This window comes from Lentilactobacillus parabuchneri DSM 5707 = NBRC 107865, from assembly GCF_001435315.1.
Lineage (GTDB): Bacteria > Bacillota > Bacilli > Lactobacillales > Lactobacillaceae > Lentilactobacillus > Lentilactobacillus parabuchneri.
This window is the reverse complement of record NZ_AZGK01000001.1, coordinates 1-57,671: the sequence shown is the minus strand read 5'-3', so window position 1 is coordinate 57,671 and position 57,671 is coordinate 1. Positions and strand designations below refer to the sequence as shown.

Below are 57,671 nucleotides of genomic sequence, written 5' to 3'. Positions count from 1 at the left end.
CGTAACCATCCAACTGCTGAATTTTATCCGGATTATTTGTCATTAATCGGACCTCAGACACACCCTTACTTTTCAAAATGGTGGCCGCAATTTGATAATTACGATCATCAATTGGCAATCCCAGATGTTGGTTGGCTTGAACCGTATCTAATCCCTGCTCCTGCAAGGCGTATGCCCGCAGTTTATTGGCCAGGCCAATTCCCCTGCCTTCCTGCCGCAGATAAATCAGGGCGCCACGTCCGTTTCTTTCGATGCGACGTAATGCTTCTTCAAGTTGTGGCCCACAGTCACAGCGCTTCGACCCAAACACGTCGCCCGTCAGGCACTCGCTGTGCAGCCGCTTCAATAATGGGTCACCCGTTGCCAAGTCCCCTTTTGAAATCAACAAGGTTGGTTCGCCGCCATCAGGATTGTCAAACGCTTCCAGTTGAAAAGTCCCGTACTTGGTTGGCAGCTTAACGCTGGTAATTGTTTGAATGGCCTGATTTTGCTGATACTTTCGATAAGCAATAATTTCGTCAATCGTCAGCAACGACATCCCGTTGCCTTCAGCAATTGCCTTGAGGTCCTTTCGTCGGGCCATCTTGCCATTCTTTTTGAGGACTTCACAAATATAAGCAACTGGCGCAACACCTGCTAATTTAGCCAAATCAACAGCGGCTTCGGTATGCCCCTGCCGTTCGAAAACGCCATCCGGTCGGGCAATCAGGGGGAAAATATGGCCGGGGTGGTAAAAGTCGTCCCAGGTACTGTTGGGATCCGCCAACCGCTTAATCGTTTTTGCCCGGTCAAACGCGGAAATGCCAGTGGTGGTGGATTTCGCATCTAATGTGCTGGTAAAAGCAGTTCCAAAGGCATCGCTTGAATTTTCCAGCATCGGTTTTAATTCGAGCCGGTTGGCAATTTCAACAGCCATTGGCACACATAATAAGCCTCTTGCACGGGTGACCATTTTATTAACCGTTTCAGGGGAGACCTTCTCAGCCAACCCAACCATGTCGCCCTCTGCTTCCCGGTCTAAAGAATCCGCGACAATAATCAGATTTCCGGCTTTAAGTTCTGTCAGTGCCCGATCAACTTTTTCAATTATCTTTGTGTCCATTTTTCAGTCAGTCCTTTCTTGGCCATATTGACAATGTACTTACCCAAAATGTCTGTCTCAATATTGACCGAATCGCCCTGCTTGAGGCTGCCTAAATTCGTGTGAGTCAACGTATAAGGAATCAATGCCACTTCAAAAGTTGACTGACTGGTTGAGACGACGGTCAAGCTGATGCCGTTGATGGCAACCGATCCTTTTTCAACGATGTAGGGCTCATATTCGGTTCCAATCTGAAAGCGCAATCGTATCGAATCTTCATCCGCTTGTGTTGAGACGAGTGTAGCCGTTGTATCCACGTGACCCAGTACAAAGTGGCCATCGAGCTTCTGGCCAACGGATAAGGACGGTTCGAGGTTCACAAATGCGTCGGACGCCAACTGATTAAAATTAGTCCGCAGCATTGTTTCCGGCATCACGTCAGCGGAAAAGCCAGTCCCAGTTAAGTCCGTAACGGTCAAACAAACCCCGTTTACCGCAATGCTGTCACCCAATTTAAATGTGCCGTCCGAAACCAGGGATGTCTCGATCGTTAGCTTGGCCTGTTGGCCGCTCTGAGTGACCTGAACAACCTTTCCTCGTGCTTGAATAATTCCTGTAAACATTAGCGCGCCCTCCTGACTGTAATCTTCAAATCATGCCCCAGTTGAGTAACCTCTGGTGCCTCAAAGTGCGTTAACCGGCCGTCGCTCACGCCACTAACTGCAGGCAGCCCAGTGCCGCCAATGACGATCGGGGCAACATAGGTTACCAATTGATCCACCAGATTGGCTCTGACAAATTCAGCCTGAATCTGACTGCCCCCTTCAACCAGCAGTGACTGCAAGTGGTGCTCCGAAAGTAGTGCCAAGACATCGTTTGGCCGCCATTCGTCCTTGACAAAGACATGAACAAAGTCTGGGAATTGCCGATGAGCAGATTGACTGGACAAAATCCAGACCGGACTTTCGTTTTCAAATAAACGTTTGTCCGGCGTAACTGAATTTGCATCCCTCACCAAAATAATTCGGACCGGTTGAAATCGTTTCTCAAGACCTCTGACCGTTAATCGCGGGTCGTCCGTTTTAAAGGTTCGCTCCCCTACCAAAATGGCCTGATTCATGCGTCGTAATTTTTGGCTGTCTGCCTGGGCTTCTTCGCCCGAGATTATCGTGCGTCTACCAGACTGTTGGTTGATTTTTCCATCCAGTGACATAGCATATTTTATCGTCACCATCGGCCGCTGACGCTCATAATAAAAGTTATACGCCTCGTTGAGGGCCGTTGTCGTTCCTAAAATTTCCACTTCAACGCCACTATTCCGCAACCGTTCAATCCCTTTTCCCGCAACGATTGGATTGGGATCAACCTGACCGACAACCACTCGTTTGAAGCCCTCTTTAATCAAGCGGTCGCTGCACGGAGGCGTTTTACCAAAGTGACTGCAAGGTTCCATCGTGACGTACATCGTCGCGCCCTTGACACTTTCTGCGTCCGGCACATTGGAAAGCGCGTCAATTTCTGCATGGTGTTCGCCAAATTGATGATGATACCCGCTCGCGACGAGTCGGCCATCTTTAACAATCACCGCACCAACCCGTGGATTAGTCCAAGTATTTCCAAGTCCTTTCCATGCCATTTTAACGGCAATCTTCATGTAATCTTGATCGTTCAAATCTTATTCACCCCACGAAAAAAGCCCCGCAAGAATTTGCGAGGCAATTATTAGATAAGCTAAACAAGATTTCATTCGAGTCATGAGGGACCATGCTCATGAAAAAGTGTCACGGAAGACAGCTGTCCCCCTTAACATTAATCCACAAACAGTCCACACCGATGTTATGAAATGCTTATTTGATTCTTCTCCCATCCAGACTTTACTGTCGGTCCCAGACTCACACTGGGTCAACCGCTTAACGCGGGTCACGGACTTCGATTATCACATCGTCACCGTCGGTCGGGAATTTCACCCTGCCCCGAAGAAATCTATTCAGTTTTCGAAATTATGATACCCCATCGACCAGGGAAGCGCAACCAAAAACTGTTTAATAAAAAAACGGTTTCATCACTTCCACGCCGAGGAAGGCCGCATCAAGCCGTTTTCCACTCATTCCAACATTAAAGATCGTCACTGATTGTCCAACCGCTCTGAAATGTCTTGCGCAATCTCAGCTAACCGCTGTCGATTTTGGACTTGGGCAATCTTGTAACCGACAAAATATGGTGAAGTGGCGTACCTTGGTACAATCTTGCAGTAAAATTTGCCATCCAACTGGTAGAAAAATAAGTTGTATGAAGATAAGCGCCCACCCATATAATCGTGCAGCAAGTACCTGACGATCACGTGGACTGCGTCGGCCAGACTGTCAATTTGGGCAATTCCTTTGATGGCAATGTTAATCTCGACAAAGCCAATAATCGGGTTGGTCGATAAGGTGATTTCACGTTGGTCGTCTTGCGTCACTGCAACTCCAGTGAAATTACGCAACGTGATATTCTGATACACATCGTAGTTATTCAAGCCGACAATTTGAAAATGAGGGTGGCGTAAACTACCTCCAGACATTGGGCCGAAGTTTTTATACATAATGACGCTGCGATATTGATTGGAGGCCATCATCTGGTGCCAGCATTTAAAGGCAAACTCGAAGACTTTTCGGTTTTGTGCCACCGAATAAGTTGACGGGCCGCCGTTGTGGTCACTCGACTCAATCAGGACCGTTTGCATGGTATCTTCCAGTGTTCGAAATTTATTTTGAAGCCAAATTCGATCGTCTTCTTGCGCTAAAATATTAGTGAGATGCGCAACGTCGCAAAATGGGCAGTAGCCTTCGGGATGGCGGATATTTTCCGGCTTTCCTTTGGCTGCTTGATAATCAAATATCAGTGGTTGATTCGCCATTTGATTCACCAGTCTTTCTTTTAAGAAACTTGTGTCTTTATTATATTCGAAATTGCCGTTGGGCTGTTAGAAAAATATTTTGAACAAAAATCTGCAATGTAATTGATTTAGCTGTTGTTTGATAACTCATGTAGTATATAATGATTTTATTTATTCGATTAATTAGTCACAACTGTTTGGGGGAATTTGATGAAAAAACCGCTCACCGTTACAATTGCATTGATTTGTACGTTAATTTTGTCAGGGTGTTCGACGTCAACCTCTGCCAAAAAGCCTACCCGCAACCACTATGACCGCCAGCGAACCGCCGCCGAATTGAAGCATGATCGCATCGTTGAAGGAATCAATCTCGAAAACTTCGATAAAATCAACGTTGGCGACATTACTGACGGCACAAACGGCTCTTCTGATCAGCAGGTTCGCCAATTATTTGGCAATCCATCGCATATCGGGACGGTTTCAGTGAACGGTATTAGTCAAAAAGTGACCCAGTTCACTTGGAAGGATGTTTCATCTACCTTCCACGTCGCCAAAGTCACCGTTCAATTTTTAAATCACAAAGTAGTTGGCAAGTCCTATTCCCCCGCTGCCAAACAAAAACAACGCGTGATTGCCAAGTCAAAAATTGATCAATTAGGTCTCGGTACCACCTACCAGGAAACCGTCAACACCTTAGGGACCCCTAACGGCGAATCGTTTACCGGCCAGGGTCCACTATCGAGTAAGTACCTGCTTTACGTGACTGACAGTGACGGAACCGCCTATGATCTGACATTTACCGACGATAAATTAAACAATAAGTTTAAAACTTCGATATACTAAGAGTGTACATGCCCAAACTATATAGGAGGCTACAAAGATGAAAGTGATTAACGTAGAATTATCAGTAAAGCCTGGGATGCAAAAGGACTATGAGGCGTTTATCGACGAACTGGTTCAAGGCTCTCGTGCTGAGGCCGGAAACGTGTCTTACGATCATTTCAAAAAAATTGGCAGCGATTCCGATTACGAAATTATTGAACACTGGAAGGATGCGGATGCAGTTGAGTCCCATAATAATACCGCTCACTTCCAAAAATTCTTGGCTGGCATTAACGATTTCTTAAGTAAAGATCTGGTTATTATCAGAATGGATTATAACGAATAACTTACAAGAGTTGGCGCTTAATGGCGTCAGCTTTTTTAATTTGATTATTACTGCGTCGTATCGTGTACAAATAGCAGTGAGCTGACCCTCTGGAAGGAACCGGCCATTTGGCGCACACTTTCTTGACCAACTTTTGGAAGCGCTTATAATCAAGTGTAAGTACATGAGGAGGTCACAAACATGCAAGATGAAAGATGGAACAACCCGTTATACCAGACCGAAGCAGTCAATGATGAGGGCTTGGAAGGCCACGCTTACGTTCCCGGCGGCATCAAGGTCGAGACCAGCAGCCCGATGAACTCACATCCCGGCACCAATCCCGAGCAGTTGCTGGGGATGTCTTTGGCAACCTGCCTGGAAGCCACGCTGGAAGCAATTGAAAAAGAGCACGGCGTTCCCCACACCGCAGAGGTCCACGTCAAAGTTGCCTTTATTGGCTCAAGAGCCGTTTACCAATTTCTGGTTCATGCGCAAATCATGGTCAAGGGCGTTGACTTTGAAACAGCCGACAAGTTTGCAAAGGAAGCTGAAAATCGCTGCCCAGTTTCAAAACTATTGAAGAATAGTGGCAATTACACCGCTGAAACCGTTGAGCAGTTTGACTAAACAATGACGAGCGATTAAGACCAATGAAGTTTTGATCTTGGTCGTCCGTATAAGCAAATGACCCAACCATCCAGATCGGATTGTTTGGGTCATTTGTTTATGCGTTGGAAGCTAAGCATTTTTGCTCCCATTTTTCTTGCAATAAATGTTCTTATTTTCAATGAAAAGCTGGTAATAATTACAGAGAAGCTGTAAAATTTAGATGAAATAACAAATTAACTCCACAAATTGTTTATAAATATTCGTTATCTTTTATATTTATGAATTTTATTAGGAGCTTAATATTATTTTTAGTTCGACTTGTTTTACTGTATAATCATTCTAAATGAACTTAATTTAACCTCAGGAGGCATTTTTTATGGATAGAAAAATCCCTAACATTATGGGTACTCAACATCCAGATAACGCAGGAGTTCCCTTCTTCAAGCATAACGATAGCGCATTTGTTTCCGCATTTCGGGAAATTGATGAAGCCTACCAAAACTTCTCAAAGCTCGGCGCTGACGAATACATGTGGGACTGGGAAGGTAAACACGCCGATGCGTCAGTGATCGACCGTTTATACTCTGAGCACTACGAGTATTTCCAAAAGCATCCCCTTGGCAAGGATAAGTTTTTAACTTTCCGTCTGCCAAACATCTGGGAAGAAAAAGGCTACAGCTTAATGCAAGCCATGACAACCATCTTGTCAGCCGAAGACTTCTCTTACGACTTGGGCTTTAAGGAACGACCGTTATTCGAAGCAATCTTGCCGATGACACAATCAGCCGACCAGCTGATTTCAATGGAAGACAAGTTTGCCAGCCTTTCTCACTACAAATCAACTGAATTTAATACCGGCCACAAAGATTCCGATACCTTGCAAATGATTCCACTGTTTGAAGGCTTTGAATCACAATTAAATGCGCCGCAAATTTTGAAGAAATACCTTGAAATGTATAAAGAACATTTTGGCCGCGAACTTAGCTACATGCGGGTATTCTTAGCCGGATCAGACTCCGCTTTGTCAAATGGTTTCTTGAACAGTATCATTGGAAATAAATTAGCGTTGACTGGTCTCGCCGAATTTGAACAGGAAAGCGGCTTGCCAATTTATCCAATTGCCGGAATGGGAAGCACGATTTTCCGTGGCGGCTTGTCTCCAATGATGATCGACCGTTATCTCGAAGAATTCCCTGGCTTAAAGACCGCAACCGTACAGTCTGCCTTCCGTTACGACTACCCGTTAGACGTGGTTGAACCGGCCATCATCAAATTACGTGACGGTTTGCAACAAAGTAAGTTTGAAATCATCAACCATGATGACCAAGATATCCTGTTGAATATCGCCAAGAAGGCTGCCGCAGAATACCACGAAACTTTGGATCCGTTAATCAATGACTTACAACCTGTCTTTGATTCCTTCCCAAAGCGTCGTGACCGTCACCAACACGTCGGGATCATCGGTTATTCCCGTGACGTTGACGGCTACAAGATGCCGCGTGCGATCACCTTTACCGGCGCCCTTTATTCAGTTGGTGTTCCACCTGAATTCTTGGGAACCGGCCGTATCTTGAACAAGTTGGATGATAAAGAACTCAGCACTTTGATGAAGTATTATCCAAATATCAAGCATGATTACGCCCACGTTGCCAAATACTTCAGTAAGGACGCTTTGGCTGCCCTTCAAGCAAAGAACCCCGCTTGGAAAGCAGTTGACGAAGATATCGAAGCCGTTGAACGCTTATTTGATATCAAGGCTGGTCCACAAACACCTGAACAGGAAAAGCACGCCCAATTGGCAGCTGATTTAGTTAAGATTTCTGACAAGGAAACCAAGACGACATTGATCAGCCGTCAAGCTATTTTACGAAAATTCCTAGGTTAATCACTCAAAATCCAGTTAGCCGGCTGGATTTTTTTGTCTGGCGTTTTATACTAAGATTAGGTAAATGTTTCAAACAAGATTTGAAGGGAGTTCATTTTATGTTTAAGAAATCAATTTTGTTAACCGTTGCCGCATTAGGTTTAGGTGGCTTTGTTTCATTGACTCAATCCGCAACGACTCAGGCTGCATCAATGCCCGGTTCGTTAACTTATCACAAGACAAGTTCGGTTGCCAAGATCGGCAGCCAATACAAATCATTTAAATTGACGAACCACATTCCAACCAGCAACTTTAAGAATATCAAAACCATTTCTTGGAAAAAAAGTGGCTTGAAGAAAGGTACCAAAGTTCGAATTGACCTATACGCCACTCAAGGCACTCAGTTCAACTGGTACCGAATTTCAAAATACAGCACTAAGAAAGCCAAGACGAACAAAAAAGTTCAAAAGTACTGGATTTATGGTCAGGCATTGGTTTTGCCGACAACTACCAGTAATCAATTAGCACTCAGCTACTAGTCGTAAAATGAATCTCCGCACCGCTTCCTAATCGATCCGATGTTAATAATTGAGAAGGAATGATTTGATTGAATAAATTTCAGAATTTGTCCAGCTGTACCGCTTTTTTGGCTGGTAAGAACGCTACTGTAGACGGCTCAACAATGATTGCACGAAATGAAGATGCCGGCGGTGGCGTCAACGCAAAACGGTTTGTGGTTGTCAATCCACAGGACCAACCCAGCGAATACATTTCCACTTTTAACCAATTTCGCGTGAAGTTACCGGATCATCCGCTCCGCTATACCGCAACTCCCAACGCAGATATTTCCGACGGTGTTTGGGGTGAATCTGGCATTAACACCGATAATGTCGCCATGAGTTCTACTGAAACCGAGTTTACCAACACCACAATGCTGGGCTTGGATCCACTGGTTGCCGACGGAATTGGCGAAGAGGCCATGCTGACGTGTGTGCTCCCTTACATTCATAGTGCCCGGGAAGGTGTTAAACGATTAGGGGAATTAGTTACCAACTTTGGCACCTGTGAAAGCAACGGTATTGCCTTTTCTGATTCTGAAGAAGTCTGGTACTTTGAAACCGTTGGCGGCCATCACTGGGCAGCTGAACGCATCCCTGATGACAGCTATGCGGTTGCCCCTAACCAAACCGGGATCCAGGAAATTGACTTTAACGATGCAGAACATTTCATGTACTCAGACGATTTAAAAGAATTTGCCGAAAGCCATCACTTAAACAAGGCTCGTAAGGGATTTAATTTCAGAGATATTTTTGGAGAAGATGTCCAGGCCGATCACTATTACAACACCCCACGTGTTTGGTACGGCCAAAAGATGTTTAACCCGGAAATTGAACAGGATCCGGAAAGTCGGACGATGCCATTTACACGGGTTGCCGATCATTTGATTTCCGTCGAAGATATTGCCCTGTTTTTAAGCAGCCATTATCAAGGAACCGAATTTGATCCCTATGGCCAAACGGGTACCGAAGAAAGCCGCCATCGCTATCGTCCTATCGGCATGAATCGAAACCAGGAAATGCATATTTTGCAAATCCGGCCGAACTTCCCTGCCGAGCAAGCGGCAATTCATTGGCTGGCTGAAGGCGTCAACGAATTTAATGCACCGGTACCGTTCTTCGCAAACTGTACCGATACGCCTGCAAACTTCAAGAATACCCCGTTGCGCACCACAACAGAAAGCTTCTATTGGTTGAACAAGTTAGTGGCCATGTTGGCAGATCCGTTCTTTGCCGAACATGATTTGGAAGCCATGACGGCCGTATCCGAAAGCCGCAAATTTGGCTTTGCAAATGGCAGAGCAGCGGTAGCCGCCGCAGATGCGGAATTTAAAAACATTTCAAAGGACAGACTGACCGATTGGCATAATCAGGTTAATGAAAAAGTGGCCAACACGATTACTGAGAATGTCAAAGACTTGCTCCATCAGCTGCTGTTAATGAGAGCTGAAAAGATGGTTCCGACGTTTGAAAAGGGCGGGGAATTGTAGAGAGTGTGACGAGCAACGGTTGAGGCGGAACACGTTTTCAGCTAAAAAAATTAAAGACACAGAGTGCGGACTAGGACGTTTAGAGGCCTAAATTAACCGGCAGTGAAATCGAGTTTGATTTCACTGCCGGTTAATTTAGGTGCAGGCTTCTGCCCCAAGGAGCAAGTTTTTGGCTAGATAGCAGTAAGGTAAGTACTAAGCAGCGAAAGCTAATTTGGGAAGCTTATTTTGAAAGCCGAAAAACCGTAGCAACATTAACGTACCCCATAGAATTTAAGCCAAAATAAAACTGACTAGTCTTGCTACAATTGCCTTTGGGAGCTTGAGTTTGTCGCCAGGCAGTATTTCATTTTTATAAAGATGTTGGGATATTATATCAGTCTTCGGAAGATTCTAAAAATTATGAACGGAACTTGTTCATTTCAAGTAATTGAACTTGTGTTAGCGAGAAAACAATTGCAAAGGAGAATTTCTAATGAAACTAAAGATTTCAGATAAGTTAATAAGTAACGTCGCAAGAACAGTTTGTATAATTGTTTTTTTGGGATTTACAACAATCTATCCCGCGGAGGATAACACTTACTATGCGGTCACTGCAATAATATTCTTAGTAGCAATTATATTCTCTCCGAAATCTATTTTAACCCAACGTATATTCCGTCTTATCACAAAAAATGTTAATACAAAAGATCATAATAAGAATTCATAGTTCACTCAGCTACCACCCCCCTTACAAGTTGAAATCGCAACGATTGCGAACCAGATGGCCACATAATTTATTGCTTTCCACAGTTCAAATAAGCTATTAATCGAAATTAATGATTTATTTGAGCTGTGGAAGCTAAACGCGGTTCTTGATCTCTCTTAAAATCTGTCTCAGGTATTGACTACAATCCAAAGTGTTTGTTTTTCGTTAACTGTTCACTTATAGTTATACATATTTTTAGATAAAAGCAATATAGTTTATTGGCTTCTCGGCAAAGTTTTTTAAAAACTGAGCATTCCTTCTAAGTTGAGATATAATAATTTTAGGGGGGATGTTAAATTTGAAAAAATCAAAATTATTTATTTGTATTGTTGTAATTTACTTTATTCTTGTGGGGCTTCCCAGCCCTGCATCTGCAAAATCCACCGTGCGAAGATATCGCGGAACTCCTAGCGTCTTAGTCAATAAATATTGGAAATACACACCTTCGCACACTAATGCAACACAATACTTTTATGGAACCCACAACACATTTGTTGCCAAGCATACTTATCGTGGAAGCTTTAGGTCAAGTGTCATTTCGTGGATGGGACTATTTGGCTACTATGTGATTCAAGGAGTCGATTCAAAGAAAACTAATTATCATGATTGGTGGTTTATCAAACCAAATAAAAACTTTTCTAAAATTCGTTTTGGGTTTATAACGATCCCACAAAATGACATTCCAAAGCATGAGCCAGCCTATTATGCAAACAAAGTAGCAACTAGAACAAGCTTAGTAACAGCAATACTTCACTAAGCCTTTTTTTGTTAGATGCTATGTGGACACATAGCTTACAAAGAAGAATACTTTTAATTATCAACGGTTACCATGCCTCATAATTTTATAATCCTTATACGTTCAAAAAATGGATTAACCTCTCAACAAGCCAGTTGAGACGGCTAATCCATTTTATTTTAGCGATTACTTAACCGTATTCGTCTTAATCCGATCCAACGGAATCTCTCGCGGTGTAAATTCATCACTAGTCTGACCCAAGGTTAATGCAAATGCCGGTTTGAAGCCATCCGGAATCACGCCACTTGGAATCGAACCCAGACTGGCCATATTATAATTAGCACCTAGTCCCTGGTCTTCTGCGGCCAATTCCATATTATGAACAATCGTGCCGGCAGAAATTTCATCTGAAGCACTGTCGACTTTCACTGAAACCACAATGACAGTTGGTGCGTCATAAATCCCCGTCATTTTAGATAAGACGTCGGCATCCTGAATCACCGTCAGTCGATAATCATCGTAGCGCCCCATGCCAACTGGTGCCGCATTAGCTGCTAACAAAATTTGGTGAAGCTGGTCATCTGATATCTGTCCGGAGTATTCTCGAACCGCCTTACGTGCTTGAATCATTTTTAGTGTTTCCATCGTCACATCTCTCCTTACTTTTCCTATACACTTCTATTGTAAGCGTTTTTTATGGAAAACGAAGGTTTCTGGAAAAGTTTCTTATCATCAACTAAAAAACATGGTAAACTCAACTTATCTATCACATTAGGAGGATCATTTATGACGAACTACAAGTTTTTACAACCAGTAAAATTACGAAACGGCGTCACAATCAAAAATCGAATTGCCATGTCGCCAATGACTGAAATGTCCAGCTTCGAAGACGGTAGTATCACGAATGATGAAATTGACTACTTTCGATTGCGCGCCGGCGGTCCTGGCATGGTCATCACCGGATGTGCCAACGTCAATGATCTCGGTAAAGGCTTCGAAGGTGAATTAAGTGTTGCCCACGAAACCATGTTGCCGGGGCTGACACGTTTAGCCAACGCCATTAAAATCAACCACACCAAAGCAATTTTACAAATTTTCAGTGCCGGTCGTATGACCAACAGTCGCGTCCTTCGCGGCAAGCAACCGGTTTCTGCCAGCGCGGTGGCTTCTGAACGCTTGGGCGCTGAAACACCCCGAGCACTTTCCAATGAAGAAGTTGAACAAACCATTCAAGACTTTGCCAATGCCACCCAGCTTGCTATTGATGCCGGCTTTGATGGCGTTGAACTCCACGGTGCCAACACCTATTTGATTCAGCAGTTCTTCAGCCCCCATTCCAACCGCAGAACAGACCACTGGGGCGGTTCCCTGGAAAAACGGATGAATTTCCCATTAGCCGTCATTGATGCCTGCGCAGACGTTATTAAGAAATCCGATTCCCCATCCTTTATCTTAGGCTACCGCCTTTCTCCTGAAGAAATTGAAGTGCCTGGCATTCGAATGGCAGACACCCTTGCCCTCATCAAAGAATTAAACAAAAAGCCAATCGATTACCTCCACATATCATTGGCAGATGCTTGGCAGGGATCGATTGTTGACCGTGACGACAAACAACCGCTGTTCGAAAAAATTCAAGAAGTGCTCGCTGATGATTTGCCACTGATGGTGGTGGGTCACTTGGCCTCTCCTGCCCAAGTTGAAAAGCTGATTGCCGCTGGTGTCCAATTTGCTGCCATGGGACGGGAACTAATTCGTGAACCAAAGTGGGTCCAAAAAGTTGAAGCTGATGATGAACAAGCGATTCGCTATACCTTCTCACTGCGAGATCTGGATGAGTTGAAAATTACCCCGCCACTCCTGAATTTTTTGCGGACTGCGTTTAAGAAGGGCTTCCCGATTTCAACTGATGAGAAGCAGATTCGAATTTAAAACTGTAACATTTCCCAATCCCAAAGCTGGCAATCAGTTCAGCCTTGGGATTTTTTTATTTGATCTGTTCCCCTTGACGATTAGAACATATGTTCGTATATTATAGCCATAGGGGGTGTTTAACATGATTCGAAACGTTCCACGCGATCAATGGCTCTATAATGACCGTGGCATGATGAAGTGGCTGGGTTACTTTTTGAGCGATCACACCCAGGATATGACAGATAAAAAAAGCGAAGAGGCCCCGATTCGTCGGCTGCCGGAACAGGAACCAGAGGTGATTGATAAGGTATTGCAGGACAGTTGGCAAAACGCCAAACAAATTACCCTTCAATTAAATGATGATGGCTATTTAAACGTTTATAATATAAGTGGTATTGTCATTGGTGCCAATGATAATTTGATCTATCTTCAAACAGATAAGATGGTTACAATAAATGTAAACGATATTCGCCATGCAAAACTCAAAGAAGGAAGTAAACCAATTTGAAACAGACCATTAACGTCCCTTGTACGAACAACGAAATAACGATCATGGTTGATTCGGTCAACTACCAATACCTGGCATTGCGCCGGGCATCCCTTGATGTCGCCCCACTTGAATCCGTCAATGTCACGCTAACGGATGAAGCTGTCGACGGCCACAGTTATTACGAAGTTGCCGGCTTTAACGTTGCCAAATCCGCACAACTGGAGTCCTTCAACCTGATCCCTGGAGATTACGTGGTCTACCGAGCACTTCCCGGAAGTGAGCCAAGTATGGTCATTCAGTTGGTCAATCAATTTAAACAAGCAAATTAACTGGAGATGATGGGCGTGAATAAAATCAGCCAAGTCACAATAGTTGCCGTTTCGTCACTCGGATTGATGGGTGCAGCCACAATGACGACCCAAGCCGCAACGTGGCATCAGGGAACGCCAACCGCCCTGCGCGGTCACTGGAAAAACAAAACAATCAACGTTGGTAAGTATTTTGGGGTAAAGAAGTTATACAGCTATGAGTCCGTTCGGGTTAAGAAGAACCAGATCAACGCCTCTCTGACTCAATCAGAAGGCTGGCACATTACAAATACGAAATGGAAGTCTGTGGGCGCAAATGCCTACACGATTATTGGCACTGATATGTTGAATCAGTCGCAGCAGGCCCGTTTTACGTTCAAACGAGTTGGCCATGGCTACGTGCACATTTATTATGATGGCGTCAACATTGCCAAGAATACCCCGTTTTCACCGAACTTTTATCGGGTATCGAAGAACACTTCATATTGAATTGACAAGGATGTTCCAGCGTTGAGATTTGCTGGCATCCTTTTTTTGTTGTGACGACTACTGGCCCCGAATGAGAAATCGTGTTCTTATCAGAAGGCAGCCGCTTGCATTTGTTTGTGATAATCCTTACAATATTTAAAGTTGCTATTTTTAAAAATACATATTTGGAAGTCCTGCTAATGTCAAAACAAAATCATTACTCTTTAATCATCATGGTCTTTGGTGCCTTCTTTGGGATCCTCTGTTCAACCCTAATGAACGTTGCCTTACCAACTTTTATGAAGGTATTTGGCGTTTCTTCCGGAACCGTGCAGTGGATCAGCAACGGCTACACGCTGGTAAATGCGATCATGATTCCGGTCAGCGCGTACCTAACCAAAAAGTTTACATTCCGATCGTTATTTATTTTTTTCGCGAGTATCTTTTTAATTGGAACTGTGTTTGGTGCGCTGGCCCCCAACTTTTTAACCTTAATTATCGGCCGGATGATTCAAGCAATTGGCGCCGGCATGATGATGCCCCTGGTAAACAGCTTGGCAATCCGCTATGCGCAACCTGGTAAAAAAGGAGCCGTCATGGGCATTGTCGGCTTGGCATTTAATTTCTCACCAATTATTGGCCCGACGCTTTCCGGAATTATTTTAAACTACTTCTCATGGCGTTACCTCTTCATTCTGGTGCTGCCGTTTATCATCATTGATTTAATTGTGGCTGTCACGGCACTGCCGAAGATCCCAACCAATCAAGCACCTAAATTTAACGTTGAGGGGTTGATGACCGTCAGTTTCGGCTTGCTCGGCTTATTGTGGAGCTTCTCAAATGTTAGTCAATACTCGATCGAATCAATGTCGGTCTGGCTGCCGTTTATCATCGGCGTTGTCTTAATCGGCGCCTTTGTGATGACGCAAAGCAAATCCGATCATCCGTTTGTCAATTTGGCCGTGTTTAAAAATCCCCAGTTTACAACTGCGACGCTGGTTAATTCGCTGATTGTGTCAACGATGTATGGTAATACAATTTTACTGCCACTGCTAATTCAGACGATTATGGGGAAAAGTGCGATTATCTCCGGATTGGCGTTACTACCCGGAGCGCTGTTAACTGGATTTATGTCCCCGGTAAGCGGGCATTTATTTGACCGCTATCCTGTTCGCATCATTGTGACCACCGGTATTTTGATTGACTGCTTTGGCACGATGATGCAGGCCTTTATTGACGTTAATGCGTCGGTGGCCATGCTGACAGTCGGGCAAACCATCCGTCAATTAGGGTTGGTCCTCATCTTAATTCCAATCCAGACCCAAGCACTCTCCTACTTGCCAAATCACCTGATTTCAGATGGCGTTGCGGCCTTTAACACGCTGCGGCAGATTGCGGCCTCGTTTGGAACGGCAATTATCGTGGCAACCATCAATATTGCCAGCCATGCGTTTTCAGGACAGCCGCACAATCACCAACTTGGGATTCAAGCCGGGTTCACGATGTGCCTGTTGTTCCTACTTGTCGCGTTGTTTGTATCAAGAAAGCTTTATACCAAACATTCACAGACACCAAAATTGCACCACCAACGACAAACCGACTTGTCACATGTTTAGTCCTGGGAACAACATCCCTATTGAATAAGCAAAAAGCTCGGCGATGAATTTCATCGCTGAGCTTTTTTCGTGCGCCGGAATCTTCTGTTGTTTGTGTTAGTGTTGTACTAATATTTAGAGAAAACGTGCTCCGACGACCACAAACAACGTGTAGCGTCTAGTCCTGGGGGCGACGACCCAGACTCCTACTGCACAAGTCAAAAATCCCAGCAATGAACAAAGTTCGTTCATCACTGGGATTTTTAACTTATGCTCCGGAGTTTTCTGGTATTTTTGTTAGTATTGTACTGATATTCAGAGAAAACGTGCTCCCCAAGCCAGCTTTTTCCGCTTAGTCCAACAACAGACTTCAACGCGTACCGCGTTCCTTATCTTTAACTGAAAAACGTGCTCCGACGACCCAGACTCCTACTGCACAAGTCAAAAATCCCAGCAATGAACAAAAATCGTTCATCACTGGGATTTTTGACTTATGCTCCGGAGTCTAAACGGGTCTCGTCGCACTCTGGATTTTATCCCCTTGCCTTTTCAGGATGTCCCTGAAGGTAAATGACGTGGGTATTCAAGAATTCTTCGATGCCGTGGCGACCATCGTCTCCACCAATTCCTGATTCTTTCCAACCTGAGTGTGAACCATTCATTGCTTCAAAGTTGAATCGGTTGATGTAGGTTTCACCATCTTCGAGTTCATTGGCAGCACGCATTGCGTTGTCCAAATTCTCTGTGAAGATTGATGAAGTCAAACCGAAGTCCGAATCATTTGCCATTTCAATTGCATCATCCAAAGTCTTGAAGGTCAATACTGGAAGTACTGGGCCAAAGATTTCGTCTTGAACAATTTCTGAGTCTTGCTTGACGTTGGTAATCACAGTTGGCTCGTAGTAGAAGCCGTTTTCGATGTTCAACTTGTGACCACCTGCAGTGATCTTGCCGCCTGCTTTGACAGCCCGGTCAACCATTCCAGCAACCTTGTCCAAAGCTTCTTGGTTAATCAGTGGACCCATGCCGATGTTGTCGTCTTTCATAACGTTTCCGACCGTGATCTTGGACATTTTGTCTGACAACTTCTTGATGAATTCATCGGCAACATCTTCTTGAACGTAAACCCGTTCACAGTTGTTGCAAAGTTGGCCGTTGTTATCGACACGTGAGTCAATAATTGATTGAACAGCCAAATCAATGTCAGCATCCTTGCAGACAATGGCTGGAGCTTTACCACCCAATTCAAGTGAAACCTTTGCCATATGAGTTGCGGCGCCGGCCATCACACGCTTACCTGAATCAACAGAACCAGTCAAGCTGATAATGCCAACCTTCTTGTTCTTGGTGAGTTCGTCACCCACAACTGATCCACGACCAGAGATGATGTTCACAACACCCTTTGGAATGCCAACTTTTTCACAGATCTTCGCAAATTCAAGACCCAAGTTTGGTGTGTCTGAAGATGGCTTCATGACGATTGTGTTACCAGTTACCAAAGCTGGACCCATTTTACGGGCAATTAAGAAGAATGGGAAGTTCCAAGGTAAGATTCCGGCAGCAACACCAATTGGTTGTTTGGCAATCATGATGTTTTCGTTCTTGTTGTCAGATTGAAGAATTTCACCTTCGTATGTCCGAGCAGCACTTGCCATGTAGTCGAAGTAATCAGCTGAAAACATGATTTCAGTGGTTGCTAATGACTTGATCTTGCCCTGTTCTTCTTGAAGCATTTCAACCAAGTGATCCTTTTCGTTACGAACTTCAGTTGCGACGTCGTGCAAATATTGGCCACGGGTTGCAGCTGGAACTTTCTTCCATGATTTTTGAGCTTCATAAGCAGCATCGATTGCTTCTTGAGCTTCTTCACGGGTTGCGGCTGGAACCGTTGAAATCTTTTCACCAGTTGATGGGTTTAAAACCGTAATTTCGTTACCTGACTTTGAATCCATAAACTTTCCGTTAATGTACATTTGATAATGTTTTAATGCAACAGCATTTTGTGCCATAATAATTGCTCCCCTTCATTTTTACCTGTCGAAACAGTGTAATTGAACGCCATGTGGCAGGAACAAATATTTTATTTTTTAAATGAAACTTTGATGCATTTGTTTCATCGAAATTCTTTAGGTGTTATTTTCCCGGCTTGTAGTCTTCGTCAATGATTAAGACGGGTTTGATGGTCTTTCCGCTAACTGAATCAGCATTTGCTTGATTAATGTCATCAAACTTGTAGAACTTTTCAGTCTTGTCGAAGTCAAACAATCCTAATTTGTAGAATCTGATCAAACGTGGAATGTCAACTTGTGGAATTGAATCGCCCATGTTGACACCAACGACTTTACGATCGCTGACACAAAGATCGTTCCATGTATCCAAATCGACGTGTTGATCAGTAACGGCAATCGTTGCGGTCGTTCCGCCTTGAGCCAAAGCCTTGATTGATGCTTCCATAACGGATGTGACACCAGTCGTATCAACCGCGTAGTCCACTCCATAACCATCAGTCAAATCTTGGATTGCTTTAACCGGATCTTCATCCTTACTGTTAATCGCATCAGTAGCACCTAACTCCTTGGCCAACTTCAAACGGTCAGGGACGATATCTACGGCAATAACGCGGGTGCATCCAGAGATTCGACCAGCCATCATAGCGGCGAGACCTACAGCTCCAGTCCCAAAGACAGCAATGGTTGAACCCGGTTCCGGCTTCAATGTGTTAAAGACAGTGCCACTACCAGTGACATAACCACAGCCGAGAGGTCCAAGTTGACGCAAATCCAAATCCTTGGGTACCTTAACGGCATTTCGTTCACGAACAACGGTTGTCGTGGTGAATGATGATTGATCAAACATATCGGCAACTTGGTGGCCGTTTTCGGTGAAGTGAGCACTGCCGTCAGGACGAACACCTGACAAGTTGTTGGCTGCGTAATTCAAGCACTGAGTTGGAATTCCCTTCAAACAGTTAATACAGTTGCCACATCCATAGAATGAAAGAACAACGTGATCACCTGGTTTGAAGTCTTTAACTTCGGATCCAACTTTTTCAACGATTCCTGAGCCTTCGTGACCAAGAACAATTGGATAACCAATTTCGGCGGTTCCTTTACGTAATGCTTCGTCAGAATGGCAAATTCCAGTCGCAACCATATGAACTTGTAAGTCGTCTGGTTGCATATCTGCTAATTCGACGTCATCTTTAATTTCAAAATCTCCGCCTTTTTTGTTAACAACAGCTGCTTTGATTCGCATAATCACATCTCCAACTATTTATTTTGTTAATCAGTGAGCAATCATAATTAATTGAAAAGCAAATGATTAATTCGAACTCCGTGGGAATTCTATGTGAAAGAATCATTTGCTTTTTTCAACTAACAACCGCTTACAATGCTTATTATAGGCAGATGAAAATTAATTACAATAGTTGTTTTTGATTTTATTTGTGAAACACGATCATAAAATGATGAAACCCATACTCTGCCTTTCACTTTCATAATCTCAAAAAAGTTCAAGATTGTGAAACGTTTCGTATAAAATTATTGCCATTCCCCCTGTGTCGGGTTATTCAACAGGCGAACTCGCAACATCCCTTCAATTTGATCGAGTTCACTAAGCAGTTTTTGCTTCCGCTCTTTAGAAACGGTGGATAAATCCGTATTCACGATTGTATACCCATAACCGTCCTGGGTATTTCCCATCATTTCTTGAACCGGCAAATCATAGCTGTTCAAAATATTGGCGACGTCAACCCACATATTGTCCCGAGCGTGAAAGAAGAACGTCAGCCGTTGATTACTCATGAATGGCAAATCAACTCTGGGGAAATTGATTGAATTCCGGACCGTTCCATATTCCAAGAAATCCAGTAAATTTTGAAGGATCAAATTGGCGGAATGAGTCAGTGCTTCAATCGTATTGCCACCAAGGTGAGGCAGCAGGGTAATCTTTGGATGGTCCTGTAAAATCGTCTTGGGAAAATCAGATACGTACCCGGCAAACTCGTTGTGGTTCAACGCTGAGACAACCGCCTGATTATCAACAATGTCGCCCCGCCCAAAGTTCAGCAAGTAAGCAGTATCCTTCATCGTTTCAAATTGTTTCGCTGACAATAAACCGCGGGTATCATCGGTTAATGGCAGTAAAACAACCACAAAGTCCGCTTGTTCCAAAACTTCGTCAATGGTGTCCAACTGTTGAACATGGCGGAGGTTCTTAAAACTGCGGTTATAGCCAATCACCTGCATCCCCATGTGATAACAGGCGTCCGCCAACCGTTGGCCAATAGTTCCCAAGCCAAGGATTCCTAATGTCCGGCCATAAAGTTCCTCGCCAATAAAATCTACCCGTTTGGCTTCTGCGGCTTCTTGGAGATCTTCGCCCGGTCCAACGCGTAATTGTTTCATCATTTCGACGGCCCCGTTTAATGGGCGCAAACATCTGAATAAATTTTGAATAATTAACTCTTTGACCGCGTTGGCATTGACGCCGGGCGTGTTGAAAACGGCCGTTCCATTGGCTGTCGCAGCCTCAACGTTAATGGTATTGGTCCCGGTTCCGGACCGGGCAATCAATAACAATCGCTTTGAAATCAAGCGGTCATCGACTTTGGAACTTCGAACCAGAATTGCGTCCGGTGTATCGGTGTTGGAGGTGCGAAAGACATCCCCGGCAAAATCGGTTAGATCAAACCGATCAATTGTTTTTACTTCAAACATTTGTAAGCTCCTTTTAACTAAAATGGTCAAAAAAATATTATAATGGTTCTTAGAAAATTATTTTTGAGAAAGAGGTTGGTCGTATGCACATTGATTTCGTCAAACTATCAAAGGATAAACCAACGATTGGAAAAATGACTCAAACCAAGAATACTACATTCGGGGAATGGGTGGAAATAGGAAGCAGCAATTTAATCGATAATAGTTCAATTGGTGATTATACTTACACAGGCCAGTACTGTTTCATTCAAAATAGTGACCTCAAGAAATTCATCAGTATGGCAGCGATGATTCGTATTGGACCGACCAATCACCCTTATGATCGCCCCGCGCAACACATTTTTGCTTATAATGGCGGCGCTTATGGCTTTGGTCATCCGGACACCGAATTTTTGGAAAAGCGGACACACTTGCGGACAACCATTGGCAACGACGTTTGGATTGGCCACGGCGTCATTATTCAAGCTGGCGTGACGGTTGGTGACGGCGCCGTCATCGGCTCGGGTGCAGTGGTCACCAAAGACGTGGAACCGTACACCATTGTTGGGGGGATCCCCGCCAAACCGATCAAGGATCGCTTCCCTGACGAAGTAAAGGCCGATCTGGAAAAGATCGCCTGGTGGAATTGGTCGAGAGAAGATTTAGAGAAATACTATCTTGATTTCAGATTACCAATTAAGGAATTTATCAATAAGCACCTCCCCAATGAAGCATAATTTATCACTTACTTGTCCGCAACCGCTAAATCTTTGCTATAATTAGTTGGTATATTAGCATGGATACGCATTGGAGGAACAAGAAGAATGTCTGAAGAAAAGACGAAGTCGTGTGTGATGTGTGGCAAAACCATTCCTGCCTACTCAAACTTTTGCCCTTATTGTGGCGCAAAGCAACCATGGCTTGATGAAGATGAGGTTAATAATCAAGACGTCAAGCGGATTTTAAAGTGGTATCAAAAGCCGGTTGGTAAGTTTATCTCGTTAGTGGTTGCTGGTTTGGTCATTTATTTTGTCGGCAGTCTGTTTACCTTACAGGATGGCCCGGGACACAAGACAGTTGCCAGGGAATTGAATCAGTACTTGTTTAACGCCCAGGACAAGACACCTTATGGCAAGAAACCATCCGTGAAAGCGGACAAGAAAAAAGGCGTGACCATTAAGATCAGCTCAGACAGTAAGGCCGTCAAGGATCTAAAAGCCGGCAAACCTGCAAAGTGGGACTATTTGGTCAACCGCTCACGTGATCGCTCCAAAGCGTTTCATAAAGTCTACGCCAACCCGGAGTACGCCAAGTTCAAGGTTGTCGATAAGCATGACAAGAAAAAAGTCTTATTAAAGATAGATAGTGGCACCGTTAAGTACAATATTGCAGATAAGTATAAAAAGTGAGAGAGTGCGCAGCGAACCGGGTAACTACTAGGCATTTCATGGCCGTCGGAGCATTAATTTGATAACTGGTTTTGACGCTGAACTCGCGTCGAAACCAGTTATCGGATTAAGCGGAGGAAGTTGGTTCGTGAAGCACGTTTGGTGCGACAAGACCCGGTTAAACTCCGGAGCACAAGCTAAAAGGCTCGGTGATGAACGGTTAGTTCGTCACTGAGCCTTTTGCTTGTGTAGTAGGAGCTTGGGTCGTCAGAGCACGTTTAGAGTGCTGGACAGAGCGAATAGTAACCGGAGCCTAAGCCAACTTTCGGGGGAATCGAGTTTGATTTCGCCGAAAGTTGGCTTAGGTGCAGGTTACTGCTCTGGGAAGCACGTTTCCACTAGGTAACAGCCCCCCAAAGTCACACTTATAACAAGATAAAACCACTAAAGCAGTTAAAAGGCGCAAAAGACACTGTGACCCCAGAATTCAAGCCCAGCAATCGCTTATTTCTGGTTTGGGAATAATTAGTTGCTGGGCTTAAATGGCCGAGATAGCCGACTGCCAAGTATGCTAAGCAGGCTTTCAGCCGGCCGTCGTCATACGTTTTAACTTGTCAATATGGAATGACTAAAAAAAGTTGAGTCAAAAGTTCACACTTTTGCCTCAGCCTATTTTTTGACATCATTTCGCAATGACGATTTCGGGATGATCTGCGGTTAACGTTTGAAGTTCGCCTTCCACGCCAAAATAGTCTTTGCATAGGCGTTGAATTTCTCGAATCGCAATCTCCGCACGTTCTGCCTGTTCTTTCGTAATGGATTCAATATCGATAATTGGATTCGTCGTGTCTTCAGTCAACTCGGTCCGTTGATTCTCGCGCCAGTTAAAGCAACGGCAGACTGCGCCTTCATCGTCCATGTAGCAGATTTCTCCCGGCAATGCTGGCATATCTTCAGTTTCACCGTATGGCAGAAACGACTCGCCACCTTTGGCCTCACCCAAGTGCATATCGCCAACAATGGCGTCCACGTTTTCTCCGCCAACAGAAACTCCGTATTTTAATGATTGACTATTATAAATATCAACCAGCGGTGCGATTGGCGAAAATATTTTGCCGTGGCTGACCCGTTTTAAGAGGGCTTCAATCGTCGAGCGGGCTCCCTTTTTGGTCTTAAACTTGCGGAATGCTTCCCGCCATTCAGCGACAACCGGGTTATCGCGGAACGGTTCTACGGTAATAAATTGTTCAGCTGCAGCCGTGCCTTCATCCAATAACTTCTGAAAATAAGGATCGTCTTTTTCATTAACATGGTTATCAATGCCATGAAGTGTCATAACGTTAATCTGAATTTCAGGAAACAGCTCAATTGTTTTTGGATCCAAAATAAATTTTTTCATGAATATCCTCCAATATTTATAATGTCTTTGTCATGATCAAATCCCGTTGGCGGCTTTCTCCAAGGGTAAACACGTGATCTCCGGTCTGCTTAAACCCAAAGTGTTTATACATCCCCTGAGCGGGTAAATTGTATTCCCATACGCCCAGCCAAACCGTGCTGCTATGATGCTGGCGGGCGAGTTCAAGTGCCTTGGTCATCAGTTGTGAGCCAATGTGGCGACGCTTGAACTGAGGCAGGACATAGATTCGCTGAATTTCAAATGCGTTTTTTCCCATTTCTTCGGTTTGAGAGTCGCCCACGTTCACCTTGAGATAAGCTGCAAGTTGGTCGTCATCGTAAGCGAAGTAAAACTCAGAGTTTGGATCCTGCAGCTCTTGTTTAAGCTGAGCTTGACTATATGATTCGTCTAAGTAATTTGCCAAATCTTCTGGAGAATTTTCTGATCCAAAGGTATCCGCAAAAGTTTCTCGGCTAATTGCCTGCAAAGCTGGAATATCTGCTAACGTACATTTTCTAATCGTAATTGTCACTGTAATCTCCTTAATAAGTCCGCCGGTTGCCCTTCTTAACATAGTGCCAGTCTTCATCGATGTTGTCGCTGACTTTTTCCAATAAGCGTTCAAGTTCATCAGCTTCATCCGTTGAAAGCGACTTTAAAGCGACCTGATTGGAATAAACATTCTCCCGCAAAATATTGGGATACGTCCTGCGCGCTTTTTCAGTCGGGTAAATTCGGCGGATTTTTTTATTAGCCGTATCGGCTCTTTTGGTTACAAAGCCCTTTTCTTCAAGCTTCTTAATTGCCCGCGCGGCGGTTGTTCGATCAACCTTAATCAATTCAGCCAACTGGTCTTGAAAAATCCCCGGGTTCTCACAGATTCGAACCAAGTAAAGATGCTGGCCCTTGGTTAAATCAAATTGCTTAAATTCAACGTTGGCAATTGAATCCAGGGCTCGGGCAATGATCCCGATCGGACGTAAAATTTCGGCCACAAACGTCGCCTCCTATCAATGACTATTATTTTAAAACATTATTGTTGTAAATGCAACAATACATTTGGCTTGTCGTAAATAAAAAAGGTTCAACGATCAATGACGTTGAACCCCATTCATGAGCATATTTAAGCAACTTTTGGCACCCGTTTGATTCGACGAACAATATACTTTCGCAGTTCTTCAATCAAGAAGATTGGCACCGGAATACAGAACAGGAAGATCCATTCTGATAAGTTTAGTGGTCCAGTGTTAAAGACGCCTTGTAGGAACGGCACGTACATTAACAACGCAATCAACACAACTTCGACCACAATCCCCGTGAGGATTCGATGATTACTGAAAAGTCCAATTGAAAAGACGGACGAGATTTGGGTTCGACAGTTCATGGCAGCTGCAATCTGTGAGAAGACAATCGCTCCCAACGTAATCGTTGTCGCTTCCGCATAGACCATGCCGGAGCCCGCGAGTGGCACATTTGGCCAACCATTGACGTGGTTGACGTAGAAGTACGCTGCGGTCGACACAACAGACGCAATCAAGCCATACCAGCCAAAGGCCTTCCAGATAATCGACCTGTTTAGCAGATGACTGTTTAACGGCCGTGGTGGCTGGTCCATAATGCCCGGCTCTGCTTTTTCGGTTCCCAGCCCTAAAGCCGGCAGCAGGTCAGTTCCTAAATCAACGGTCAAAATCTGCATAACCGTCAGCGGCAGCGGCACCAGGCCACGAGTGACCAGGAAAATAACCGACGGTGCGGCTTCCGGCACGTTACTGGTCAATATATATAGAAGAAACTTTTGTAAGTTACTGTAAACCGTCCGCCCTTCTTCAATTGCACTGACAATTGAAGCAAAGTTGTCGTCGGTCAAAATCATATCGGCGGCATCCTTGGCAACGTCCGTTCCAGTGACGCCCATTGCGATACCGATATCAGCTCGTTTTAAGGCTGGGGCATCGTTGACACCATCGCCGGTTGACGCCACAACATCGCCATTTTTTTGACACATCGATACAATTCTAAATTTATGCTCAGGGGCAACTCGAGCAAAGATGACCTCACCTTTGACCGCCTGTTGAAGGTCGTCATCAGACATTTTGTCGAGTTCATCACCAGAAATCACGCGGGCTTTATCCGACGTAATCCCAATTCGAGTCGCAATACTTTTGGCAGTGATGGGGCTGTCACCGGTAACCATGATAATTCGAATGCTGGCCCGTTTACAATTTTTAACCGCATCAAAGATTTCTGGCCGTGGTGGATCTGACATCATCGTCAAACCGACAAATATCATGTGCGTTTCGGCACTTTGAATGGTGCAGCTCTCAAGTGATTTGTGGGCCAGCGGATCGTCACCATCGACAATTCGGTAGGAAAATGCCAACGTCCGCAACCCTTGTTTGGAATAGGTTTCGTTAGCCTGATTGATTGTGGCCCGGTCCTGATCAGTGATCGGCCTTACTTGACCATTATCTAAAATTCGGTCACAAATAGCCAATTCACTGCCCAACGCCCCTTTGGTATTAATAAATAACTGACCGGAAGGATCCTTGGTAATGACCGTCATCAATTTCCGATCGGAATCAAATGGCAGTTCCTTTAGCCGTGGATAAGCCTTCCGTTCATCCTTGGCATCAATCCCGGCTTTCCTTGAAAGAATGACTAACCCGGCTTCAGTTGGCGTTCCCAGTATTTTGGACTTTTCGCCAGCTTTGCCCTCCGTAACCTCGGTGTCATTATTAATAGTAGCGTTAATCAGCAGCTTGTTTAAATCAAGCTCGTTGGCTAAATCAACGTCTTTTCCATTCAATTGAATTTTGCCGTTGGTCAGATAACCGGTTCCCGTGACATCATATTCTTTCCCGGGCAGCCAGATGTGGTTAATCGTCATCTGATTTTGGGTTAAGGTTCCCGTCTTATCTGAACAAATCACCGTCGTTTGGCCCAGCGTTTCAACACTGCTTAAATTTTTCAATAAAGCATGCTTTTTGGCCATTCGCTGGGTTCCCTGAGCCAAAGACAACGTCACGGTTGGCAGTAAGCCCTCTGGAATGAAGGCAACGATCATCCCTAAAGCAAAGATGAATGATTTGGCAATCGGATACTTCACAAAGAAGATCGCCAACAGGAAGAACGCCACCCCGATGCCGATCGCAATAATTGTCAGCTGACGGGTTAAATGATTTAACTCACGTTCCAGCGGATAAATCGTCTTTTTCTGTGATTGGGTCAACGTTGCAATTCGGCCGAATTCCGTATCCATCCCCGTTGCCAAGGCTAATGCCGTTGCGGTCCCGCTTGTTGAGACGGTGCCGGCAAAGACGATGTTTTGCTGGGCAAATTCGCCGTCGCCATGATGATAGTCGGCCTTTTTTTCGACAGGCACAGATTCACCGGTCAAAGACGACTCGTCAATCTGTAAATTGGATGTGTTAAACACGCGGGCATCAGCCGGAATCGAATCACCGGCCTGAATATCGAACACATCTCCCGGAACCAACTGCTCGACTTGAATCTGCTGCGACTTTCCGTCTCGGCGAACCTTTACATACGATGGCAGCATTTTCTTCAAGGAATCAGTCGCCTTTTGGGCAGCATGCTGTTGCCAATATGAAAAACAACCGTTAATCACGTTAACCGCCCAAATTGCGATCCCCAGTTCCATCATGCCGGCAAACATCGCAATGATACCGGATACCCACAGCAGAATCGCCATCATTGACGTAAAATTGGCTAGAAATACCAGAATTTCAGAACGCTTTTTCCCTTGTTGGATGGTATTTGGCCCATACTTTTGTAGTCGCTTCTCGGCTTCAGCGCCAGATAACCCCTCATTTCCAGTTTGAAACTGGTTCATTAACGCGGTGGGGTCTGCTTTGGCATAGTCGTCGATGAGCGTCGTCTTATTTTTCTGTATCATTTACTCACCCCAAATTTACCGATAAAATAGTTGTTCCTAACAACTCAATTATATCGCGATTAAAAAATGTGAACGGTTTTAAGGCGTTTAAATCCAAATTATTTGGACTCAAAAACGAAATTAAGACGGCAAGCCGTTTGAACCCATAAATTAAGAGCCCCAATCGATTATCCATTGGTTTGGAATGATTGATTGAGGCTCTTAAATGGCTGATCACGCGATCAAAAATTGACATTTCTATTTCTACTTGAGGTTGGTTCAGATGTAATGAGGAACTTTAATTCAAATTTGAACCGGCAACTGAACGTTCATCCTTGATTCGACTGACGTTTGTTAGCACTTCAGGAGAGAACAGGCTGTCAACCAGTGCATCCGGCAACAGATGCTTTGCTTTTACAATTTCTTTGACGGATTTTTTCGTAGAAACGGCTTCTTTAATCAGTGAAGTTGTCTTTTCGTACCCTAGCAACGGAGATAGGACAGTCGCCGAAATTGAGGAGTGCTCAACTTCAGAACGGCAGTCATCAACGTTGACCTTAATGCCGCTGACACAGTTTTCAACCAAGGTATCAATTGCCCGGGTCAAATGCTGTTCACTGGTCAGAATGCTCTTAAACATGATTGGTTCAAAAGCATTTAATTCAAGCTGTCCACTCTCGGCCGCCATCGTGACCGTCACGTCATTACCAATCACTTCAAAAGCGACCTGGTTAACGACCTCAGGGATAATTGGGTTCACTTTGCCGGGCATAATAGACGATCCCGCTGCCTTTTTTGGTAATTGGATTTCATTGAGTCCTGCCTGAGGACCACTGGATAACAGTCGTAAGTCGTTTGAAAATTTGGAAAGATCAACTGCCAAGGCCTTCATTGCCCCGGAAAATGTCGTAAAAGCATCGCTGCTCTGAGTGGCATCAACCAAGTCACTGGCGCTTACCAAGCTAAGGTGTGAGACTTTATTGAGGACTGGAACAACTGTTTCCTGGTAGGCGGCAGTAGCATTAATACCAGTGCCAATTGCAGTCCCACCAAGGCTTACTTTTGATAATAACTTTTGGGTTCCTTTCAGACGCTGCAGATCACGTTTAAACATCGACGCATATGCGGAAAAAGATTTACCAAAAGTTGTTGGAACGGCGTCTTGAAGCTGAGTCCGACCGACCTTAATGGCGGTTGCATATCGATCTGCTTTATCACTCAATGCGTCAACTAAGTCACTCACCGCTGCCGTCAGTGTTGGTAACAATTTTAACATCGCCATTTTTCCGGCAGTCGGGTATGTATCGTTGGTTGACTGTGACTGGTTAACGTCATCGTTTGGATGAATCTCAACTTTTTCTCGACCATTTTTTATACTGATCCGCATGGCAAGTTGGGAAACCACCTCATTGACGTTCATGTTGGTTGAAGTGCCGGCACCGCCCTGAATTGCGGGTGTGATAAAGGCATCGTAATCTTTTGAAAACAATAGTTGATTACATGCCGACACAATCAAGTCGCTCTTTTCTTTATCCAGGGTCCCGGCCTTTTCGTTGGCGATGGCAGCCGCCTTTTTGATTTGAAGGTAACTTTGAATAATCGCAGGATCCACTTTTTCATTTGTAATCGGAAAATTATGTTTCGCTCGTAAAGAGTGGATCCCGTACAGGACGTTATCAGGTACAAACATTTCACCAATGCAATCTTTTTCAATTCTCATTCTCAATTCCCTCATTTCATGTGATATCTTTTAACATCAACTTACGTTTATTAATATATACCCATTTTTATAAATGTCAACACAAAAGTTGAATTTAAGCGTTTAATCAGATATATACCAATACCTAACGCATGAATGTCAGCAATCAATCTTAGAGAAAAATCGTTTCGGTCAAAAACAGTGATGTCATATAATCTATCATGTAGTTCAGAGCAAACTAAAAGCGGGTCCATAGTTTGGATCCGCTTTTCGAATTGTTAATGACTGCTCAATGTAACGTCATCGGCTTTTACAAATGCAATTCGGTGATTAAACTGAATTTGATAATACCGTTCATTTCCGTGAATCACGTTCTTAGGACTATTGGAATCAAAGTGCGAGTTGAAATAATCTGCCGTGACTTCCCCGCCGTAGACATATTTCTGTCCCGGTTGGATTTGATAAATCGGGGTTGGCGTAATGCCAGTAACTTTATTTTTCTTGAGAATTTGATTACTTGGGTAAGCACTGCCATACACTGAAACAGCTTTATTGCCTTTCGGTGTGACCAGCTTGCCAGTCGCTGAGGTCGAATTAGCGCCATTTGGATTATAGAACCAGGCGTTTTGGCAGCCATAAGTGATTTCCGTCCAGTCCCCACTTTGGCCGATTTGATTAAACTGCTGGCCAAAAACAGCCTTGTCGCCCCAATCATCTTTTTCGGTGGTCCCGGATTGGCCGGATGAGAAATCTTTATCCGCAATTAAGGAGCTGCTAAAACTTGGTTGTTGATACAGATAGACGAAGTTCGAGCCGGCCAACGGTAAATTGACACCAGCGTCTGTCACCTTTTCACCTGAATCCGCCGTCAAATTGTGCTGGCTGTCAGGCGTGATGGTAATGATACTTGAATCTGTACGCCCCTGGTTTTGACGGAGGTTAACCCCCATCAAACTAAAGTAATGATCCCAGTTCCAGTATGTTCCCGGATCCCAGTGCATTGTCTTTTGAGCTGCGGGCGTCAGTCCCGGCAAGTTGTCGTGGCCGATGATGTGCTGTCGGTCCAGTGGAATATCATATTGATTGGCAAGGTATTTAACCAACGCTGCTGACGAACGGTACATATTCTCGGTATACCAGAAGCCGCCAACCGTCGCATAGCCTTCATGCTCAATGCCAATTGAATGCGAGTTAATGTACCAATTTCCGGCATGCCAAGCAACGTTTTGCGGCCGGACCATCTCAGCGACGGTTCCTTCGACTGAACTCACGACATAGTTTGCCGTGGTATAAGTCGGCGTTGAGAATAAATCCAGTGCTTCTTGAAAGCTGGTTTCGGTGTTATGAATCACAATGTAGTTAATTTTCATGTCATTGGGTCGATCCGCCAGATCATAGTTTCCGTAATCGCCCTGATCATCAAATTCTTTATAAAGTGCCGGGATCCATTCAATTGGCAACCCACTCGGGCCGTCAGTTGAAGAGGCTGTAGAATCGGAATTAATCGATTGGTCTTTCAAGTGAACCACCTTCTGCGGGGCAATTGTAATGCCATTTTGACTTTCCCCATCCTTTAGTATTTGATAAACGTTTTCCGCAAAATAATTGGCAGCGGCTTTTGAATCCGACTGGCTGTACTTCGCAACCGCAGCGTACCAGGAATTCAGGTTTGCAGTCAAGGACTTCCCAAGGGATTTTTGATAGAACCGTAGTAATGCAGCACCGCCTTGAATGTTGGCCGCGGTATTCGTCTTTAATTGATGAACGCTGAGCCCTGTCAATTTGGCCGCTTTTTGAAGGGTATGCAGTGAAGCAGCGTTTGGCGTCTTAACGGCCGCAGAATCAGCGCCACTGGTGGTCAACCCCGTGACATCCGTCAGATGCATGACGCCATAGCCACCGGCAACACTGGGCTTTCCTGAATGGGAATCCCAGCGGCTTTCATTGTAAGAAACCGCCTTTAATAAGGCAACGGGTACCTGATAACGTTTTGCCGCCTGCTGAAACTCATTTTCCATCGCCGCCGTCTTGGCAAACGCGTGAGAACCCTCATTTACCCCCACAATCAAGAACACCAACAATGCTGTTAAAAATAGCCATAACGGCCTTTTTGCAAGCTTCATATCATCACTCCTCTGTATGAATATCCACGAATAAGCATTATATTTACAATAAGAATACAACGAATCAGTGGAAAAATATACGAAATATGATAATTTATCTCATTTTTATTGCAAATAAAGTTTTATGACCTGAATTATATGGTGGAAGAACGTCAGTTTCTTTAATGATATTTTAATAAATATCGGCAGACGGCTATTTTTCTCCTCTAAGAGGGTGTATACTTTGTGAATAAATATCAAATTGGGAGGGATTTTTGTGAAACGATTTAGAAATCATCACGATTGGATGTTATTACTGGGATTGGGCTTGCTATTGCTAACGACTACTGCCGCCCCTGCAGCGGCTAAAAGCAACTTAACCGTAACCACTAATCTACCACTGACAACATCCGGCAATACCCGAAATTATTTACCCACCGGTACAGATGACCTTTATTCAAAATTGCCAATCAGCAAAACCACCAAGGTGCAAACTAAAGCAGCTGTCTTAAAAAACCTTAAAAACGCGTCGGATTCCGGTCAAACTTATTTTCGTGGCTATCGTGCCGCCAAATTATCCAACGGCAAATGGTATTTAAAAGTTGTTTCATTTGATAAAACCTACCGCGGCTGGATTTATACCGGGACGACCGATCCCACCAATGATCCAACTCAAGTCAGTGGCGGCCTTCAAGCTGTTCAAACCTTTAAAGAACAGACCGTCCCTGATTACGTCGCAACGACAACGTTTTATTTCACAACTCCCAAGGCCTCAACGCTTACCTATGTCGCACCGGATTATACGGATTATAAAGTTGGCCGAAATTTGAATGCGACAACGGACTTCTATCAAGACCCACTGACCGTCACGAAAGTCGGCAGCAAACAAAATGGCCGCAGCGCCAACCTGACTTATTATTATGTCAATGACGCGGCCCATCCCCAAGTTAACGGTTGGGTCCGGATTAGTGATGTCTCAACTTCTCCAGCAAGTTAACGACATTGAGCTAAAGAAAATGCGCGTTAATCCAAAAAATAAGCCCAGTAATCAATTATTCCATATTTTGGAATTTTGATTGCTGGGCTTAAATTCTGGCATCAGCTAAGTGCCTCAGGTTTTAATTTGATCATATAAACCACTATTTGACACACACGATTTAATTTAATTCACCCTTCTCAATAAATTGGTTATTTAAAAACCCAAAGCGTTTCGGATTTCCAATTAATTTTGAGAATGCGTACGGTTCTTTTTCTTGAAGCAAGATAATTTGAATTAGGTAGTTACGAAGCACCCACGGCTCTTCTCTACGACAATTTTTTAAGTTCAACACGTCTTGAATATGCTCAGGGGTTGTTTTGAGGTCAATGGCCGCCATTTTCAGGGTAATTCCTGAAAGGTCAAAGTTTCCTTGCAACTCATCTTTGACGGCAGCGGCCTCATCACTGGTTAGAACCATTCTGTCACTTCCTCGTCACTTGAAATTAGTAAGCATTAAAAAAACACTTATGTAGCATGCTAACACAATCGAGTTTGACGCACAAATGAAAGCTCAAGTTTGCTATAATAGATGTTGCTTTCCAAAAGACATTTTTCACGAAAAGCAGGGTCAAATCTGCTTGGAACATGTTACTATATAGTCATTGAGCATTTGGGACCACGTTCAAGTTTCAAAGGAGTTCATCAAGATCAAACAGCTTTTTCAAATATTCATGGGCCAACGTTTTATCAGCAACTTGGTGTTTCAAAAAAATCCACTTTAAGACTAAAATCACCGTTTCACTGCAGTGGTCGGCTACCAGCTCCACCGGCAAACCAAGCTTGGAGTAATCAATGGATGTCGTGAATATCTCCTGCATTTTATTTTTAAAGTAATTGATGAAGCTGTTGCCAAGCTGTCCAGAAAAGTCGTTGTATTGCAAAATGTTATTCAACAACTGCGCGTGGCTCTTGAAGACGTCATACAAACGGTCAAAATAAATAATCAATGACTTGTTTGAGACAGCCTCAGGGGCTTGATCAACTTGAATTTCTTGAGCAATCACGTACCAGCAGTAGTTCAATAGGTCATATTTATCATCAAAATAGTTATAAAAAGTGGCGCGGGGAAAGTTACTAATCTCGCAAATTTCGTTAACGCTGATCTTTTCAAAGGACTTTTCTGAAAGTAATTTCAGCATCGTTCCACAAAACGCCGTTAATGTCCGTTGTGCACCACGAGTTGGTTTTTTAGATAAATCATATTTCATTATTATTTCCTCAACGTTTTTGCATTTATGCTCATTTGTCTAATTTTAAACGAACGCAACAAATTGTCCCTTGCGCCATATTTATGCCGAGTTTATCATCTTATATTAGTTTGTACAGGTGTCCAATTTTAAACAATAGTCTTTAATTGATCATCAGAACGTGAAAGGAAGAAATTTAATGCAGAAGTTCAAAGAAAAGCATATGCTATCACTTATCATCTGGGTCGGGCTGGTTATCGTGGCACTTTTTGCGTTGCCAAATATCCCCCAGCTTGTTCGTGACAAAGGATCTGTGCAGATCCCGTCATCGCTTCAAAGCCAGGTTGCCAATAAGATTCAAAAGAAATACGAGGGCGGAAAAAACGTCAGAACATTGATTGCCGTGTTTAACAATAAGCACGGTCAAATTTCTGACCAACAATCGCTCCAGATTCAAGACGCAACCAATGCGATCAAGAATGATCCGGAATTACATATTGTTTCGGTAACTGCACCGAGTGATAATGCTGCCTCTAAGCAGCAGCTGCAGTCAAAAGACAATACCACCCAGATGGTGATGATCACCCTTCCAAGTAAATATAAGGTCCGTGGCCAAACCGACAAGATCTTGAGCAAGATTAAGACGTCAGGTCTGCGAACGTATGTGACTGGAACGGACATTCTCAATGATGACTTTTCAACGGTAACGGAAGAAGGACTGAAGAAGACTGAAATCATTGCCGCCATTTTTATTTTCATTGTGTTAATTATCGTCTTCCGATCATTTTTAATTCCAGTCATCTCCCTGCTAACCGTCGGGGTTTCTTTCCTAGTCTCGTTAAGCTTGGTCACCAACTTGGCTGAGCGGATGAATTTCCCAATTTCCAACTTTACCCAGATCTTTTTGGTTGTGGTCCTATTCGGAATTGGAACTGATTACAATATTCTACTGTACGACAGATTTAAAGAAGAGATTAAAAATGGTGCGGCAGCAACAGCCGCGGCCAAAGCGGCTCAACGTCATGCCGGTCGAACCATTCTTTACAGTGGATCATCTGTTTTGATCGGATTTGCTGCGCTGGGGCTCGCCAAATTCTCGTTTTATCGTTCCGGTGTTGCAGTGGCCGTCGGCGTTGCTATTTTACTGCTGGTTTTATTGACCTTAAACATGTTCTTCATGTCAACACTTGGCAGCAAACTGTTTTGGCCAAGTAAGGATTTGTCAGCCCACGATCGCAGCTTCCTGTGGAATTTCTTATCCAAATTTACCCTTTCACACACCTTTATTATGGTGGGAATCTTAGTTTTAGCCGCCTTGCCACTTTTGTTTGTCGGCAACCAGAAGCTCAACTTTAATAACGCTGACGAATTACCAAACAGCATTCAGTCAAAAGCCGGCTACAACGTGATCCAGGATCACTATCCAGCTGGAATGTCCGGCCCAACGACCGTCTACATTCAAAATAAAAAACCTTTGAATACCCAGGAACACCTGGCAGAGATCGATCAATTAACCGGTTATCTCAACTCTGAACCGGGCGTTAAAAGCGTTGCGTCAGTCACTCGCCCAGGCGGCACCAAGATCAGCCAGCTTTATTTAAGAAGTCAGGTAAAGAGTTTAACGGATGGGTTAAACCAGACCAGTAAAGGTATCAAGAAGGTTCAAAAAGGACTCAAGAGTGCGAATGAAAAGCTCGCCAACTCCGGCACATCCGAAAGTATTGCCCAAGTTCAGCAGCTGGCCGATGGTGCCAGCAAGCTTGAATCGGGCGCCCAACAACTCAGTCAGGGCGTCGCAACGTATACTTCCGGCGTCAGCAGTTTAGCCAGCGGCTCACAACAATTGAGTTCAAGTACGTCTAATCTTCAATCAGGTGTTGGTCGTTTAGCCAGTGGTAGTCAGCGACTCAATACCGGTATTTCACAACTGCGCAGCCAAACAGCTCGTATGAAAGCCCTTCGCAGTCGAATGAGCGCTTTATCATCTGGTTCAAGACAATTATCTTCCGGATTAGGTCGACTTAATTCACAAGTTTCGCCATTTTCAAGTGGTTTAAGCCGAATTAGCAGCGGTGCCAGCCGTTTGAATGCCAACAGCGCATCTTTGGTATCTGGTGCCAAAAGTGTCGCAAGCGGCAGCTCAACGGTCAATACCGGAGTCCAGACTTTAAATAGCAAGATGAAAGAATTACAAAGTCAGATGCAGGAATTACAAACCGGCTTAACATCCGCTAACGCCGGCTTGGATCAAGTTAACAACGGAACCGATACTGTTAACAAGTACCTCAAAGAAATGCAGAAATCTTACCTTGGTAATACTTTCTACATGCCTGCCGAAAGTATCAAGAGTGCCTCATTTACCCCATCTCTTGACGCCTTCATGTCCAAAGACCGTAAGATCACCAAGATCACCGTTATTTTGAACAGTGATCCTAGTACCACTGAATCAGCTAACCGGATTAGAACGATTACCCGGGATGTTCAGGCCAAAATGAAAAACACCAGCTTGAGCAATGCTAAGGTTGCCGTTGGCGGTCAAAGCTCACAAACAGCTGACCTTCAAAAAACCGCCAATGGTGACTTCATCAGAACCGTTGCCATCATGCTGGTCGGAATTGGTTTGGCCCTGATGGTGGTTACCCGATCATTGGTCCAAGCAATCACGATTATCGGAACACTTTCAATCACCTATTTGGGATCACTTCAGATTACCAGGTGGTTGTCCGGGTATCTGCTATTCCAAAACATGTTAACTTGGAACACACCATTCTTCAGCTTCATCATGCTGGTTGCCCTCGGAGTGGACTACAGTATTTTCCTAATGATGCGGTATCGGGGTGATGCGGGCGCCATCCCTGACGTTCGTCGTCGAATCCTTAATTCCGCCACAATCATCGGAACGGTCGTTATTTCAGCCGCTATTATCTTGGGTGGTACGTTTGCTGCATTGATTCCGTCAAATGTTTTGACGTTGATTCAAGTGGCAATGACCGTTATCGTTGGTTTAATCATTCTGGTATTGACGTTACCAATTATCATGTCAGCAATGGTTAAGTGGACCTACCCATACGTCAATGATAAGATGTATCAAAAGTCCGTTGCGGAAAAAGAAAAAGCGCACCCAACCAGACGCGCGAAGAATCAAGATAATGAATAATGCTTTCTGTAAAAGGCCTTCTAATAATATTAGGGGCCTTTTTTGGTACATTTATTGCGGTAGATTTGACAAATCCCCTAAACGTACGCTATAGTTTTTGAGTATCATCTAAAGAAATTACCCACCCAGCCGAATCTAATGGCTGGCGTATCGATTAGGAGAATTTGATGACTAGTTTTTTAAAGATCGCAACTGTTGCAGCAGCAAGTTTGCTTATGATACTGATGTTTCGTAGCCAACCTGCAAAGGCTGCGGACACTTATTATCAGGTCGCCAGCATTCATAAGACAACCCCAACTAGTTGGCGTGGCAATTGGTATTCCTATGTTAATGGCAGGTTTTGCCTAACCCAAATCAATAAATATTCAGTCACTCAGAAATACAAGGGTAAAAAGCACACTCTCTACAAATCAAGTTGGAAAGGTTATCGCAAATTAGCTGTCGGCAAAATCGTTGGGACCAATCGCTATACATTTAATGCCTATGCTAAAAAAGCCTATCAAAGTGACCACGGCTGGGGAATCGCCCACCGAAAAGTTGAGGGCCAAAAGATCACCGTTCTTCGAGATTATTCTGGCGGTGGGTCCTATGTTGACTTATTCAGATCACCTGTTTATCGTTCTTACGGCAGTAATTAAAGGAGTTTACCATGACAAAGAATCGAATCGTTAATGCATTGTCTTACCTGTCAATTATGTTTGCCCCGTTCATCTTCCCCTTTATCGTTTGGATCGTGACCGATCACAATCAGGACATGCATGACACAGCTAGAAGAGCCTTTACGCTGCACCTGATTCCAGTTATCCTAACGATTTTAACGCTGCTCGTGGTTGGAATTATGGGAATGGTTTCTCGGCAAGCAGCCTACACTGGTTTCTTATTTGTCGCCCTGATCGCACTGGTAGTTTTAGTGGATCTGGGGATGTTTATCTATAATCTATATATGGGCATCCGAATTCTTGTGGAAGATTAATTTTATCCGCGCAAAATAGGCCGGAACAAAACGAAACGTTTTGCTCCGGCCTCTTTTGATTGCCATCATTTAACTTTGAGAATAAATATCCATGCCGCTTTGCGTATCACATACAAAATAATGTCTTGGCGTTCTAACTATCACCCACAGGAGATAGAAGTCGCCAACGCATCCGGCACTGTGTAGTGCCCCAATAATCACGAAAAATCCTGGGTTAATTATTCCGGCATAAAACAAGCCCATTAAGATTAACGTAATCAGAATAAACGGGCTGGCCCCGATCCACGCAAATTGTCGTTTTGTATATAATGACTTGGGGCTGGTGACAAAAAGCAGGCCATTTTTGAACCCAAACTTAATTTTCCCGTTTGGTTTAAAAATCTTGTAGAACAGTCCGTGAATCACCTCGTGGAGCGTAATCATCACCAAAATCGCAACTAACAACCACGCTAAGTCCGTTTCATTAAGGCTAAAGGTAAATGAACCGGCCATCATCCCAAACAGCCACAAGAAACCAAGAAAAGCAATCACGGCCAGAACGTTTAATCCAAAGATCAAGTTTCGGTTGTTCATCAAATCAATTCGTTTGTATAAATGCAAATTGGACCACCCCGTTTTGAATTGTTAGGTCAATCATATCACACCACCACTAAAAAAATCCTGAGCAGTTAAAACCGCTCAGGATTCATGATGTTTAGTAATAAATAAACACTGGTTCAAGTGTATGAGTGTACTTCCATACCTTAGGCATTTGTGACGGTGGATTATTCAAGCACCCGTGTGAATGATACTGGGAACGTGCACTTGGATTTCCATAGACTGATGCCGGCTGCCATGGGGAGTCGTGCAGGCCAACCCCCGAGTTGGTCAATGGCTCCCAGTAGCTGACTGGTGAAGCATACTTCGAACCGTCACTATTCTTCCCACGAAGGGTCGCGTGACGCTGCTTGTACATAATATAAAATGCACCTTGTGGGGTCCGATTACCGCCCGACAACGTTCCAGACATAATTGGAATGTTTGCCTTAAGCTTGCCGTCCTTATAAACGTATTCATGAAGATTCAACAAATCAATTGCCACGTACGTCTTACCGGAACCCTTAATACCATACCCGGTCCCAACTGCGTAATGTTTCAAATTCATCGTCACTGAATGTGACCGCTGCATATTCTTCAAAATATTCTTGGTTAATGCTTTTTGATTAACCTGCCAACCATAAGTTCCACCGGCATGAATTCGAACCCGCTTGCCTTGATGGGTCGTAATTGTCACGGGTTTTCCAAGCGTATTCACTTTAGATGCAAATTTAGCAACCCATTTTTTAACTTTGGTGGAATCAAATTTATACGTTCCGTTGGCGGTTGGATACCCATTCGTTACCCAACGTTTAGCGACAAACTTGTAGGTCTTGTTATAGGTTTTCAAGGTAACTGTATTATCCAGAGTCTTGGCAAGTTGCTTCTTTTGATTGGCCACCTGTTGGCTATCTGGTTTGACGTATCCATCCTTTGTCATCTTAACCGAAATCAAGAGACTGCTCTTTGCCTGCTTCTTGAAGTCCTTAACCATCTTCGCCTTGTCCAATGTATTTCCCTTAACGCCTGGTTTAACAACCATTTTGCCGTCCTGTAATAACACCTTGGCGTCAACGGTTTGTTTACGACCGGTGTTAATTTGATCGATACGATTTTCAAATTTCGGAAGTAACGTCTTTAACCGGTAGTTCAATTGCTTTTGCGTCACATCCGACTTGGCACTTAACTTGGCTGAAGTCATCATGCTCATCGAACTGCGATCCTTGAATAATTTCTTAACATCCTTGGGATTAACCTTAATTTTGGAATCCCGAACAACTAAATAATTGCCATCTTCATCAATATGAGACGTGTTTAACTTCTTTGTTGCCTGGGCGACAGTTAGCCCGGAAACATCAACATCATTGATTTTGGTAAATTTAAAATGATTTTGAAAATAGAAGTGGGACCCAATAAAGCCGCCAAAAAGAACTAGGACAACTGCCAATACAATTCGTCTTAGAAGTTTATTCTTTGGCTTTTTACCGAACTTTTCTCTACGTGACATTGGGAATGCCAACCTCCTTTGGATACTGTTCTAAGCATATTCTACGAAGTTTTCGCTATTCAATCTAGCAAAAGGGCTTGGTATTTAAATACTTAAACAAATCTTCACGTTTCGCTCATCATTTTGAAACGTAGGTTTTTATGTTACCATTAATTTGCACTTTTATTAAGGGTTATTTAAAAAATTGGCTATTCAATTGAATTGGGAGAAAATTATGAAATTAATTGTGGAGCGTTCAAAACCGGCTCGGGCCGCTGCTGCTTACATCAGAATGTCTGTTTTTGTTTTGGAACGGGGAATTGCCTGGACGGACGAATTTGATGATAAAGATTCTGACGAGATGGTCTACGCGGTACTATTCGACGGAAAGGTGCCCGCTGCCACTTGTCGGTTTGAAACCTATGATGATCAGACGCTAAAAGTTGGTCGAGTTGCGACTTTAAAGCAAAGTCGTGGTCACGGATACGGTCGAAAAGTCGTCAGCGCACTAGAGGATAAGGCGCAAGCAATGGGCTTTTCGCATTCGCTCATTCATAGCGAAATGGATGCAGTTAAGTTTTATCAACGACTCGGCTATGAAATCACTTCAGATGTGTTTTATGAAGACGGCGTTCCGTGCGTGATCGTGGAAAAGGATTTGTAAGCTTTTTAGCTGTTGGATCAAATGAACCATTTTTTACAATATTAAATAGCTGCCAATGATGAACGAAGCGCATGAATCATCGTTGGCAGCTATTTTATATTATTTTGATGTGAACTGCTGGTGACAACCCTGACTCGGGTCTCGTCACACTCTGGTGGAACTCAATTTTAGATATTGATTAGTTTGGTGCTCTACTGTTACTTGGATAAAATGTGCTCCGACAACCCTTACACACCGGGTCGACCCGGGTCTCATCACACTCTGGTTTGATGACGATGATCTTCTTATCTTTTATTTCACCTAGTCGAAATGTGCTACGCGAACCAACTTCCTCCGCTTAATCCGATAACTAACTTCGACGCAAGCCCCGCGTCAAAGCTAGTTATCAAATTAATGCTCGGAAGTTACCCGGTTCGCTTCGCACTCTTTAATTTTTAAACGAATGAATCGGTGCCGGGATTCTTCCTCCCCTATTTACCAATTTGGCTGGGCTGCTTTGATTAATTGGCATTACCGGCGCGTAGCCGAAGATGCCGCCGAAATCAATTTGCTCGCCAACTTTTTTGCCGGTTGCCGGGATCACCCGGACCGCCGTGGTTTTGTTATTGATAACACCAATTGCCGCTTCGTCAGCAATCATTCCGCTGATCGATTCCGCTGACGTATCTCCTGGCACAGCCACCATATCCAACCCAACTGAACATACCGCCGTCATCGCTTCAAGTTTTTCCAAGTTCAAATTACCATGTTCGACCGCCTTAATCATGCCGCTGTCTTCTGAGACCGGAATAAACGCACCAGACAGGCCGCCCACATGTTCACAGGCCATAACGCCACCCTTTTTGACGGCATCATTCAGCAATGCCAGAGCAGCCGTTGTTCCTGGTGCACCGACGCTTTCCAGGCCAATTTCTTCCAGGATCTCAGCGACCGAATCGCCCTGACTCGGCGTTGGCGCCAATGATAAATCAACTATTCCAAACGGCACATTAAGCGCTTTAGCGGCAACGTTGCCAACAAATTGTCCCATCCGAGTCACCTTGAAGGCGGTTTTTTTGATGGTCTCCGAAACAACATCAATTGATTGCCCGCGAACCTGTTCCAGTGCCCGTTTGACAACACCTGGGCCACTAATTCCAACGTTAATGACCTTATCAGCTTCCCCAACACCGTGAAACGCGCCGGCCATAAACGGATTATCTTCAACCGCATTGGCAAATACCACCAAACTCATGCAGCTGACTGGATCAATTTCAGAGAGGTCTTTGACGACCTGGCCCATCTGCTTAACCGCATCCATATTGATTCCGGCTCTGGTTGAGCCAACGTTGACCGAACCACAGACGCGTTTGGTCTCGCTTAACGCCTGGGGAATCGACTCAATTAACTTACGGTCGCCGGTTTGATATCCCTTTTGAACTAATGCAGAAAAGCCGCCAATCAGGTCAACGCCCAATACTTCGGCCGCTTTTTCCATTGTGTGGGCGTAAGCGACATAATTATCATCATGACAGGCTGCGGCAATCATTGAAATTGGCGTCACCGAAATGCGTTTGTTGACAATCGGAATGCCGTATTCCGACTCAATTTGGTCAGCAACTTTCACCAAGTCCTTGGCACTGGTCGTCAATTTATCATAAATTTTTTGCCGCGCCTTTTGACCGTCACCATCGATACAGTCAAACAATGAAATGCCCATTGTGATTGTGCGAATATCCAGCTTTTCTTCAGAAATCATTTGAATGGTCTCTAAGATTTGTTTGGTTTCCATCTCATGGCCTCCTAAAGCTTCTGAATGGCGTCAAATAATTCCTGACGTTGAATATTAATTGATAAGCCGGTTTCTGATGCGAGATCGGCCAAACTGGTCTTGACTTGATCAAAGCTGACTTCGTGATCATCCCACTCACCCATCAACATCATGGTAAAATCTCCGTGCATTAATGTTTGAGAAATATCCGTAATGTTAACCTTCAGTGTTGCCAATCGTTGTGAAACCTTTGCAACAATTCCAACTTGATCATGTCCAATAACCGTGATAACTGCTTTCATTGTGTCCACCCTTTCAGATTCTTGAAGTCTGTAAATCCGCTAACTTGCAACTATCATACTAAATATTTCCCTGAACAGCAATTTGGATTTATATTTATCCGAATAAATTAAGATGCAAGCTAATTTATACTTATAAATAATGCTATAATATCAATTAATTAATAATAAAGGTGGACAATGACATGGCAACTGAAAAAGAAAAATTCTTAGCCGGCGACCCCTACTTGGTGATGGATCCTGAACTAACTGCTGATGAAACCAAGGCACGCAGACTTTGTAAGATGATGAATGAATTAGATGATACCGCTGGTCAGGAAAAGGAAAGTTTGATCAAAAAGTTATTCGGATCGGTTGGAAAAGATCCCTGGGTCCAACCCAATTTTCGCTGTGACTTTGGTTACAACATTCACGTAGGTGACAACTTTATCTGTAACTACGATAATGTCATCTTGGATATTGCGCCGGTCACAATCGGTAATCATTGTATGCTGGCACCCCACGTTCAAATTTATTCAGCCTATCATCCCCTGGACCCCAAGCAGCGGGCAAATTTTGTGGGAATGGGAAAACCGGTTACTTTGGGCAACGATGTCTGGGTTGGTGGCGGCTCAGTCATTCTCCCAGGGGTCACCTTGGGCAATAATGTCATTGTTGGCGCTAATTCAACGGTCACCAAATCGTTCGGCGATAACTTGATTATTGCGGGCAATCCTGCCCGAGTCATTCGCGAGAACCCCTACAAAGAATAATTTTTTTAAATTTCGGGTTGACATTCAAAATAGCAGGGTGTAAATTAATGACAATCATTAAATTCAAATTAAAAAGCGATGAAGAGAATCGTCATTTTCCATTTGCAATAAGAGAGTTGCTGGTTGGTGTGAAGCAATTTGCAATCTTAGATGATTATCATCTCCGAGCTATGCGATCAAAGTTTTAGTAGATCACATTGGGTGCACCCATTATTGTGTCAGCGTATCGCGAAAGCTGTACGTGTGAGGTAATTCTAGCAATAGGATTACGAATTAAGGTGGTACCGCGCATTAGGCGTCCTTTTAACACTCCCATTATGGGAGGTTATTGGGACGCCTTTTTCATTTGAATTTAAAAATATTTTAAGGTGGTGAGGACATATGGAATCGGTGATTAAAGGCTCCAATGAAAATCCTGGTCAGATTCAGATTTTGCAAAAGCTAACACATAATTTCAACCGATATAGTGCCAACTACGCTACAACACATATTGATTCAATCAATCACATATTTCACGTCACGGATTGGTCCTCACTTTACATACAAGTGAGAACCCGATTAATTAAACTATACGGAGGTATCGCTTATGGATGAACAACAAGCAACAATGGAACTATCAACTCAGGAAAATGATTTAGCAAACAAACTATTTAACGCCTACGAAACTCACAAGCCACTAAAGGAAGCCGACTTTGACGGCGTCGTTAATGATGAACAGGCCGCTTACCGCGTTCAACGACGGCTAACCGAGCTCAAGAAAGAAGACGTTGGCGGCTATAAAGTCTCACTTACCAGCAAGCAAACCCAAGACATGTTTGACTCCGACTCACCACTATACGGTGCCCAAGTTAAAAGTCATTTCCTACAATCACCGGTTACCCTACACCGTGGTGAACTCATGGAACCCCTTGCCGAAGTGGAAATGCTATTTACTGCAAAAGAAGACCTTAGCAGCAAGGATTCGCTAGAAGATCTCATGCGTAAGACCAAGGTTGCACCAGCCGTTGAAGTTCCCGATTCACGATTTAGCGACTGGTTCCCAAGCCTATCCAAATACATGGTTATGTCAGACGCTGCGGTTGGCGGCTACGTTGTCTACGGTGATGAAAAAGATACCAACCTACTATTTGATAACGTTGACGATCTCGCAAACGTTAAGTGTGAGCTATTCCATGATGGTAAAAAGCTAAAGGACGGCGCTTCATCTGAAGTCCTAGGCAACCCACTAAAATCACTTCACTGGCTAGTCGAAAAGCTCGAGTCACAAGGCATGCCGCTACAAGCCGGCCAACGGGTTTCAAGTGGGACATTCCTACTACCTGAATCACTTAAGAACGGTGAGTGGAAGGCAACCTTTGATAAGGGATTGGGCGCAGTATTCTTGAAAGTTGCAGGTGATTAATCCAACTACTAAAATGACGACAACGAAAATTTTACTCATTATTTTCGGAACAACTGATAAATTGAAATTGAACGATAATTGATAAAAATGAAATGAAATTTGAAATGCCACTTCTGAAGGCGGAAAACTTTGGAAGTGGTATTTTTTTGTGATCTGTTGGCTAGGCTAAACGTGCTACGCAAGCCAGATCCCTCCGCTTAATCCGATAATGGTTTTCGACGCAAACCCAGCGTCAAAACCCATTATCACATTAATGCTCCGAAGCTAAACGGTTTGACTCACACTCTCTCTTTAAACGTGCTACGCGAACCAACTTCGTCCGCTTAGTCCAACAAACGGCTTCAACGCAAACCCAGCATTAAAGCCGTTTGTTACACTAATGCTCCGAAGTTCCCGGTTCGGCACGCACTCTCTCTAAACGTGCTCCTCAAACCAGCTTCGTCCGCTTAATCCGATAATGGTTTTCGACGCAAACCCAGCGTCAAAACCCATTATCACATTAATGCTCCGAAGCTAAACGGTTTGACTCACACTCTCTCTTTAAACGTGCTACGCGAACCAACTTCGTCCGCTTAGTCCAACAAACGGCTTCAACGCAAACCCAGCATTAAAGCCGTTTGTTACACTAATGCTCCGAAGTTCCCGGTTCGGCACGCACTCTCTCTAAACGTGCTCCTCAAACCAGCTTCGTCCGCTTAATCCGATAATGAGTTTCGACGCAAACCCAGCGTCAAAACCCATTATCACATTAATGCTCCGAAGCTAAACGGTTTGACTCACACTCTCTCTTTTTTTCTTGACTTGTCGAACAAACGTTCGTATCATATAGATACACCAATAAATACCCGCAGGTGATCCCTCATGAAAACACCTCTTGATAACAAACAACTTCTTCCCGTCCACGACGTCATGTGCATTGACTGCAAATCCTTTTACGCTTCCACCGAAGCCATTAAGCGCGGCGAGCATCCCCTTTCCGCCAAAATTGCCGTGATGAGCCGCGAGGAATCCTCCGGCGGCCTTATTCTTGCTGCCAGCCCCTTTTCCAAACAAGTTTATGGCGTTAAGCTCGGCACTCGGCGGTTTGAGATCAATGACGATATGGATCTTGAAATGGTCGAACCCCACATGGCCGATTATGTTGCACTTAACTATAAAATCAACCAGATTTACCGGCAATTTACCGATGACAATCATTGGTTTCCCTATTCAATTGATGAAAGCTTTATTGATGTTAGCCACAGTCACAAGTTGTTTGGGTCTAATGTTCAAATTGCCAAAATGATCCAGGATAAAGTTTTTAAAGAAACCGGAATCATCACGACCATTGGTATCGGCCAAAATCCACTGCTTGCCAAACTCGCACTGGATAACGCCGCCAAGAAGAAAGCCCCGTGGCTCGCCGAATGGGACTATGATGACGTTCCAACCACTATTTGGCAGATAAAAAGTCTTCCGGACATGTGGGGCATCGGCAGTCACACTGCTGCCAAGCTTAACGGGTTAGGCATCTACTCCATTAAAGAATTAGCTCATGCCGACGTCAATAAACTCAAGAAAAAATTTGGCGTCATGGGCGAACAACTCTACTACCACGCTTGGGGAATTGACTACTCCGATTTGGAAAAAAAGTACCTGCCGCGTTCCGACAATAAAGGCTACGGCAACTCCCAAGTACTAATGCGCGATTACACGGAGTTAGTCGATCTCAAAACTGTCCTGGGCGAAATTGCCGACCAAGTTGCCACCCGCTTGCGAAAAAATCACGTCGTTGCTGAAGTCGTCAGTATTTTTATCGGCATGGCCGACACAGACAAGCAGGGGCGCAGCCATTTTTCAGCCCAAATGCACGTTGAGCCCACCGATTCAACAAAAAGCATCAACAATGCCGTTCAGTATTTATTAGAAACCAAATGGGATGGCAGTGCCGTTCGAAACGTCGGTGTTCGCTGCAACCGAATTTCAGAAAAGCGTGCTACCCGGTTCAGCTTATTCGAAGACCCGGACACCACTTTGGACCGGGAAAAGCTTGAACATACCATTGATATTATTCGAAAAAAATATGGCTACAAAGCATTAGTCAGAGCTTCATCCAAAACCAAGGGCGGAACCGCTATTGAACGGGCCAACCTGGTTGGTGGTCATCAAGCTTAACGATGTCAGGAGGTTTTTACAATGATTGCAGAATCACGTGAACTAATCGAAAAGTATCATCAATATTTTAAGCGCCTGCCCCACTATCAATACTGGCTGGTGATCGTGGATAATCATTTCTTCGACCGCTATTATTTCTTTATTTATAGTAGAAAACTTCGAACCAAATTAGTTCGCTCCCATGAACTGCTGGCACTCGTCCATGACAAACAAAAATATCAACAGGTTTTAGCCGACCTTAAAAGTATCAGCAACCTCAGTATCGAATATCGCGATACGTCACATTTAGTCGAACCGATACCGGAAATTACCAACGATAAAATCCATGGTCATAATTACTAATTTCTCCCAGTGCTTATAAGTAGTAAATTATTGAGTGAATATGGTATATTAATGGAAATAGTTGCAGATTTCGAGGGGAGAAGTTCGTATGAAACAGCTTAAAGAACGCGTGCTACTGCTGGCGGCTGGGATGTTCACAGCCGGCGCGATTGCAATTAACCAGGCAAATCCAGTTGATGCAAAAACGTCAGCCGTAAAAGTTGTGAGCGTCAGTTCAATTTCAAAAACGACCTACCAGGCTTCTAAAGGCTATCTTTATGGTGACGCCCAGCTAACGCAAAAGCGCTATAACCTAAGAAACTACGGTAAGCTCGTTTTTGACGCGTCAAAACGACTGACCGTTAAGAAGCCCAATGGCAAACAGGCCATTTATTACTACGTCACCAACAAATCCAGTAAAATCAAAGGCTATATTTGGCATGGCTACTTAACCAAAGTCCAAGTTCCAATGTCGGAAAAGGCAATCGTTAAACTAATTGACCAAGCCCCCGACATGAATCCGGTTGAATCAATCAGAGATTTAAAACCGATTAATTATGAGACCCACGAAGCCGCCTTTGATTTAGCCTACAACGTTTTTCACTTCTCCCCAGCATCCATGTTTCGAGATAATCAAGCCAGCATCTACGTTCCGGACAGTGAATTAAGTCAGCACGTCCAAGCTGCCATGGCCAAGTGGAATACAGCCCTTGATACAACCGTCTTTACACTGGGAACCAAGACCAATCACACGTTGACAATCTCCTTTGGAAATGGCGTTAAGGAAGGTTGGGACGGCTTGTATGACGGAAAAGCGATTTATGTTGATAAAGCCCACTACCGTGACGCTCAATATCCGGGAGCTTATATGAAGCCGGAACTGGCAGCCAAATTTACAACCGATCAATACTGGGATGGCGTCATTGCCCACGAACTCGGCCACACGCTTGGGCTCGACCACACCGGTTACCAAGAAGATCTGATGTACGCACCAAACAGTATGGGAAACGTGATTGCCAAGTATATTTGGAAAAAGCCAGTCGCTAAATCAGCTACCGGATTGGACGGGACTGAAATGGCTGCGATTTCTGAACGGGATCTGAATCGGGCTAAGCTCGCCAAAATCTTAGGTTACTGGTAAATAAGTGTGGGCAACAAATACCTACTACGTTAGTGCACAATTCAGCTTAGTAATATTCTGGCTAAAAACGAGATCGAAGCAAAAGTACCAACTTTTGTTCCGATCTCGTTTTTTTCTCATAATTACATATTATTTAGCTGAAGTGGACCGTAATAAGCTGATACAGCTTAATCAAACAAATGCAGTTTGGCAATCCGCTGACAGGCCTCTGTAAATCGAGGTTCGTCAATCAATAATCCGACCCGGATGAACCCCTCTCCACCGTCACCAAACCCGTTACCAGGTGCAACTGCAACCGCAGCTTTGTCGAGGAGCAAATCAGCAAACGCTTCACTAGTGTAACCCTTAGGAACCGGCATCCACGCGTAAAAGGAACCGCCAGAGGGGTATGGTTCCCAACCAATGGCCCGTGCTGCCTTGAAGAACTGATTCCGCCGTTTCTCGTATAGTGCCACCAAGTCGTGAACCGACTGCTGGTCGCTATTTAGCGCTGTAATAGCCGCCTTTTGAATCGCTGGAAAGACACTGACAAATAAATGGTCTTGAATCAGATTAATCGCTTCAATCATATCGGCATTTCCAGCAGCAAACCCAATTCGCCACCCTGCCATGTTAAATGATTTTGAGAACGTATCCATTTCAATGCCGACATCTTTGGCCCCCGGAGTTTGCAGGAAACTGACCGGCCTGTGGCCGTCAAACCCAATGGCACCATAAGCGAAGTCTTGAACAACGCCAATCCCATTGGCTTTTGCGAAGTCAACGGTTTTTTGATAAAACGCCGGAGTCGCCACAGCGCCGGTGGGATTGTTGGGATAGTTCAAATACATAAGTTTTGCGTCCTCGACAACCTGCTTGTCCAATGTGTCGTAATCCGGTAAGAAGTGATTGGCTTCTGTTAATCGCATTAATTCAAGTTTGACTTGAGCCAGTGCCACTCCCGATAAATAATCAGGATAGCCGGGATCTGGCAGCAACATCATGTCGCCGGGGTTTAAAATTGCAAACGGCAACTCAACCAACCCGATTTTGGACCCGCCAAGAATTGCGATCTCTGTTTCGGGATCCAATGAAACCCCATATTCCCGTTGATAAAAGGCCGCAGCCGCCTTTTTAAGCTCAGGGTCGCCTCTGAACTGAGCATACTTGTGGTTCTGCGGATCAGCAGTTTGCTTTTGCATGGCCTCCACGATAAATTCAGGCGTCGGTTGATCAGGATTTCCCTGCCCCAAGTTGATCACGTCCGCGCCAGTTGCAATCTTGGCATTGACCTTTTTGACAAGGCTCGCAAAAAATTGCTTGGGTAAGTGCTGTAAAATATTAGACTCTTCAAATTTCAAATGATTTCCTCCAGACAAACAACTTGTCTCAGCTTACGAATCAAACTGAGTATTTAGTGAATATTATGGTGAAAGTTCAAATTGATGTCAACAGATAATCTAATTTAAAATTAATATTTCTCATCATTCTACAATGCTAGGCCGTAGTTGGCACCGTTTGCACAAATGAGTGTCTGCTATACAGGAATCCAAATATCTGGTATTATATTCTCATTATTGTGTGTGATGTTTTATTACATATACTAGGAGGAATTATTCATGAAGCGAAAAGTTTTAACAGCTTTCGGGCTACTATCCGTGCTGGTAGCCATTTTGTTCTGTTTGGGACTGCCAGGCAGTAAGGCGCAAGCAAAAACTTATCAAATCGGGACAGACGTGACATATCCCCCATTTGAATTTGCCAACAAGCAGAATAAATATGTTGGTATTGATATCGACATTATGAAGGCAATTGCCAAAGAAGAAGGCTTTAAGGTTAATATTAAGCCGGTTGGGTTTAACGCAGCGGTTCAGTCAGTTCAATCCGGCCAACTTGACGGTGTGATTGCTGGGATGACCATTACCCCGGAACGGCAGGACAAGTTCGATTTTGGAACCCCCTACTATAAAACCGGAGCGGTGATGGCCGTTAAAAAAGGCAGCGATATTACTAGTTTCAAACAATTACGTGGCAAAAAAGTTGCTTTGAAGACTGGTACGGCTGCGGCTGATTACGCCAACAGTCTCAAAAAGAAGTATGGCTTTAAAACAGTCACCTTTGACGATTCGGATAATATGTACCAAGACGTGACGACGGGAAACTCGGTGGCATGTTTTGATGACCAACCCGTTCTTCAGTATGGCATTAAACACGGCTTAAAGCTCCAAATTGCGACCAAACCGGCAAATCAAGGCTGGTATGGCTTCGGTGTCAAAAAGGGCACCCACAAGCAATTAATCAAGAAATTCAACGCCGGTCTCAAAAAGATCAAAGCCAACGGAACCTACGACAAGATAGTTGGTCAATATCTGGGGACCAAGACCAATTCACAGGTTAAAGGAAAGACGTTTATTATCGGAACTGACGTAACCTTCCCACCCTTTGAATTTGCCAACAAAAAGAATCAATACGTTGGAATTGATATGGATTTGATTCGAGCAATTGCCAACGAGCAGGGCTTTAAGGTTAAGATTAAAGCACTTGGGTTTAACGCTGCCGTCCAGGCAGTTGAATCGGGCCAGGCTGATGGTGTGATTGCCGGAATGTCAATCACCAATGAACGAAAAGACCAGTTTGACTTTTCAAAGCCCTACTTCAATTCGGGGGTTGTGATGGCGGTCGCCAAGAACAGCAAGATTCATAAACTATCGCAGTTGCGTGGTAAACGAGTTGCGGTAAAGACCGGAACTTCAGGTGCCGATTACGCCAACAGCATGAAGAAAAAGTACGGCTTCAAAGTGGTTACTTTTGATGATTCAAATAACATGTACCAGGATGTTACAACCGGCAACTCAATTGCCTGTTTCGAAGATCATCCAGTCATGCAATATGCGATTAAGCAAGGGACGAAGCTCAAGATTGTGACCAAGCCGGCATTGAATGCTCCCTATGGCTTTGCGGTTAAAAAAGGCCATAATCAGGCACTTTTACAGGCTTTCAACAACGGTCTGGAAGATTTAAAGGCCAGTGGCACTTACGACGATATCAAAGCCAAATACTTGGGTGCTGACGAAATTAAGTCGGCTGCAAAAACATCTGGTAACGACGCTGAAGACCGGACATTTGTCGGTTTGATCAAGCAAAACGCCGGTGCCCTTCTCTCCGGACTCCAAGAAACTCTTTGGCTGACAGTGGTCTCAATCTTCTTCGCCACCATTTTTGGTGTTCTGGTTGGATTGATGGGCGTTGTCCCAAGTAAGTTTAGTAATGGCCTTTCGACAACTTTGATTTATATCTTTAGAGGAATGCCACTGCTGGTTTTGGCGTTGTTTATCTACACGGGAATTCCGAGCTTGACTGGTCAAAAGATTCCAGCGTTTGTGGCCGGAGTCGTTACGTTGACGTTTAACGAAGGCGCGTATATCGCGGCATTTGTGAAGGGCGGTATTCAAGCTGTTGATCCCGGACAGATGGAGGCCGCGCGAAGTTTAGGACTGCCTTTCGGAAAATCAATGCGCAAGATTATTCTGCCACAAGGCATTCGAATCATGGTGCCATCATTTATCAACCAGTTTATAATTACATTAAAGGATACCTCAATCCTATCGATTATCGGATTGCTGGAACTGACTCAAACCGGTAAGATTATCATTGCCCGAAACTTGGAAGGCTTCAAAGTTTGGACAATTGTTGCGGCAATTTACCTGATCATCATTACGTTGTTAACTTGGTTATCGAACTGGGTACAAAGGAGAACTAAGGTATGAGTGAAAAAGTAAAAGTAACAAATTTAGTCAAAACATTTGGCGATAACGAAGTCCTAAAAGGCATCAATTTAACCGTTGAAAATAATGAGGTGGTCGTAATCATCGGCCCATCCGGGTCTGGTAAAAGTACCCTCCTTCGAAACTTGAATAAGCTTGAGGAACCGACATCCGGCTCGATTGTCATCGATAACGTTGATATCGCAAAGGATGGCGTTGATATCAATTCGGTTCGAGAAAATATCGGAATGGTGTTTCAACACTTTAACTTATTCAAGAACCTGACTGTTGGCGAGAACATTATGCTGGCACCGGTTGAACTTAAAAAAGTCTCAAAGGACGATGCTGCCAAAGAAGCTCGTAAGTTACTGGCCACAGTTGGTTTGGAAGAAAAGTTTGATGCGACCGTTCAATCCCTCTCCGGTGGTCAGCAGCAACGGGTTGCGATTGCCCGTGCGCTGGCAATGAATCCGGATATCATGCTTTTTGATGAGCCAACATCCGCGCTTGATCCTGAAATGGTCGGTGATGTTTTGGAAGTTATGAAACGTCTGGCCAAACAAGGGATGACAATGGTCGTCGTTACCCATGAAATGGGCTTTGCGAAAGAAGTAGCTGACCGGGTTGTCTTCGTTGATGACGGTCAAATCCTTGAACAAGGCACGCCGGACCAAATTTTCGACCACCCGACGAATCCACGATTACAAGATTTTCTAAATAAAATTCTCAATGTGTAATAAAAAGAAGTTGGGCCAAGTGCTCAACTTCTTTTTTGATGGTTCGATAACTATGGTAGAATGAGCTTGTAAAGATGTCGGAATATCAAAAAGGCTGGTGAGTAAAATGAAGTTCTTATTAGTATGTGCTTCTGCCCTCACGTTGTGCACCGGGGCGGTTGGCATCACCCACTATTGTCAAACGCCACACCAGGTTCAACCACGTGTAGAACGCGGCTGTGGAATGGGTCGGTAATCGAATGGTATTAAGTGCAACGATGGTGCAATTTGGATGATAGCATTTTGAAGCATCAAAACCATGAATGAAATTATTGTGTTGTGGACGCAATTAACAAGGTAATTCAATATTATAAAACACCCTACCCATCTCTCATCGTAACGAGAAATGGGTAAATCTTGTTGCCCACCCTCTTGGAAAAATCAGTTACTTTAAGGGAAGGCCAATTGTTTGTCTAAACGAACGGATTATGTATTCACGGCAAGGATTCTTCACCATGAGCCATGAGTTGGGTCATGTCATCATGCATGAGGGCTATGGTGGCTACCAAACCGCAGACTAAGTTATGGGGGGCTAGAAAGACAAGCGGACGAATCTGCCATTGGTATGGTCGGTAGGTTGTGCGTTGAAGGCCAAACACATACGATGAACTGGTACACGAATATGGCTCACCAATTGATGAGCTAGACTAAAATTGGGGGAATTTTTTATGTATAGTTTCTTATCATTTCTGGGCGGCGTTGGAGTAATTGCTGCAATTGTCCTCACCGTACTGTATTTTAAGCGCAGAAAAAAGCAGCCAGAGAAAGCTAGAAAATATGCTTTATACGCCTGGATTTGTGTTGCCGTCTTTATGATATTTGGTTGGCTAGCTTCGATCACCCCAGAAGGAAAACAAGAAGCACATGACGAAGATGTGTCCTCATCGATTGAAGAATCGCGAGATGCCAAATCGTCATCAGTCAAGAAAGAAAAAGCTCACAAAGCGTCAGTTGCCAAAGCTGAATCGTCTTCAGCCGATAAAGCCATGAAAAAGCAAGCGAAGGCTCAGCGGGAGAAAAGTGGCAAGTTGCATTACAAACAGCTGCAAAACTACCTTTCCAACTTGCCAACAAAGTACGAAGGTGCCATTGACGATGCCTACTACTCACCACAGGATTCAAAGACAATCATTGTAATGAATGAGGCTGTTCTGGATGTGTCCGCTGCCAAGTTAAAGGCAGTTGTACGTGGTGCCTGGAACCTTGGTCAAAACGCATATAATAAGTATTCTCCACTACCAGATAACGTTAATGCAAACTACGTTACTGTTCAGGATTCTGCCGGGAATGAATTAGCACACACTTCTTTGCTAGGTAATTTTGATTATGACGCTGATAAATAATATCAACACAATATTTGGATGGAATCATGAAAATTAAGAATCGGATCCTACTTGGGCCAGCATCCATGCTGCTGGGGATCGGGGTACTCGGTAGTTCAATGGCATCAGCACACAAGAGCTTCTTCTACTGGGAACGTCCCCACTGGGCAACGGTACCCAAAGCTTCTACTTATATATAAGTCTATCCACTGTATAAAAGTTATGCTGTTGGTAAATATCGCGTCTACCCTGGTCACCATTTAAAGATCCAGCATGCTGCCAGCTATAACTGGTAAGTCGAAAGTGGTGTGTTCAACTCAAATAGTTACTACATATATTCAGTTGGACGCTCAAGCTACAGCTGGTTTAAACAAGGAATTCATTATGAGGAAGATAAAAATGAAACTAAAACCATCAGTCTTAATCACCGCCCTCTCATTATCAATGGGCATCACAGCACTACCAGCAGTCAATCAAAGCAGCGCACATGCTTCATCATGGCACACGTCTGCTTCCATTCCAGTGCCTCTCCGTGGACATTGGTATGCCAAAGCTAATCCCCGTCAAGGGGTAAACATTTATCGGCATTATATCCATTTCTCTGGAGAAAAATCAGTTCGTATTACTAAATGGCGGTATGTCGGCAACCATTTTTATCACTTTCATTACAGGGGCGATCAAGGGTATCCAACTTCACTCCATTACTTTAGCTCACACAAAATAACCATGAATTCATTCTGGCACACCTACTTCAGATAGAATTAATAAAATCAATATAGCCCATTAATTTGGGCTTTTGTTATTGTTTTAAAAGAAATGAGGCCCGTTATGTTTATTGAGAAAATATCGAATTTGCACATTGAAGATGATAAGAAAAACCATTGGGTATCAATTCCGATTGCTGATGATCAAGAAGACATTCAAGTCACAATTGGAATGAACTTTTTCAATTTGAGAACACACTCGCATTATTTTACAAATGTTACCATTTCGGACGAAGAAAATAAATCCATCATTATTAATGCTCCATCCCCTTTTGAAGCTGTAAGCAAGAATAACAGAGATTTTACATCAATGGGCATGTACTACTCCCCAAAGATCCCAGCAGTTCCTGGCAACTACATGATTACCGTTAATCTATTTGATGCACATAAACAAATACTAGATAGCCAATCAACTTATTTTAAATTGAATAAGAAATCTGGTGATTCAAATGGAAAGCACTGAGCCAAAAATTATTCCTATATCAGATAATGAAAACTACCAAAGTAATTTCAAAAACACCGGAGCATTTGAGCATTCTTCGCCCACAACGTTCAATAAACGTGGGAACTCAGGTGGAGGTGGCGGAAATATGGAAGATGAATACGCAACAAAAGCTTATGTTGATCGTAAGATGGATAAAGTATCAGACAAGATTGGTTTATTGGAAGCTCATTTGGATACTAAATTCGAAAAGGTCAATACTAAGTTTGCCAATCAACGCACATGGATTATAGTCACATTACTTACAGTTGTCGGATCAGGGACTGGCTTTTTTCAGTTCTTGATTGGTATTCTTCAAAAATTAAAATTTTAAGTCCCCTATTTGGACTTTTATTTCGCACATATATAGAACATACCTTCAGAGGAGATAATGCTATGGCAATGTTTCAACAATTAAAAACCGGCTGGCAAGCCAGAGTTCGATATTTTGATAAAAATGGTGAACAAAGAATGGCTTTCGCATTAAATCAATGGCCAGCAAGTGGGCAGATTCCATTAAAGACCAATATAAAGCTGGCGGAGATTTGGAAAAGCGCAAAGTCAGCTTGTTGGACTACTTTTTGGATGGGTTTAAACATTTCGGGAACCGAAGCTATCTGTTAACAGTAAACACAAGTATATCCAGACGATTCATGTGATCGAAAACTACTTTGGTCAAACGATGCTGCAAGACATTCCCCCCAAGTTGTCAGAAGTTCCTTAGCTTCTAAGTTAAAGGCAACGACACCCACCCTGGTAATGCTAAGGCAACTATTGGAACTATCAGTATGCACATCAAAAGCTGTCAAAAATGCACCTAATGACGGCGTCATTCAAAAGCATTTCACACTCACAACCAGCTTAGTGTCTGAAAACTAGGCATGTGAATACCTCAACCAAAACGTTATTGAGATTCTTGAAAGAACATCTCTTTGAGTTAGTCACCTACCCGATGACTTACACTTCCCTTATGACCAGTATGCGGGTTTCAGAAGTCGCCAGACTCTTGGGGTTGTATTGAATGAAAGCATCTCAAATTGAACATCAATAAAGCTTGTAATTTTAGCACTTTGGAATTTGGCCCCACAAAGAATAAATCATCAAAGCGAATTATTGACATCAATCCGCAATTAACGGAGATGTTTGTNTGCCTTTTACACCGAACTAAAGATGCTCAATAAACTGAATCCACAGGACCATGTATTCCTGACAAATCGGTTTGTCGTTCCCAATTACCGGACAATGGAGAAAATGCTTCGAGTAGCTTTAAAGAAGGCACATATCAAACAAGATTTAACGTTCCATTCACTTCGACACACCCATGCTTCTCTTTTACTTTATGATCGTTTTGCTATTTCATATATGAATAAACTTGAAGAGATGTCGAACTAAAATGGGTCATTGTGTGGGTCACTAATTTTATGCATAATGGCCCAAAATGACCCAAACTTTGATAAAGTATGTGAAGCTATGTGGCTAAGAATACAAAAAAAGAAGTGAAACGCTGATATATCAACGTTTCACTTCTTTTATAAATACGCTATGTGGCTACTTAGTACCGGAGGTGGGGTTCGAACCCACACGATCTCAACGATCACTGGATTTTGAGTCCAGCGCGTCTGCCAATTCCGCCACTCCGGCAAAATAATATTTGATTGGCCAATAAATGGACAAAGGCGGTAATCGGATTCGAACCGACGATGAAGGTTTTGCAGACCTCTGCCTTACCACTTGGCTATACCGCCATAACTTTGGCTAACCCAAACTGGGTTAGCTGGATTCGAACCAGCGCATGACAGAGTCAAAGTCTGTTGCCTTACCACTTGGCTATAACCCAATCAAAAGGCGGTATGTGGGAATCGAACCCACGCGTGTCGGATCCACAAACCGATGTGTTAACCACTTCACCAATACCGCCATAGTATTATTAACAGGGATAGTAGGAGTTGAACCCACACCGACGGTTTTGGAGACCGTAGTTCTACCATTAAACTATATCCCTATAAGATGGAGGGGAGTGGATTCGAACCACCGAACCCGAAGGAGCGGATTTACAGTCCGCCGCGTTTAGCCAGACTTCGCTACCCCTCCATGAATGGCGCGGGACAGAATCGAACTGCCGACACATGCAGCTTCAATGCATTGCTCTACCGACTGAGCTACCGAGCCATTTACCATCTTGAATATAATAATACTCATGTTGTGTATTCAATTGTCAAATACATAACAACGGTTCGTACGAGACTCGAACTCGTGATCTCCTGCGTGACAGGCAGGCGTCCTAACCAGCTAGACCAACGAACCAATGTTGCTATGGAAATGGAGGATACAGGGATCGAACCTGTGACCTCCTGCTTGTAAGGCAGATGCTCTCCCAGCTGAGCTAATCCTCCAAAATGACCCGTACGGGATTTGAACCCATGTTACCGCCGTGAAAGGGCGGTGTCTTAACCACTTGACCAACGGGTCATAAACTTATTATTCGGTTACGGAGAGTAAGGGATTCGAACCCTTGAAACAGGCTTTTACCCGTTTACATCATTTCCAATGATGCTCCTTCGGCCAGCTCGGACAACTCTCCATTAAATAATAACTCCGGCAGGCGGGCTCGAACCGTCGACA

At 43.9% G+C, this 57,671-nt stretch carries 54 protein-coding genes, 11 tRNA genes, 1 riboswitch and 1 other annotated feature (1 of these 67 running past the window's edge); of the genes, 33 read left to right on the top strand and 32 right to left on the bottom strand.

From position 1 onward, the window contains the following. The 4 genes from FC51_RS00330 to FC51_RS00315 form a co-directional block, all read right to left on the bottom strand. Positions 1-1,102: the 5' portion of a bifunctional 3,4-dihydroxy-2-butanone-4-phosphate synthase/GTP cyclohydrolase II gene (locus FC51_RS00330; protein ID WP_057909363.1), read on the bottom strand. It extends 119 nt beyond the left edge of the window; only the first 1,102 of its 1,221 coding nucleotides appear in the window; it begins with the start codon at positions 1,100-1,102; the stop codon falls past the left edge of the window. After that, complete coding sequence (locus FC51_RS00325) at positions 1,087-1,704, bottom strand: riboflavin synthase (RefSeq protein WP_057909364.1); 618 nt, start codon at positions 1,702-1,704, stop codon at positions 1,087-1,089. Before FC51_RS00325 ends, FC51_RS00330 begins: the two co-directional genes overlap by 16 nt. After that, entirely contained in the window at positions 1,704-2,753 is a 1,050-nt protein-coding gene (ribD, locus tag FC51_RS00320) for a bifunctional diaminohydroxyphosphoribosylaminopyrimidine deaminase/5-amino-6-(5-phosphoribosylamino)uracil reductase RibD (protein WP_099046961.1), read from the bottom strand. The genes FC51_RS00325 and ribD overlap by 1 nt, the downstream gene beginning before the upstream one ends. A 179-nt stretch (positions 2,754-2,932) precedes the next feature. Beyond that, a riboswitch (FMN riboswitch) is annotated at positions 2,933-3,066 on the bottom strand. 140 nt (positions 3,067-3,206) lie between these two features. After that, the gene (locus FC51_RS00315; protein ID WP_057909365.1) at positions 3,207-3,980 is read right to left on the bottom strand and encodes a DUF4931 domain-containing protein; all 774 of its coding nucleotides are present in this window, start codon (positions 3,978-3,980) and stop codon (positions 3,207-3,209) included. Between the two features lie 189 nt (positions 3,981-4,169). On the opposite strand from FC51_RS00315, the gene FC51_RS00310 reads away from it, so the two are divergent. The 7 genes from FC51_RS00310 (at position 4,170) to FC51_RS00275 (ending at position 11,131) form a co-directional block, all read left to right on the top strand. Then, the gene (locus FC51_RS00310) at positions 4,170-4,802 is read left to right on the top strand and encodes a DUF3862 domain-containing protein (RefSeq protein ID WP_057909366.1); all 633 of its coding nucleotides are present in this window, start codon (positions 4,170-4,172) and stop codon (positions 4,800-4,802) included. 37 nt (positions 4,803-4,839) lie between these two features. Beyond that, positions 4,840-5,127 carry a putative quinol monooxygenase gene (locus tag FC51_RS00305; protein ID WP_057909367.1) on the top strand — a complete coding sequence of 96 codons (288 nt, stop codon included), beginning with the start codon at positions 4,840-4,842 and terminating at the stop codon, positions 5,125-5,127. Positions 5,128-5,307: 180 nt separating this feature from the next. Next, complete coding sequence (locus FC51_RS00300) at positions 5,308-5,733, top strand: OsmC family protein (RefSeq protein WP_057909368.1); 426 nt, start codon at positions 5,308-5,310, stop codon at positions 5,731-5,733. Positions 5,734-6,091: 358 nt separating this feature from the next. Continuing rightward, a complete protein-coding gene (ppcA, locus tag FC51_RS00295; RefSeq protein ID WP_057910065.1) occupies positions 6,092-7,600 on the top strand; it encodes a phosphoenolpyruvate carboxylase in 1,509 nt (502 codons plus the stop codon). Positions 7,601-7,698: 98 nt separating this feature from the next. Then, positions 7,699-8,118, top strand: a complete 420-nt coding sequence (locus FC51_RS00290; RefSeq protein WP_057910066.1) for a hypothetical protein — start codon at positions 7,699-7,701, stop codon at positions 8,116-8,118. 68 nt (positions 8,119-8,186) lie between these two features. Then, on the top strand, positions 8,187-9,626 hold the full coding sequence (locus tag FC51_RS00285; RefSeq protein WP_057910067.1) for a C69 family dipeptidase: 1,440 nt from the start codon (positions 8,187-8,189) through the stop codon (positions 9,624-9,626). Positions 9,627-10,672: 1,046 nt separating this feature from the next. Beyond that, positions 10,673-11,131, top strand: a complete 459-nt coding sequence (locus FC51_RS00275; RefSeq protein ID WP_057910069.1) for a hypothetical protein — start codon at positions 10,673-10,675, stop codon at positions 11,129-11,131. A gap of 165 nt (positions 11,132-11,296) precedes the next feature. Here the strand turns inward: FC51_RS00275 and FC51_RS00270 are convergent, their stop codons facing one another. Next, positions 11,297-11,755: a nitroreductase family protein gene (locus FC51_RS00270; RefSeq protein WP_057910070.1), complete on the bottom strand. Its 459-nt coding sequence runs from the start codon at positions 11,753-11,755 to the stop codon at positions 11,297-11,299. 141 nt (positions 11,756-11,896) lie between these two features. Between FC51_RS00270 and FC51_RS00265 the strand changes: the two genes are divergently transcribed. The 5 genes from FC51_RS00265 (at position 11,897) to FC51_RS00245 (ending at position 15,903) form a co-directional block, all read left to right on the top strand. Then, positions 11,897-13,039 (top strand): NADH-dependent flavin oxidoreductase, encoded by a 1,143-nt coding sequence (locus FC51_RS00265; protein WP_057910071.1) that lies wholly within the window; start codon positions 11,897-11,899, stop codon positions 13,037-13,039. 124 nt (positions 13,040-13,163) lie between these two features. Beyond that, a complete protein-coding gene (locus FC51_RS00260; protein ID WP_057910072.1) occupies positions 13,164-13,529 on the top strand; it encodes a hypothetical protein in 366 nt (121 codons plus the stop codon). Further along, the gene (locus FC51_RS00255) at positions 13,526-13,840 is read left to right on the top strand and encodes a hypothetical protein (protein ID WP_057910073.1); all 315 of its coding nucleotides are present in this window, start codon (positions 13,526-13,528) and stop codon (positions 13,838-13,840) included. Before FC51_RS00260 ends, FC51_RS00255 begins: the two co-directional genes overlap by 4 nt. A gap of 15 nt (positions 13,841-13,855) precedes the next feature. Beyond that, positions 13,856-14,308, top strand: a complete 453-nt coding sequence (locus tag FC51_RS00250; protein WP_057910074.1) for a hypothetical protein — start codon at positions 13,856-13,858, stop codon at positions 14,306-14,308. Positions 14,309-14,487: 179 nt separating this feature from the next. Beyond that, complete coding sequence (locus tag FC51_RS00245) at positions 14,488-15,903, top strand: DHA2 family efflux MFS transporter permease subunit (protein ID WP_057911119.1); 1,416 nt, start codon at positions 14,488-14,490, stop codon at positions 15,901-15,903. 512 nt (positions 15,904-16,415) lie between these two features. Here the strand turns inward: FC51_RS00245 and aldA are convergent. From aldA to FC51_RS00230, 3 genes are all read right to left on the bottom strand, one after another. Beyond that, on the bottom strand, positions 16,416-17,891 hold the full coding sequence (aldA, locus tag FC51_RS00240; protein WP_057910076.1) for an aldehyde dehydrogenase: 1,476 nt from the start codon (positions 17,889-17,891) through the stop codon (positions 16,416-16,418). A 124-nt stretch (positions 17,892-18,015) separates the two neighbouring features. Continuing rightward, positions 18,016-19,137 carry an NAD(P)-dependent alcohol dehydrogenase gene (locus FC51_RS00235; RefSeq protein WP_057910077.1) on the bottom strand — a complete coding sequence of 374 codons (1,122 nt, stop codon included), beginning with the start codon at positions 19,135-19,137 and terminating at the stop codon, positions 18,016-18,018. A gap of 284 nt (positions 19,138-19,421) precedes the next feature. After that, a complete protein-coding gene (locus FC51_RS00230) occupies positions 19,422-20,600 on the bottom strand; it encodes an NAD(P)-dependent oxidoreductase (RefSeq protein ID WP_057910078.1) in 1,179 nt (392 codons plus the stop codon). A gap of 83 nt (positions 20,601-20,683) precedes the next feature. On the opposite strand from FC51_RS00230, the gene FC51_RS00225 reads away from it, so the two are divergent. Both FC51_RS00225 and FC51_RS00220 read left to right on the top strand, forming a co-directional pair. Further along, entirely contained in the window at positions 20,684-21,316 is a 633-nt protein-coding gene (locus FC51_RS00225; RefSeq protein ID WP_057911118.1) for a DapH/DapD/GlmU-related protein, read from the top strand. Between the two features lie 87 nt (positions 21,317-21,403). Then, entirely contained in the window at positions 21,404-21,988 is a 585-nt protein-coding gene (locus tag FC51_RS00220; protein WP_057910080.1) for a zinc ribbon domain-containing protein, read from the top strand. Between the two features lie 661 nt (positions 21,989-22,649). Here FC51_RS00220 and FC51_RS00215 read toward each other — a convergent pair. From FC51_RS00215 to FC51_RS00185, 6 genes are all read right to left on the bottom strand, one after another. Beyond that, positions 22,650-23,366 (bottom strand): B3/B4 domain-containing protein, encoded by a 717-nt coding sequence (locus FC51_RS00215; RefSeq protein WP_057910081.1) that lies wholly within the window; start codon positions 23,364-23,366, stop codon positions 22,650-22,652. Positions 23,367-23,382: 16 nt separating this feature from the next. After that, entirely contained in the window at positions 23,383-23,898 is a 516-nt protein-coding gene (locus FC51_RS00210; RefSeq protein ID WP_057910082.1) for a GNAT family N-acetyltransferase, read from the bottom strand. A gap of 10 nt (positions 23,899-23,908) precedes the next feature. After that, positions 23,909-24,361: a MarR family winged helix-turn-helix transcriptional regulator gene (locus FC51_RS00205; RefSeq protein ID WP_057910083.1), complete on the bottom strand. Its 453-nt coding sequence runs from the start codon at positions 24,359-24,361 to the stop codon at positions 23,909-23,911. Positions 24,362-24,489: 128 nt separating this feature from the next. After that, the gene (locus FC51_RS00200; RefSeq protein WP_057910084.1) at positions 24,490-27,282 is read right to left on the bottom strand and encodes a cation-translocating P-type ATPase; all 2,793 of its coding nucleotides are present in this window, start codon (positions 27,280-27,282) and stop codon (positions 24,490-24,492) included. Between the two features lie 277 nt (positions 27,283-27,559). Further along, the gene (locus tag FC51_RS00190; RefSeq protein ID WP_075141076.1) at positions 27,560-28,981 is read right to left on the bottom strand and encodes an aspartate ammonia-lyase; all 1,422 of its coding nucleotides are present in this window, start codon (positions 28,979-28,981) and stop codon (positions 27,560-27,562) included. 257 nt (positions 28,982-29,238) lie between these two features. Beyond that, complete coding sequence (locus tag FC51_RS00185; RefSeq protein ID WP_057911117.1) at positions 29,239-31,083, bottom strand: N-acetylmuramoyl-L-alanine amidase; 1,845 nt, start codon at positions 31,081-31,083, stop codon at positions 29,239-29,241. Between the two features lie 256 nt (positions 31,084-31,339). Here FC51_RS00185 and FC51_RS00180 point away from each other — a divergent pair, with 256 nt between their 5' ends. Next, positions 31,340-32,059: a surface layer protein SlpC gene (locus FC51_RS00180; RefSeq protein WP_225355024.1), complete on the top strand. Its 720-nt coding sequence runs from the start codon at positions 31,340-31,342 to the stop codon at positions 32,057-32,059. A gap of 160 nt (positions 32,060-32,219) precedes the next feature. Here the strand turns inward: FC51_RS00180 and FC51_RS00175 are convergent, their stop codons facing one another. Both FC51_RS00175 and FC51_RS00170 read right to left on the bottom strand, forming a co-directional pair. Next, on the bottom strand, positions 32,220-32,519 hold the full coding sequence (locus tag FC51_RS00175) for a DUF2316 family protein (protein WP_057910088.1): 300 nt from the start codon (positions 32,517-32,519) through the stop codon (positions 32,220-32,222). Between the two features lie 211 nt (positions 32,520-32,730). Then, positions 32,731-33,309 (bottom strand): TetR/AcrR family transcriptional regulator, encoded by a 579-nt coding sequence (locus FC51_RS00170; protein ID WP_057910089.1) that lies wholly within the window; start codon positions 33,307-33,309, stop codon positions 32,731-32,733. Positions 33,310-33,487: 178 nt separating this feature from the next. Between FC51_RS00170 and FC51_RS00165 the strand changes: the two genes are divergently transcribed. From FC51_RS00165 to FC51_RS00155, 3 genes are all read left to right on the top strand, one after another. Next, a complete protein-coding gene (locus FC51_RS00165) occupies positions 33,488-36,445 on the top strand; it encodes an MMPL family transporter (protein WP_057911116.1) in 2,958 nt (985 codons plus the stop codon). A gap of 167 nt (positions 36,446-36,612) precedes the next feature. After that, entirely contained in the window at positions 36,613-37,083 is a 471-nt protein-coding gene (locus FC51_RS00160; protein ID WP_057910091.1) for a hypothetical protein, read from the top strand. Positions 37,084-37,094: 11 nt separating this feature from the next. Further along, positions 37,095-37,418, top strand: a complete 324-nt coding sequence (locus FC51_RS00155; RefSeq protein WP_057910092.1) for a magnetosome magnetite crystal formation protein family — start codon at positions 37,095-37,097, stop codon at positions 37,416-37,418. Positions 37,419-37,487: 69 nt separating this feature from the next. Here the strand turns inward: FC51_RS00155 and FC51_RS00150 are convergent, their stop codons facing one another. Then, the gene (locus FC51_RS00150) at positions 37,488-38,018 is read right to left on the bottom strand and encodes a DUF3267 domain-containing protein (RefSeq protein ID WP_057910093.1); all 531 of its coding nucleotides are present in this window, start codon (positions 38,016-38,018) and stop codon (positions 37,488-37,490) included. 94 nt (positions 38,019-38,112) lie between these two features. Beyond that, positions 38,113-39,501 (bottom strand): L,D-transpeptidase family protein, encoded by a 1,389-nt coding sequence (locus FC51_RS00145; protein ID WP_057911115.1) that lies wholly within the window; start codon positions 39,499-39,501, stop codon positions 38,113-38,115. 214 nt (positions 39,502-39,715) lie between these two features. On the opposite strand from FC51_RS00145, the gene FC51_RS00140 reads away from it, so the two are divergent. After that, a complete protein-coding gene (locus FC51_RS00140) occupies positions 39,716-40,144 on the top strand; it encodes a GNAT family N-acetyltransferase (protein ID WP_057910095.1) in 429 nt (142 codons plus the stop codon). Between the two features lie 427 nt (positions 40,145-40,571). Here FC51_RS00140 and FC51_RS00135 read toward each other — a convergent pair whose 3' ends face one another. Further along, positions 40,572-41,915, bottom strand: coding sequence for a PFL family protein (locus FC51_RS00135; RefSeq protein ID WP_057910096.1), 1,344 nt, complete (start codon positions 41,913-41,915; stop codon positions 40,572-40,574). 11 nt (positions 41,916-41,926) lie between these two features. Further along, positions 41,927-42,196 (bottom strand): ACT domain-containing protein, encoded by a 270-nt coding sequence (locus tag FC51_RS00130; protein ID WP_057910097.1) that lies wholly within the window; start codon positions 42,194-42,196, stop codon positions 41,927-41,929. 182 nt (positions 42,197-42,378) lie between these two features. Between FC51_RS00130 and FC51_RS00125 the strand changes: the two genes are divergently transcribed. From FC51_RS00125 to FC51_RS00100, 5 genes are all read left to right on the top strand, one after another. Further along, a complete protein-coding gene (locus FC51_RS00125; RefSeq protein ID WP_057910098.1) occupies positions 42,379-42,945 on the top strand; it encodes a sugar O-acetyltransferase in 567 nt (188 codons plus the stop codon). Between the two features lie 69 nt (positions 42,946-43,014). Further along, positions 43,015-43,251: a binding site (T-box leader), on the top strand. A 280-nt stretch (positions 43,252-43,531) separates the two neighbouring features. Beyond that, a complete protein-coding gene (locus FC51_RS00115) occupies positions 43,532-44,347 on the top strand; it encodes a 2-keto-4-pentenoate hydratase (protein WP_057910100.1) in 816 nt (271 codons plus the stop codon). Between the two features lie 861 nt (positions 44,348-45,208). Next, the gene (locus tag FC51_RS00110; protein ID WP_057910101.1) at positions 45,209-46,501 is read left to right on the top strand and encodes a Y-family DNA polymerase; all 1,293 of its coding nucleotides are present in this window, start codon (positions 45,209-45,211) and stop codon (positions 46,499-46,501) included. Positions 46,502-46,522: 21 nt separating this feature from the next. Then, positions 46,523-46,843 (top strand): hypothetical protein, encoded by a 321-nt coding sequence (locus FC51_RS00105; RefSeq protein WP_057910102.1) that lies wholly within the window; start codon positions 46,523-46,525, stop codon positions 46,841-46,843. Between the two features lie 88 nt (positions 46,844-46,931). Then, entirely contained in the window at positions 46,932-47,963 is a 1,032-nt protein-coding gene (locus FC51_RS00100; protein WP_057910103.1) for a matrixin family metalloprotease, read from the top strand. A 167-nt stretch (positions 47,964-48,130) separates the two neighbouring features. On the opposite strand, the gene FC51_RS00095 is transcribed toward FC51_RS00100, so the two are convergent. After that, a complete protein-coding gene (locus FC51_RS00095; protein ID WP_057910104.1) occupies positions 48,131-49,303 on the bottom strand; it encodes a pyridoxal phosphate-dependent aminotransferase in 1,173 nt (390 codons plus the stop codon). A 258-nt stretch (positions 49,304-49,561) separates the two neighbouring features. On the opposite strand from FC51_RS00095, the gene FC51_RS00090 reads away from it, so the two are divergent. The 9 genes from FC51_RS00090 to FC51_RS12675 all read left to right on the top strand — a co-directional run bounded on the left by FC51_RS00090 (position 49,562) and on the right by FC51_RS12675 (position 56,441). Then, complete coding sequence (locus tag FC51_RS00090; protein WP_065203802.1) at positions 49,562-51,709, top strand: amino acid ABC transporter substrate-binding protein/permease; 2,148 nt, start codon at positions 49,562-49,564, stop codon at positions 51,707-51,709. Next, positions 51,706-52,443: an amino acid ABC transporter ATP-binding protein gene (locus FC51_RS00085; protein WP_057910105.1), complete on the top strand. Its 738-nt coding sequence runs from the start codon at positions 51,706-51,708 to the stop codon at positions 52,441-52,443. The genes FC51_RS00090 and FC51_RS00085 overlap by 4 nt, the downstream gene beginning before the upstream one ends. Before the next feature lie 365 nt (positions 52,444-52,808). Next, positions 52,809-53,003 (top strand): ImmA/IrrE family metallo-endopeptidase, encoded by a 195-nt coding sequence (locus FC51_RS12680; RefSeq protein ID WP_138491148.1) that lies wholly within the window; start codon positions 52,809-52,811, stop codon positions 53,001-53,003. Positions 53,004-53,150: 147 nt separating this feature from the next. After that, positions 53,151-53,825 (top strand): hypothetical protein, encoded by a 675-nt coding sequence (locus FC51_RS00080; protein WP_057910106.1) that lies wholly within the window; start codon positions 53,151-53,153, stop codon positions 53,823-53,825. Between the two features lie 26 nt (positions 53,826-53,851). Then, entirely contained in the window at positions 53,852-54,004 is a 153-nt protein-coding gene (locus FC51_RS12220) for a hypothetical protein (RefSeq protein WP_155519311.1), read from the top strand. A 628-nt stretch (positions 54,005-54,632) separates the two neighbouring features. Next, entirely contained in the window at positions 54,633-55,031 is a 399-nt protein-coding gene (locus FC51_RS00075; protein ID WP_057910107.1) for a hypothetical protein, read from the top strand. Beyond that, positions 55,018-55,383: a hypothetical protein gene (locus tag FC51_RS00070; RefSeq protein WP_057910108.1), complete on the top strand. Its 366-nt coding sequence runs from the start codon at positions 55,018-55,020 to the stop codon at positions 55,381-55,383. The genes FC51_RS00075 and FC51_RS00070 overlap by 14 nt, the downstream gene beginning before the upstream one ends. Before the next feature lie 62 nt (positions 55,384-55,445). After that, entirely contained in the window at positions 55,446-55,673 is a 228-nt protein-coding gene (locus FC51_RS00065) for a hypothetical protein (protein ID WP_057910109.1), read from the top strand. A gap of 546 nt (positions 55,674-56,219) precedes the next feature. Next, positions 56,220-56,441: a tyrosine-type recombinase/integrase gene (locus tag FC51_RS12675; protein WP_075141078.1), complete on the top strand. Its 222-nt coding sequence runs from the start codon at positions 56,220-56,222 to the stop codon at positions 56,439-56,441. Between the two features lie 164 nt (positions 56,442-56,605). Here FC51_RS12675 and FC51_RS00055 read toward each other — a convergent pair. The 11 genes from FC51_RS00055 to FC51_RS00005 form a co-directional block, all read right to left on the bottom strand. Continuing rightward, positions 56,606-56,690, bottom strand: a tRNA-Leu gene (locus FC51_RS00055). 33 nt (positions 56,691-56,723) lie between these two features. Continuing rightward, a tRNA-Cys gene (locus FC51_RS00050) sits at positions 56,724-56,794 on the bottom strand. Positions 56,795-56,814: 20 nt separating this feature from the next. After that, a tRNA-Gln gene (locus tag FC51_RS00045) sits at positions 56,815-56,886 on the bottom strand. Positions 56,887-56,893: 7 nt separating this feature from the next. Continuing rightward, positions 56,894-56,966, bottom strand: a tRNA-His gene (locus tag FC51_RS00040). Positions 56,967-56,980: 14 nt separating this feature from the next. Beyond that, a tRNA-Trp gene (locus FC51_RS00035) sits at positions 56,981-57,051 on the bottom strand. 6 nt (positions 57,052-57,057) lie between these two features. After that, positions 57,058-57,140: transfer RNA gene (locus FC51_RS00030), tRNA-Tyr, on the bottom strand. Positions 57,141-57,145: 5 nt separating this feature from the next. Then, positions 57,146-57,218 (bottom strand) — tRNA-Phe (locus FC51_RS00025). 61 nt (positions 57,219-57,279) lie between these two features. Next, a tRNA-Asp gene (locus tag FC51_RS00020) sits at positions 57,280-57,353 on the bottom strand. 16 nt (positions 57,354-57,369) lie between these two features. Continuing rightward, a tRNA-Val gene (locus tag FC51_RS00015) sits at positions 57,370-57,442 on the bottom strand. A 4-nt stretch (positions 57,443-57,446) separates the two neighbouring features. Then, positions 57,447-57,518, bottom strand: a tRNA-Glu gene (locus FC51_RS00010). Positions 57,519-57,538: 20 nt separating this feature from the next. Next, a tRNA-Ser gene (locus FC51_RS00005) sits at positions 57,539-57,630 on the bottom strand. Positions 57,631-57,671 lie beyond the last annotated feature (41 nt).

Bases quoted from the DNA above. Each gene is read 5' to 3' on its own strand.
- FC51_RS00325 (WP_057909364.1), bottom strand. From the start codon at position 1,704: ATGTTTACAGGAATTATTCAAGCACGAGGAAAGGTTGTTCAGGTCACT.
- FC51_RS00315 (WP_057909365.1), bottom strand. From the start codon at position 3,980: ATGGCGAATCAACCACTGATATTTGATTATCAAGCAGCCAAAGGAAAG.
- FC51_RS00310 (WP_057909366.1), top strand. From the start codon at position 4,170: ATGAAAAAACCGCTCACCGTTACAATTGCATTGATTTGTACGTTAATT.
- FC51_RS00305 (WP_057909367.1), top strand. From the start codon at position 4,840: ATGAAAGTGATTAACGTAGAATTATCAGTAAAGCCTGGGATGCAAAAG.
- FC51_RS00300 (WP_057909368.1), top strand. From the start codon at position 5,308: ATGCAAGATGAAAGATGGAACAACCCGTTATACCAGACCGAAGCAGTC.
- ppcA (WP_057910065.1), top strand. From the start codon at position 6,092: ATGGATAGAAAAATCCCTAACATTATGGGTACTCAACATCCAGATAAC.
- FC51_RS00290 (WP_057910066.1), top strand. From the start codon at position 7,699: ATGTTTAAGAAATCAATTTTGTTAACCGTTGCCGCATTAGGTTTAGGT.
- FC51_RS00270 (WP_057910070.1), bottom strand. From the start codon at position 11,755: ATGGAAACACTAAAAATGATTCAAGCACGTAAGGCGGTTCGAGAATAC.
- FC51_RS00265 (WP_057910071.1), top strand. From the start codon at position 11,897: ATGACGAACTACAAGTTTTTACAACCAGTAAAATTACGAAACGGCGTC.
- FC51_RS00260 (WP_057910072.1), top strand. From the start codon at position 13,164: ATGATTCGAAACGTTCCACGCGATCAATGGCTCTATAATGACCGTGGC.
- FC51_RS00245 (WP_057911119.1), top strand. From the start codon at position 14,488: ATGTCAAAACAAAATCATTACTCTTTAATCATCATGGTCTTTGGTGCC.
- aldA (WP_057910076.1), bottom strand. From the start codon at position 17,891: ATGGCACAAAATGCTGTTGCATTAAAACATTATCAAATGTACATTAAC.
- FC51_RS00235 (WP_057910077.1), bottom strand. From the start codon at position 19,137: ATGCGAATCAAAGCAGCTGTTGTTAACAAAAAAGGCGGAGATTTTGAA.
- FC51_RS00230 (WP_057910078.1), bottom strand. From the start codon at position 20,600: ATGTTTGAAGTAAAAACAATTGATCGGTTTGATCTAACCGATTTTGCC.
- FC51_RS00225 (WP_057911118.1), top strand. From the start codon at position 20,684: ATGCACATTGATTTCGTCAAACTATCAAAGGATAAACCAACGATTGGA.
- FC51_RS00220 (WP_057910080.1), top strand. From the start codon at position 21,404: ATGTCTGAAGAAAAGACGAAGTCGTGTGTGATGTGTGGCAAAACCATT.
- FC51_RS00215 (WP_057910081.1), bottom strand. From the start codon at position 23,366: ATGAAAAAATTTATTTTGGATCCAAAAACAATTGAGCTGTTTCCTGAA.
- FC51_RS00200 (WP_057910084.1), bottom strand. From the start codon at position 27,282: ATGATACAGAAAAATAAGACGACGCTCATCGACGACTATGCCAAAGCA.
- FC51_RS00190 (WP_075141076.1), bottom strand. From the start codon at position 28,981: ATGAGAATTGAAAAAGATTGCATTGGTGAAATGTTTGTACCTGATAAC.
- FC51_RS00185 (WP_057911117.1), bottom strand. From the start codon at position 31,083: ATGAAGCTTGCAAAAAGGCCGTTATGGCTATTTTTAACAGCATTGTTG.
- FC51_RS00175 (WP_057910088.1), bottom strand. From the start codon at position 32,519: ATGGTTCTAACCAGTGATGAGGCCGCTGCCGTCAAAGATGAGTTGCAA.
- FC51_RS00170 (WP_057910089.1), bottom strand. From the start codon at position 33,309: ATGAAATATGATTTATCTAAAAAACCAACTCGTGGTGCACAACGGACA.
- FC51_RS00165 (WP_057911116.1), top strand. From the start codon at position 33,488: ATGCAGAAGTTCAAAGAAAAGCATATGCTATCACTTATCATCTGGGTC.
- FC51_RS00160 (WP_057910091.1), top strand. From the start codon at position 36,613: ATGACTAGTTTTTTAAAGATCGCAACTGTTGCAGCAGCAAGTTTGCTT.
- FC51_RS00155 (WP_057910092.1), top strand. From the start codon at position 37,095: ATGACAAAGAATCGAATCGTTAATGCATTGTCTTACCTGTCAATTATG.
- FC51_RS00145 (WP_057911115.1), bottom strand. From the start codon at position 39,501: ATGTCACGTAGAGAAAAGTTCGGTAAAAAGCCAAAGAATAAACTTCTA.
- FC51_RS00140 (WP_057910095.1), top strand. From the start codon at position 39,716: ATGAAATTAATTGTGGAGCGTTCAAAACCGGCTCGGGCCGCTGCTGCT.
- FC51_RS00135 (WP_057910096.1), bottom strand. From the start codon at position 41,915: ATGGAAACCAAACAAATCTTAGAGACCATTCAAATGATTTCTGAAGAA.
- FC51_RS00130 (WP_057910097.1), bottom strand. From the start codon at position 42,196: ATGAAAGCAGTTATCACGGTTATTGGACATGATCAAGTTGGAATTGTT.
- FC51_RS00125 (WP_057910098.1), top strand. From the start codon at position 42,379: ATGGCAACTGAAAAAGAAAAATTCTTAGCCGGCGACCCCTACTTGGTG.
- FC51_RS00115 (WP_057910100.1), top strand. From the start codon at position 43,532: ATGGATGAACAACAAGCAACAATGGAACTATCAACTCAGGAAAATGAT.
- FC51_RS00110 (WP_057910101.1), top strand. From the start codon at position 45,209: ATGAAAACACCTCTTGATAACAAACAACTTCTTCCCGTCCACGACGTC.
- FC51_RS00105 (WP_057910102.1), top strand. From the start codon at position 46,523: ATGATTGCAGAATCACGTGAACTAATCGAAAAGTATCATCAATATTTT.
- FC51_RS00100 (WP_057910103.1), top strand. From the start codon at position 46,932: ATGAAACAGCTTAAAGAACGCGTGCTACTGCTGGCGGCTGGGATGTTC.
- FC51_RS00090 (WP_065203802.1), top strand. From the start codon at position 49,562: ATGAAGCGAAAAGTTTTAACAGCTTTCGGGCTACTATCCGTGCTGGTA.
- FC51_RS00085 (WP_057910105.1), top strand. From the start codon at position 51,706: ATGAGTGAAAAAGTAAAAGTAACAAATTTAGTCAAAACATTTGGCGAT.
- FC51_RS00080 (WP_057910106.1), top strand. From the start codon at position 53,151: ATGTATAGTTTCTTATCATTTCTGGGCGGCGTTGGAGTAATTGCTGCA.
- FC51_RS12220 (WP_155519311.1), top strand. From the start codon at position 53,852: ATGAAAATTAAGAATCGGATCCTACTTGGGCCAGCATCCATGCTGCTG.
- FC51_RS00075 (WP_057910107.1), top strand. From the start codon at position 54,633: ATGTTTATTGAGAAAATATCGAATTTGCACATTGAAGATGATAAGAAA.
- FC51_RS00070 (WP_057910108.1), top strand. From the start codon at position 55,018: ATGGAAAGCACTGAGCCAAAAATTATTCCTATATCAGATAATGAAAAC.
- FC51_RS00065 (WP_057910109.1), top strand. From the start codon at position 55,446: ATGGCAATGTTTCAACAATTAAAAACCGGCTGGCAAGCCAGAGTTCGA.
- FC51_RS12675 (WP_075141078.1), top strand. From the start codon at position 56,220: ATGCTCAATAAACTGAATCCACAGGACCATGTATTCCTGACAAATCGG.